Source organism: Taishania pollutisoli, assembly GCF_014518315.1.
GTDB classification, from domain to species: domain Bacteria; phylum Bacteroidota; class Bacteroidia; order Flavobacteriales_D; family Crocinitomicaceae; genus Taishania; species Taishania pollutisoli.
The window spans coordinates 1-57,671 of the sequence record NZ_JACVEL010000014.1 but is presented as its reverse complement, the minus strand read 5'-3'; the positions used below and the strand labels follow the sequence as shown (position 1 = coordinate 57,671).

The 57,671-nt window shown below is 41.8% G+C and carries 42 protein-coding genes and 2 tRNA genes; 22 read left to right on the top strand and 22 right to left on the bottom strand.

Annotated elements, in window-relative coordinates; translation table 11 throughout:
* Nucleotides 1–69: 69 nt before the first annotated feature.
* The 6 genes from H9Y05_RS14845 to H9Y05_RS14820 all read left to right on the top strand — a co-directional run bounded on the left by H9Y05_RS14845 (nt 70) and on the right by H9Y05_RS14820 (nt 7,998).
* Entirely contained in the window at nt 70–1,023 is a 954-nt protein-coding gene (locus H9Y05_RS14845) for an arginase (protein WP_163492881.1), read from the top strand.
* Nucleotides 1,024–1,037: 14 nt separating this feature from the next.
* Complete coding sequence (gene argS / locus H9Y05_RS14840) at nt 1,038–2,936, top strand: arginine--tRNA ligase (protein WP_216714737.1); 1,899 nt, start codon at nt 1,038–1,040, stop codon at nt 2,934–2,936.
* 381 nt (nt 2,937–3,317) lie between these two features.
* On the top strand, nt 3,318–4,259 hold the full coding sequence (locus tag H9Y05_RS14835; RefSeq protein WP_216714736.1) for a GSCFA domain-containing protein: 942 nt from the start codon (nt 3,318–3,320) through the stop codon (nt 4,257–4,259).
* Nucleotides 4,260–4,369: 110 nt separating this feature from the next.
* Nucleotides 4,370–6,178, top strand: coding sequence for an ABC transporter ATP-binding protein (locus H9Y05_RS14830; RefSeq protein ID WP_216714735.1), 1,809 nt, complete (start codon nt 4,370–4,372; stop codon nt 6,176–6,178).
* A 91-nt stretch (nt 6,179–6,269) separates the two neighbouring features.
* A complete protein-coding gene (locus H9Y05_RS14825; RefSeq protein WP_163492877.1) occupies nt 6,270–7,508 on the top strand; it encodes a nucleoside recognition domain-containing protein in 1,239 nt (412 codons plus the stop codon).
* 4 nt (nt 7,509–7,512) lie between these two features.
* Complete coding sequence (locus H9Y05_RS14820; RefSeq protein ID WP_163492876.1) at nt 7,513–7,998, top strand: hypothetical protein; 486 nt, start codon at nt 7,513–7,515, stop codon at nt 7,996–7,998.
* A 45-nt stretch (nt 7,999–8,043) separates the two neighbouring features.
* Here H9Y05_RS14820 and H9Y05_RS14815 read toward each other — a convergent pair whose 3' ends face one another.
* From H9Y05_RS14815 to H9Y05_RS14755, 13 genes are all read right to left on the bottom strand, one after another.
* On the bottom strand, nt 8,044–8,997 hold the full coding sequence (locus H9Y05_RS14815) for a DUF2279 domain-containing protein (RefSeq protein ID WP_216714734.1): 954 nt from the start codon (nt 8,995–8,997) through the stop codon (nt 8,044–8,046).
* Nucleotides 8,998–9,071: 74 nt separating this feature from the next.
* Nucleotides 9,072–9,851 carry an enoyl-CoA hydratase/isomerase family protein gene (locus tag H9Y05_RS14810; RefSeq protein WP_163492874.1) on the bottom strand — a complete coding sequence of 260 codons (780 nt, stop codon included), beginning with the start codon at nt 9,849–9,851 and terminating at the stop codon, nt 9,072–9,074.
* A gap of 10 nt (nt 9,852–9,861) precedes the next feature.
* Nucleotides 9,862–10,404, bottom strand: a complete 543-nt coding sequence (locus tag H9Y05_RS14805; RefSeq protein ID WP_216714733.1) for an RNA recognition motif domain-containing protein — start codon at nt 10,402–10,404, stop codon at nt 9,862–9,864.
* A 40-nt stretch (nt 10,405–10,444) separates the two neighbouring features.
* Complete coding sequence (locus tag H9Y05_RS14800; RefSeq protein ID WP_163492872.1) at nt 10,445–11,404, bottom strand: hypothetical protein; 960 nt, start codon at nt 11,402–11,404, stop codon at nt 10,445–10,447.
* A 158-nt stretch (nt 11,405–11,562) separates the two neighbouring features.
* The gene (gene accC, locus H9Y05_RS14795) at nt 11,563–12,897 is read right to left on the bottom strand and encodes an acetyl-CoA carboxylase biotin carboxylase subunit (protein ID WP_163492871.1); all 1,335 of its coding nucleotides are present in this window, start codon (nt 12,895–12,897) and stop codon (nt 11,563–11,565) included.
* A 74-nt stretch (nt 12,898–12,971) separates the two neighbouring features.
* Nucleotides 12,972–13,463: an acetyl-CoA carboxylase biotin carboxyl carrier protein gene (gene accB / locus H9Y05_RS14790; protein WP_163492870.1), complete on the bottom strand. Its 492-nt coding sequence runs from the start codon at nt 13,461–13,463 to the stop codon at nt 12,972–12,974.
* A gap of 39 nt (nt 13,464–13,502) precedes the next feature.
* Nucleotides 13,503–14,492: a beta-ketoacyl-ACP synthase III gene (locus tag H9Y05_RS14785; RefSeq protein ID WP_163492895.1), complete on the bottom strand. Its 990-nt coding sequence runs from the start codon at nt 14,490–14,492 to the stop codon at nt 13,503–13,505.
* Between the two features lies 1 nt (nt 14,493).
* Nucleotides 14,494–15,435, bottom strand: coding sequence for a phosphate acyltransferase PlsX (gene plsX, locus H9Y05_RS14780; RefSeq protein WP_163492869.1), 942 nt, complete (start codon nt 15,433–15,435; stop codon nt 14,494–14,496).
* Between the two features lie 24 nt (nt 15,436–15,459).
* Nucleotides 15,460–15,651 (bottom strand): 50S ribosomal protein L32, encoded by a 192-nt coding sequence (rpmF, locus tag H9Y05_RS14775; protein WP_163492868.1) that lies wholly within the window; start codon nt 15,649–15,651, stop codon nt 15,460–15,462.
* 22 nt (nt 15,652–15,673) lie between these two features.
* Complete coding sequence (locus tag H9Y05_RS14770; protein WP_216714732.1) at nt 15,674–16,246, bottom strand: YceD family protein; 573 nt, start codon at nt 16,244–16,246, stop codon at nt 15,674–15,676.
* Between the two features lie 168 nt (nt 16,247–16,414).
* Nucleotides 16,415–18,313, bottom strand: a complete 1,899-nt coding sequence (locus H9Y05_RS14765) for a T9SS type A sorting domain-containing protein (RefSeq protein ID WP_216714731.1) — start codon at nt 18,311–18,313, stop codon at nt 16,415–16,417.
* 149 nt (nt 18,314–18,462) lie between these two features.
* Nucleotides 18,463–18,882 (bottom strand): hypothetical protein, encoded by a 420-nt coding sequence (locus tag H9Y05_RS14760; RefSeq protein ID WP_216714730.1) that lies wholly within the window; start codon nt 18,880–18,882, stop codon nt 18,463–18,465.
* A 12-nt stretch (nt 18,883–18,894) separates the two neighbouring features.
* Nucleotides 18,895–19,719, bottom strand: a complete 825-nt coding sequence (locus H9Y05_RS14755) for an ABC transporter permease (RefSeq protein ID WP_163492864.1) — start codon at nt 19,717–19,719, stop codon at nt 18,895–18,897.
* 174 nt (nt 19,720–19,893) lie between these two features.
* Here H9Y05_RS14755 and H9Y05_RS14750 point away from each other — a divergent pair, with 174 nt between their 5' ends.
* Together H9Y05_RS14750 and H9Y05_RS14745 are read left to right on the top strand one after the other, a co-directional pair.
* Nucleotides 19,894–20,091 carry a hypothetical protein gene (locus H9Y05_RS14750; RefSeq protein ID WP_216714729.1) on the top strand — a complete coding sequence of 66 codons (198 nt, stop codon included), beginning with the start codon at nt 19,894–19,896 and terminating at the stop codon, nt 20,089–20,091.
* Nucleotides 20,092–20,124: 33 nt separating this feature from the next.
* Nucleotides 20,125–23,919, top strand: coding sequence for a T9SS type B sorting domain-containing protein (locus tag H9Y05_RS14745; RefSeq protein ID WP_216714728.1), 3,795 nt, complete (start codon nt 20,125–20,127; stop codon nt 23,917–23,919).
* A gap of 64 nt (nt 23,920–23,983) precedes the next feature.
* Here the strand turns inward: H9Y05_RS14745 and H9Y05_RS14740 are convergent, their stop codons facing one another.
* The gene (locus H9Y05_RS14740) at nt 23,984–25,615 is read right to left on the bottom strand and encodes an amidohydrolase (protein WP_216714727.1); all 1,632 of its coding nucleotides are present in this window, start codon (nt 25,613–25,615) and stop codon (nt 23,984–23,986) included.
* A gap of 267 nt (nt 25,616–25,882) precedes the next feature.
* Between H9Y05_RS14740 and H9Y05_RS14735 the strand changes: the two genes are divergently transcribed.
* The 7 genes from H9Y05_RS14735 to H9Y05_RS14705 all read left to right on the top strand — a co-directional run bounded on the left by H9Y05_RS14735 (nt 25,883) and on the right by H9Y05_RS14705 (nt 32,190).
* On the top strand, nt 25,883–27,493 hold the full coding sequence (locus H9Y05_RS14735; protein WP_163492861.1) for a CTP synthase: 1,611 nt from the start codon (nt 25,883–25,885) through the stop codon (nt 27,491–27,493).
* Nucleotides 27,494–27,514: 21 nt separating this feature from the next.
* Nucleotides 27,515–29,422, top strand: a complete 1,908-nt coding sequence (gene yidC, locus H9Y05_RS14730; protein ID WP_163492860.1) for a membrane protein insertase YidC — start codon at nt 27,515–27,517, stop codon at nt 29,420–29,422.
* Nucleotides 29,423–29,497: 75 nt separating this feature from the next.
* A complete protein-coding gene (locus H9Y05_RS14725; RefSeq protein ID WP_216714726.1) occupies nt 29,498–29,698 on the top strand; it encodes a hypothetical protein in 201 nt (66 codons plus the stop codon).
* 230 nt (nt 29,699–29,928) lie between these two features.
* A tRNA-Glu gene (locus H9Y05_RS14720) sits at nt 29,929–30,000 on the top strand.
* A gap of 13 nt (nt 30,001–30,013) precedes the next feature.
* A tRNA-Glu gene (locus H9Y05_RS14715) sits at nt 30,014–30,085 on the top strand.
* Between the two features lie 36 nt (nt 30,086–30,121).
* Nucleotides 30,122–30,373: a 30S ribosomal protein S20 gene (gene rpsT / locus H9Y05_RS14710; protein ID WP_163492858.1), complete on the top strand. Its 252-nt coding sequence runs from the start codon at nt 30,122–30,124 to the stop codon at nt 30,371–30,373.
* 86 nt (nt 30,374–30,459) lie between these two features.
* Complete coding sequence (locus H9Y05_RS14705) at nt 30,460–32,190, top strand: putative porin (RefSeq protein ID WP_216714725.1); 1,731 nt, start codon at nt 30,460–30,462, stop codon at nt 32,188–32,190.
* A gap of 2 nt (nt 32,191–32,192) precedes the next feature.
* Here H9Y05_RS14705 and H9Y05_RS14700 read toward each other — a convergent pair whose 3' ends face one another.
* Entirely contained in the window at nt 32,193–32,846 is a 654-nt protein-coding gene (locus tag H9Y05_RS14700) for a class I SAM-dependent methyltransferase (RefSeq protein ID WP_216714724.1), read from the bottom strand.
* 862 nt (nt 32,847–33,708) lie between these two features.
* Between H9Y05_RS14700 and H9Y05_RS14695 the strand changes: the two genes are divergently transcribed.
* Genes H9Y05_RS14695 through H9Y05_RS14675 form a run of 5 tightly spaced genes read left to right on the top strand, consistent with a single transcriptional unit; the run spans nt 33,709 to nt 40,965 of the window.
* Nucleotides 33,709–33,900: a helix-turn-helix transcriptional regulator gene (locus H9Y05_RS14695; protein ID WP_216714723.1), complete on the top strand. Its 192-nt coding sequence runs from the start codon at nt 33,709–33,711 to the stop codon at nt 33,898–33,900.
* Complete coding sequence (locus H9Y05_RS14690; protein WP_216714722.1) at nt 33,897–35,444, top strand: type I restriction-modification system subunit M; 1,548 nt, start codon at nt 33,897–33,899, stop codon at nt 35,442–35,444. The genes H9Y05_RS14695 and H9Y05_RS14690 overlap by 4 nt, the downstream gene beginning before the upstream one ends.
* Complete coding sequence (locus H9Y05_RS14685) at nt 35,441–36,706, top strand: restriction endonuclease subunit S (protein ID WP_216714721.1); 1,266 nt, start codon at nt 35,441–35,443, stop codon at nt 36,704–36,706. Before H9Y05_RS14690 ends, H9Y05_RS14685 begins: the two co-directional genes overlap by 4 nt.
* A gap of 1 nt (nt 36,707) precedes the next feature.
* Nucleotides 36,708–37,871 carry an ATP-binding protein gene (locus tag H9Y05_RS14680; RefSeq protein WP_216714720.1) on the top strand — a complete coding sequence of 388 codons (1,164 nt, stop codon included), beginning with the start codon at nt 36,708–36,710 and terminating at the stop codon, nt 37,869–37,871.
* Nucleotides 37,858–40,965 carry an HsdR family type I site-specific deoxyribonuclease gene (locus H9Y05_RS14675; protein ID WP_216714719.1) on the top strand — a complete coding sequence of 1,036 codons (3,108 nt, stop codon included), beginning with the start codon at nt 37,858–37,860 and terminating at the stop codon, nt 40,963–40,965. The genes H9Y05_RS14680 and H9Y05_RS14675 overlap by 14 nt, the downstream gene beginning before the upstream one ends.
* 486 nt (nt 40,966–41,451) lie before the next feature.
* Here the strand turns inward: H9Y05_RS14675 and H9Y05_RS14670 are convergent, their stop codons facing one another.
* On the bottom strand, nt 41,452–43,053 hold the full coding sequence (locus H9Y05_RS14670) for a S8 family peptidase (RefSeq protein ID WP_216714718.1): 1,602 nt from the start codon (nt 43,051–43,053) through the stop codon (nt 41,452–41,454).
* 119 nt (nt 43,054–43,172) lie between these two features.
* On the opposite strand from H9Y05_RS14670, the gene H9Y05_RS14665 reads away from it, so the two are divergent.
* Both H9Y05_RS14665 and H9Y05_RS14660 read left to right on the top strand, forming a co-directional pair.
* On the top strand, nt 43,173–45,722 hold the full coding sequence (locus H9Y05_RS14665) for a S8/S53 family peptidase (RefSeq protein ID WP_216714717.1): 2,550 nt from the start codon (nt 43,173–43,175) through the stop codon (nt 45,720–45,722).
* Nucleotides 45,723–45,851: 129 nt separating this feature from the next.
* On the top strand, nt 45,852–47,957 hold the full coding sequence (locus H9Y05_RS14660; RefSeq protein WP_163492848.1) for a VWA domain-containing protein: 2,106 nt from the start codon (nt 45,852–45,854) through the stop codon (nt 47,955–47,957).
* Nucleotides 47,958–48,066: 109 nt separating this feature from the next.
* Here the strand turns inward: H9Y05_RS14660 and H9Y05_RS14655 are convergent, their stop codons facing one another.
* The 6 genes from H9Y05_RS14655 to H9Y05_RS14630 all read right to left on the bottom strand — a co-directional run bounded on the left by H9Y05_RS14655 (nt 48,067) and on the right by H9Y05_RS14630 (nt 57,217).
* Nucleotides 48,067–49,503 (bottom strand): TolC family protein, encoded by a 1,437-nt coding sequence (locus H9Y05_RS14655; RefSeq protein ID WP_216714716.1) that lies wholly within the window; start codon nt 49,501–49,503, stop codon nt 48,067–48,069.
* The gene (locus tag H9Y05_RS14650) at nt 49,493–52,630 is read right to left on the bottom strand and encodes an efflux RND transporter permease subunit (RefSeq protein ID WP_216714715.1); all 3,138 of its coding nucleotides are present in this window, start codon (nt 52,628–52,630) and stop codon (nt 49,493–49,495) included. Before H9Y05_RS14650 ends, H9Y05_RS14655 begins: the two co-directional genes overlap by 11 nt.
* A gap of 31 nt (nt 52,631–52,661) precedes the next feature.
* Nucleotides 52,662–53,765: an efflux RND transporter periplasmic adaptor subunit gene (locus H9Y05_RS14645; RefSeq protein ID WP_163492845.1), complete on the bottom strand. Its 1,104-nt coding sequence runs from the start codon at nt 53,763–53,765 to the stop codon at nt 52,662–52,664.
* 80 nt (nt 53,766–53,845) lie between these two features.
* Nucleotides 53,846–54,199, bottom strand: a complete 354-nt coding sequence (locus H9Y05_RS14640; protein WP_163492844.1) for a hypothetical protein — start codon at nt 54,197–54,199, stop codon at nt 53,846–53,848.
* 100 nt (nt 54,200–54,299) lie between these two features.
* A complete protein-coding gene (locus H9Y05_RS14635) occupies nt 54,300–56,396 on the bottom strand; it encodes a hypothetical protein (protein WP_216714714.1) in 2,097 nt (698 codons plus the stop codon).
* Nucleotides 56,393–57,217, bottom strand: coding sequence for a PorV/PorQ family protein (locus H9Y05_RS14630; protein WP_216714713.1), 825 nt, complete (start codon nt 57,215–57,217; stop codon nt 56,393–56,395). The genes H9Y05_RS14635 and H9Y05_RS14630 overlap by 4 nt, the downstream gene beginning before the upstream one ends.
* Nucleotides 57,218–57,671: the final 454 nt, after the last annotated feature.

Sequence of the window (57,671 nt, the reverse complement as noted above, 5' to 3'; positions counted from 1 at the left end):
GTTCCCGGCAGATATACCCCCAATTGCATTAACGCAATTACTCCGGGAATGAAGTGAAAGCTAAATTGTATGGAAAATATTAAATTCATCATCAACCGATCAGAAATAACGGCAGGAACACGTGGTGCATCACTGGGACCTGACGCATTGAAAGTTGTCGCCTGGAAACAAGGCAGCACCATATTCGGAAAATACCCGATCGAAGAAATAAAAGATGCGAACCATTACCTGAACAGACCAATCATTCACCAGTATGCCAAGCGCATTGAAGGATTGACCTTTATTTATGATCAGGTAGCACAGGCGATAAAATATTCGCTTTCACACAGCCAATTCCCTATTGTCTTGTCCGGGGACCACGGATCAGCCGGAGGAACGATTGCCGGAATCAAAGCCATGTACCCGGAAAAACGATTGGGAGTTATCTGGGTCGATGCGCACGGAGATCTACACACTCCTTACACCACTCCGTCTGGTAACATGCATGGAATGCCACTTTCCACCGCGTTGGGAGAAGATAATTTGGAGGTACAACGCAACTTTATTCCCGAAGAGACCAAATCATTGTGGGAAAAATTGAAAAACACAGGTTTCCCCGGTGCAAAAGTACGTCCGGAAGATTTAATTTTTGTTGGTGTACGGGATGTAGAACCGGAAGAAGTCGCATTGATGGAACGATTGAATATCCGGAATTTTCCGGTGGATGAAGTCAGGCGCAAGGGTGCGGGAATTGTCGCAACCGAAATCGGACAGTTGTTGGAGAATTGTGACCTGATCTACATTTCGTTCGATGTGGATTCAATGGATCCGGAAGAAACCAGTCACGGAACGGGAACACCGGTTCCGAACGGTTTGTCGGTTGCAGAAACAAAAGAACTATTGACAAAACTGGTTGACACACCAAAACTGGCTTGTTTCGAACTGGTAGAAATCAACCCGTGCCTGGATGAAAAAGTAAACAAAATGGCAGAAACTGCCTTTGAAATTTTAGAAGAAGTAATTGCAGTAATTGCAACAACATAACGTAATACAAATTAATGGAAAATCTCATTAAATCAAAGATTTTAGAAAACTCCGAAGCCTTATTCGGTACAGTAGTTGACGAACAGTTCATTCAATTCCAAAAAACAAGAAAAGATGTTCAGGGAGATTTGACGCTGGTCATTTTCCCGTTCGTTAAATTGTTGCGCTGTAATCCGGCTGATGCAGGAACAAAAATCGGAGAATTCCTGGTAAAAGAGATTCCTTCTATTGGTGGATATGAAGTTGTCAACGGATTCCTGAATTTAGTAATCGCCGACAACTTCTGGTTGGATCAATTAAAAGAGATGCACACTAACCCGGACTTCGGGCTCGCAGCTCCTGGGTCCAAACCAACAATCATGGTGGAATATTCTTCTCCAAACACCAACAAGCCATTACATTTAGGGCATTTAAGAAACAATTTCCTGGGGTATTCCGTTGCCGAAATTTTAAAGGCAAACGGTCATACTGTTGTAAAAACACAAATTATCAACGACCGGGGAATTCACATCTGCAAAAGTATGCTGGCATGGGAAAAATTCTCTCCGGTAAATGCAAAAGGGGAACGTGAAACTCCTCAAAATACAGGAATCAAAGGAGACAAATTAGTCGGAAAGTACTACGTTGAATTTGATAAACGTTTCAATGCAGAAGCAAAAACAATTATTGCAGAATGGGAAAACGGGGCATTTGACGGCTATTCTTCCGCTGTTAAGGAGGAATTTATCCGCCTGACCGAAGCAAAGGCAGGAAAAGATGAAAAAGCAGTCAAAGGAATCGATGATAAAATCAAAGACCTGGCAAAAAACCAAACGACATTGTTGCGTGAAGCAAAAGATATGCTCGTAAAATGGGAAGCACGTGATCCGCAGGTATACTTGTTATGGACGACCATGAACAGCTGGGTATACGAAGGATTTGGTGTTACCTACAAAGAAATGGGAGTTGATTTTGACAAGTTGTATTACGAATCCGATACCTTCCTGTTAGGGAAAGACATCGTTATTGAAGGTTTGAACAAAGGTGTTTTCTTCAAAAAAGAAGATGGTTCGGTATGGATCGATTTGACAGCAGACGGACTGGATGAAAAACTGGTGCTACGTTCAGACGGCACTGCTGTGTACATGACACAAGATATGGGAACAGCCGTAGACCGTTTCAACGACTACCCTGATTTGTCAGGAATTGTTTATACCGTTGGAAACGAACAGGATTATCACTTCAAAGTCTTGTTCCTGATCCTGGAAAAATTAGGTTATTCCTGGGCAAGCAACTGTTTTCACCTATCGTACGGAATGGTTGACCTTCCGGAAGGGAAAATGAAGTCGCGTGAAGGAACCGTCGTGGATGCAGATGACCTGATGGCGGAAGTTGTTGAAAGTGCAACGGAAATGACAAAGGAGCGCGGACACATTGAAGGACTTTCTTCTGAAGAACTGGAAAAGTTATGTAAAATGATCGGACTGGGCGGACTCAAGTACTTCCTGTTGAAAGTAGACCCGAGAAAACGCATGAAATTCAACCCGGCAGAATCAGTAGAGTTAAACGGGAACACCGCTCCGTTTATTCAATATACACATGCGCGGATTCAATCGTTGCTTGCAAAATCAGGAACCGAATTAACCGATGTCAATCCTTCCGGAATTAACGAGTCAGAAAAAGAAATCATCAAACAATTGACCGAATTTCCGTCTGTTATACAAGAAGCAGGAAGAGATTATTCTCCGTCAGTAATTGCGAACTACACCTATGAACTGGTAAAAACATACAACCAGTTTTATCAATCGGTGTACATTCTGAATGAACCGGATGAAAGCTTAAAAATGTTCCGACTGGCATTGAGCAGCAATGTGGCAAAAGTCATCAAAACAGCAATGCGTTTACTGGGAATTGATGTTCCAAACAGAATGTAAGAAAAGAATCATACAATTTGCAAAAAACTCCGTAGTACATCCTATGGAGTTTTTTTATTCCCGTACACCGAATCTGTATTCAACTATATTTCAACACATTTCTATCAATATGATCGACTGTTTTCCTGACCGGTTGATTTCAACATACAACATTAACAATACGCACAAAACGACGCCAATTAATTTTAACATTTTTTTGTTTAAAAAATTTCTCCAAACTGATTTAATGGCTTATCTTTGTACCATCTGAATAACACAATTCATAGTTGTAGTTTTTGGGTTTTATAGTTTTAGCATGGTTTAGCGAAAAGAGGAAGTAATTACATAGGTTTTACTTCCTCTTTTTGTTTATGCCGTTTCAACTACATTTCAATACAGACAATGGATCAATTTTTTCTCAATTTCTCTATCCCTTCATCCACCGTTTCTTTTCAACATGGTGATCAACTGGTGTTAACCGGCAGCTGTTTTTCGGACGAAATATCAACCAAACTCCGCAATGCGGGACATTCGGTGTATTCCAATCCGCACGGCACCATCTTTCATCCCTCGGTACTTGCCTTCAACCTGATGGACTGCCTCAATGAACAACCTGACACACGTATTTTTGAACGCGACGGACGGTTTTATACCTGGAATGCAAGTACATTGATTTCTGCGTCCTCAGAACAAGCACTCCAGGAAAAATTAATGGCTGTAAAAACGGAATTAAGAAACCGGCTCAGCAACGCAAAACTGCTGATTGTTACATTTGGAACAGCATGGGGGTACGAACTCAATGAAACAAATGAAATTGTAGCCAATTGCCACAAAATGCCGGCACAACACTTCACAAAATTTCTTTCAAGTCCATACGAACTGGTCCAAGACTGGATTTTGGCCATTGAACAATTGCGTTCGATCAATCCGGAGATTCATATTGTATTTACGGTAAGTCCTGTTCGCCACAGTAAAGACGGCCTGGTTGAAAACAATTTGTCCAAAGCGCGGTTGCTGGAGGCCGTTCATCAATTGGTACTGGAAGAAAACACCTCTTACTTCCCTTCGTATGAACTGGTCATTGATGTATTGCGTGACTATCGTTTTTTCAAAGAAGACCGGGTACATCCGACTGAAGAAGCAATCAATTTTGTGTGGAAGCAATTTGAAGCAACGTATTGCACACACGCAACAACCGACTTGAACAGATCGGTAGAAAAAGTAAATAAATTGGCGCAACACCAGCCCACCCGACAGGAAGAAACGCACCTGGAATTGATTTCCTCCAGGAAAGCAGCGTTGTCAGAAAAGAACCCTGAGATTTATTGGGAACAGGCCGAATGATGTAAAAATTCACTCCTGAACATTTCTCATCACAAACCTGCAACTTTTGACAATCTCATGACAATTGATGCTGTAGAAATAACTACTTTCGCACCAAAATTCACAGAGCAATGATGCGCCCTAAAAAAAAGAAGGAAGAAAGGGTAAAAATTACCAAAGAGAGCTTACAAACAGCAAAAGGAATCTTCGCATATCTGAGGCCTTATAGTGGTTCGTACATAATCGGGTGGATTTTTCTCGTCCTTTCAACAGGCGCAGGCTTTGCTTTCCCCTACCTGATGGGACAGTTACTGGGCGGCACCTCCACTGAACCAATGTCGATGACCTCCTCTATCTCCGCAATCAACCTGTCCAATATCAATTCGGTTGCATTCGTACTGTTGATCTTGTTCATCGGGCAGGCGGTTTTTTCGTATTTCCGGGTCGTATTGTTTACCAATGTAACGGAAAATGCTTTGAGAGATGTCCGAAACGATGCGTTCCAAAAGCTGATCTACATGCCGATGGATTTTTTCAATGCGAATAAAGTCGGTGAATTAACCAGCCGTATTTCCAACGATATTACTCAAATTCAGGAAACACTTCGTACAACAGTTGCTGAGTTTTTCAGGCAATTGGTTGTTGTCATCGGAGGAGTTGTACTGCTCTTTTATTTCTCCTGGAAACTCGCCCTGATCATGCTGGCAACTGTGCCGGTAATGGCAATCATTGCTGTTATCTTCGGAAAATACATTAAAAGACTATCCAAACAGGCACAGGATTATTCCGCTGAAAGTAATTCCATCCTGGAAGAAGCGTTGATGGGAATTGCCAATGTAAAATCATTTACCAATGAATTATTTGTATTCGGAAAGTTTAAAAAATCCACACAGGAGATTCGCAATCTGAATGTCAAAAGCGGATTGTGGCGGGGAGCCTTTATTTCCTTTATTATTTTTTGTCTGTTCGGAGCAATTGTCTTCATCATCTGGCAGGGGTTACTGATGACGCAAGGACCAAACCCAGAACTGGCCACAGGAGATTTTTTCTCGTTTGTAATGTACACCGTAATGATGGGAGCTTCGGTCGGTTCCTTACCGGAACTGTACGCCGGGATTCAAAAATCGGTTGGCGCAACGGAAAACCTGATGTTGATCATCAACAAGCAATCAGAACGAGAGATGAATACCGGGAAACAAAAGCCGGAAATCACGGGGAAAGTTACCTTTGACAATGTTGGATTTGCCTATCCGCAACGTCCGGATGTGACGGTATTGAAACATGTTTCATTCAAGGCGAACAGCAATGAGACAATCGCCTTTGTAGGGCAATCAGGAGCTGGGAAATCAACAATGGCATCGTTGATTTTAAATTATTATCCGTTGCTCAAAGGAAGCATTACGTTTGATGGTGTAAATGCCAACGATATTGACCTGGAATACCTCCGTTCACACATCGCTATTGTCCCACAGGAAGTCATTTTATTTGCGGGAACAATCCGGGAAAATATTTTATTCGGAAACCCTGATGCAACGGAAGAACAAGTCATTGAAGCGGCGAAACAAGCCAACGCGTTTGATTTCATCACTTCGTTTCCTGAACAATTTGAAACACAAGTCGGGGACCGGGGAATTCAGCTTTCCGGCGGGCAAAAACAACGCATTGCCATTGCAAGAGCTATTTTGAAAAATCCAACCATCCTGATTCTGGACGAAGCAACTTCTGCGTTGGACAATGAATCGGAAAAACTGGTACAAGACGCACTTGATAAATTAATGAAAGGACGTACCAGTTTCGTGATTGCACACCGCTTGACAACGATCCGAAAAGCAGACAAAATTTTTGTTCTCAACAATGGTGAAATTGTAGAGACCGGAACCCATAACGAGCTATTGGAACAAAAAGGCGTTTATTCAGGGTTGGTGGAAATTCAGAAATAAATTACCGAAAAATCACTTTTCCATACCCTTCTGTTTATAGTTTTCCTGCACGTATTTCTTTTTCTTTCATTAATTTACTGAAATTCGTTACATGTTATTGAATCGAATTTTTATCGCAATGTTCATTATACCATTCGTTGTGGCATTGTGTAAATTAATTTTCTGGGCAGATGTCGACGTATTTGACAACATGGTCAATGCGCTTTTCTCAGCGGCAAAAAGCGGATTTGAATTTTCATTATTCCTCACAGGTGCGTTGTGTTTGTGGATGGGAATCATGAAAATCGGGGAAGAAGGCGGAGCTGTTCAATTGCTTTCCAAAGCAGTCTCTCCCCTGTTTTCTAAATTGTTCCCTGAAATTCCGAAAAATCATCCTGCAGTAGGATCCATTATGATGAATTTCAGTGCCAACATGCTCGGACTTGACAATGCCGCAACACCGATCGGGTTGAAAGCAATGAAAGAGATGCAGGAGTTGAATCCGGACAAAGAACGTGCATCCAATGCGCAAATCATGTTTTTGGTGATCAACACAGCTGGTTTGACCGTTATTCCCGTTTCCATTCTCGCTTTTCGTTCCGCCGCAGGCTCCATGAATCCTTCGGAAGTTTTTATTCCCATCCTGTTCACTACATTTTTTACGGTGCTTTTTGGTATACTAATCGTTGCGATTAAACAACGCATCAATATCTTTAATAAAGTCATTTTGGCCTATCTGGGAGGGATGGCAGCCCTGGTCATCGGCTTGTTGTTATTCATTATCAACCAACCACAGTACACCGAATTGATTTCAAAGGTGGGGGGAAACCTGTTTCTTCTGGGAATCATCGTGTTATTCATTTCCCTGGCTATTCGTAAAAAAGTAAACGTATACGATTCCTTCATTGAAGGAGCCAAAGGCGGTTTCCAGGTAGCCATTAATATCATCCCATACCTCGTTGCCATCTTAGCTGCGATTGCACTGCTGCGTTCTTCCGGAACATTAGATGCCTTCCAGGACGGGATTAAATGGTGCCTGCATTCCATCGGTGTTTATGCCGACGCTGTTGTCGATGCATTACCGGTTGCCTATATGAAAACATTCAGCGGTTCCGGGGCAAGGGGATTGATGCTTGAACTATTCGATACCTACGGCGTCGATTCGTTTACCGGGAAACTGGCCGCAACGTTCCAGGGAAGTACCGAAACCACTTTTTATGTACTGGCCGTTTATTTCGGTTCCGTAAAAATTACCAACACCCGATATGCCGCCGGAGCGGGGATATTAACAGATATTGTCGGTGCAATAATCGGGATTATTATTGCGTTTATTTTTTATCAATATACTTAGTTAAATGGCGGGATTTTTCAAAAAAAACAGGGCACGAACAGTTGATCCTTCTCAGGTGAAATCAACACCGTTGAAATCAATTGACTACGATCCGAAGATTATTCTTGCCTGGTCCAAAGCCGTTGAAGGGAATGATGATATCATGCTGTGGTTAAAGGAAAACGGGTATATGGAATTGTTCATGGCAACGTATGCCATTTACCTGAAAGACGAAGCCCGCGACTGGTTACAGCAAAACGGGTATGCTCACTTATTGGCATTTATCAATGCCGCTGAGGGGAATGAATCTGCTCAAAAGTGGCTGCAGGTACACCAGTTTGATCTGCTCTACCACATGGCACTCGCTATTGAAAATGAAGAAGAAAGCTGGATCTGGTTGCGCCGGCATTCAAGTCAGGATATTTTTCTGCTGACGACGATTATCAAACAGGTCAAGGATAAAATAGAAGAGAATCATAACGATATTCACAGTTTCAGAAAGGATTTATAGGTGCACATTGTCATATCGGCATATCGTAATATTGCGATATCAGCATCAAAAATAAATCCACTCTCCTCTCCATTGATTTCCTGTCAGGATAAGTGTCGGGAATGGTAATTTGAGATAATTAAATTGTTTAACAATTGCTTTTAGCCACGGTTTCTTTATCGGTAATTTACTAAAATCAATATCCAAGGAAAATAAGACCTGTCGCTTTGCGTGAAATGTCATTGATTCTCCGTTCTGAACAACCGTATACGAATTATCAAGACCATGTAATTTCCCGTCAATTCCATAACCGACAGACACACACAACCATTTCGGGAATTTTGTGTTCTTCATGAACGACCCCGGACTGATACTCATCCAGTAGGTCTGTCCGTTATAGTCTTTCAATAAACGTTCCGGAAATGTTTCTCCCAAAGTGCCCGGTCGGTACTGCGCGTAAAGACTGTTACGGTACGAGAACTTCAAAACAAACCGTTGTTCCTTCCATGCCAGTTGCTGTGCCAGGTACAACCCGGAACCGAGTGTATTGGCTCCCATGTCGCTCCAGGAGAACCCCCAGTCTTTTCCGGTGGCATCCAGGCTTTCCAGGGTAAATAAGTACCCCACGCCTACCCCGAAGCCCATCCAGGCGGCCGTATTGTTTTTCCATCCCGCCCATTGATACAGGTAACCTGTTAACTGTGAAATTTTATTGGCTGTATACAAATGTCCCGCCTTGTCCATTTGCAACCATTCTTTTGAATCATCAAATGTGTGCCAGGGAGATCGTTCCATTCCTTTGTACCAGATTTGTGACAAACCGGCCATACTTCCACCCCAGACCACTCCGATTCCGACAGAGACACCGATGGTTCTTCCTTTATTTATCGGCGGAAGGGGAATGTGTGAAGCGGTATCTGAATGCACTTCGGTGGTATCTTCCTGACCGGACACATGTGTTTGAGCATGCCCTTCCAGACAGCTTATGAATAAAACGGTTATCAGGATTCTCCAAAACACAGAACGAAAGTACAAAAAAAATCCCCCGGCAGTTAATTACCGGGGGAGATTCACCTATAAGGTTATAACTATTATTATTTTTTCTTAAATTGGTTAATTGCGTTAACTGTGAAATCGCTCAGCACTAAATGTCCGCTCATTCCCGCACGTTCAGCCAATAGTTGATCCCAGTTTTCTGTTCCTTGCCAGAAAATTTGTTTCAACATCGCCATTGCCTCGGGATTTGATTTTGCCAGGCGGTTAGCCAATGCATCAATCTCTGCATCCATTTCTTCTGCCGATTCAAACACGTCTGTGTACAACCCTTTCTTTTGTGCCCATTCAGCAGAACGCCACTCGGTAGCGTTGATTGCCAATTCACTCATCGCAGAAAGACCGACTTTACGTTCAACTGCAGGGCCTACAACAAACGGACCGATACCAACTGCCAGTTCAGACAATTTAACTTCGGCATATTTCGTCGCCAGACAATAGTCAACAGCAGAAGCGATTCCAACACCTCCCCCGACAGCTTTTCCATGAACGCGTCCGATGATGAATTTCGGTGCTTTTCTGCACGCGTTGATCACTTTTGCAAACCCGGAAAAGAACTGTTTTCCTGTTTCCAGATCTTTTATAGAGATCAATTCATCAAAACTTGCTCCGGCGCAAAACGCTTTTTCTCCCGACGAACGCAATACAATGACTATTACCTCTTTGTTTTGTCCCAATTCGGTAATTGTATCTGCCAGTTTTTGTAAAATTTTCCCCGGCAGGGAATTACTCAGCGGGTGTCCGAATTCAATGGTTGCGATTCCGCTTTCTGCAATTGTATATTCAACATGCCCCTGGTCAATAGCTGTTTCTGCTGACATCTTCTTATTTTTATTCGTTATCTTCCGGTTTACGGGTTACTCTTTCAACTTTCTCATAGCGTTTTTCCCCTTCCGACCCCGTATTGGATCTTCTCGGACGCATTACACGTGTCGGTTCTGAAGAAGAGGAAGAAGTGTTGCGGTCACCACTGTTTCGATTGTCACGGTTATCGCGGTTATAACCTCCGCCACCACGGTTATCTCTGTTGTAGTTTCCACCTCCTTTGTTAAAACCGCCTTGCTTAAAGCCTGCTTTTTTCTGGAACGGTTTTTTCTCCGGTTTCTTATCTTCTTTCTTCGGGCGGTTTGCTTTTGGCGAAGCAATTTTCACGTCGATGGCACGACCGTTGATTTCCATTCCGTTCAAGGCAGTAATTGCTGCAATTGCTGCTTCAGCACTTTCCATCTCCACATAGCCATATCCGCGTGATCGTTTTGTATCCTTTTCAAATACCACATGCGCATAATGTACATCACCAAAAGTTGAAAAAGTAGTCTTCAAATCTTCAGAGGTTATTGTCCAATCAAGATTTGCAATAAAAATATTAATCATCTAGCACTAATTTGTTATACCTAAAATTTATTTTACTTGCTTATTTTAATGTAAAGCTGTCTTTACCGATCAAGGTACCATCACAGTAAATTTTCACTGTATAGTTTCCTTTTTGAGCTTCCTCCCCTCTTAAATCGTAGTAGATCGCCATGCTCACGGCTTCACCTGTGTAGTCTACATCTTTTTTATCAGAGTATGCAACGCTTCCCTGATCTGTAGAAACGACATTGGATGTTCTGCTTTGGAAAATTGTTCCGTCCGGTTTAGTAATTTGCATATAAACAGCCTTGTTTCCTTTGTCTGCAATCGGATTGGCGCCAATTGAGAATGAGGATTTGATTTGTACTGTATTTTTTGCTTTATCCGTTGCAGTTGTTGTACTGTTTAGTTTTGAGCGCAATGCACCTGATGAGAATCCGTACGCTTGCAACTTACTTCCTTCTTTCACACGCGCAGCAGACTCTTCAGCCGTTTGTTTGTACGTGTCTCTTTCCGAAGTTGTTGTTGTCAATTCGGTACGTGTCTGATCTAAATCGGATGTCAACTTCAGGTTCAACGTGTTCAACGAGTCAATCTGATGAACATATCCTTTCATGATGTTTCTCAGTGTTTCGTTTTCACGACGCATTTTTGCCAACTCGGCAGCGGTCCATTTACCACGCTCAACTTTATCCAGCAATTCTTTGATCTGCGTTCGTTGCGCATCGATCTCGGCAGCCTGCTCAGCATTCAAATCACCTTGTTCTTTTGCTTTTTTCTCTAACGCATTGTAGGTTTCCAACATGTTCTTCAAATCGGAAGACAAGTCTTTGGTTACCTCCCCGGTATATTCAGACAACATTGATTCCATCATTGCCATCTGTTCATTACTTTCACTTAACTCTGACCGGGTGGATGACCATAGAAAGGTCATTACACCGATACCTGCTAAAAGAAGTATTACAACCAATGTGTTTAATCCACTTTTCTTGGTCGAGGTTTGTTGCTCTAATTCTGACATAATCTAAAAATTTAAAAATTTACCTAATTAATTTACTTACCAAAACAAATGTATGTTTACTGAATTTAACTAACAAAGAAAGTTTACAATTATTTCAATGCTTTAACATAAATTATAAAATTAAAACAAAAAACAAACGCTAACCTACTGTTTATCAATTAAAATTCAAAGGTCTCCATAAATTTGGTAGTGAAATTCCCCTTTCTGAAATCTTCGTTATCCATTAATTTCTGATGGAAAGGGATGGTTGTTTTAATTCCTTCGATGATGTATTCATCCAAAGCACGTTTCATTTTCAGAATTGCCTCTTCACGTGTCTGAGCGACAACGATCAGCTTGGAAATCATGGAGTCGTAGTTCGGTGGAATAACGTATCCTGAGTACACGTGTGTGTCGATGCGGACACCATGTCCTCCCGGTGCATGATAGGTTGTAATTTTCCCCGGAGACGGTCTGAAATCAGCATACGGGTCTTCCGCGTTGATACGGCATTGGATTGCGTGCATCTGCGGATAATAATTGTTTCCGGAAATTTTTTCTCCTGCTGCGATTTTGATTTGCTCCTTGATCAAATCGTAATTCACAACTTCCTCGGTAATCGTATGTTCTACCTGAATACGGGTATTCATTTCCATGAAATAGAAGTCACGGTTTTTATCTACGAGGAACTCAATTGTCCCAACACCTTCATAATTCACGGCTTTGGTTGCTTTCACTGCGGCCTCTCCCATTCGTGCTCTCAGTTCTTCGGTCATAAACGGAGACGGTGTTTCTTCTACCAGCTTCTGGTGACGACGTTGGATGGAACAGTCACGCTCTGACAGGTGACATGCATTTCCATATTGGTCACCGGCAATCTGAATTTCAATGTGACGTGGTTCTTCGATGAATTTCTCCATGTAAATTCCATCGTTTCCAAAAGCAGCTGCAGCCTCCTGGCGAGCAGAATCCCATGCCGATTCAATGTCTTCTTCTTTCCAGACAATCCGCATTCCTTTTCCACCACCTCCGGCTGTTGCCTTCAGGATAACCGGGTATTTGATTTTCTTTGCTGTTTTCTTTGCGTCTTCGACATCTTTCAACAATCCTTCCGATCCCGGGATACATGGTACACCTGCAGCGATCATTGTCGCTTTGGCACTTGCCTTATCTCCCATGGATGCAATCTGTTCAGGAGTTGCCCCGATGAATTTAATCCCGCTTTCCTGGCATACTTTTGAGAATTTCTCATTCTCAGAAAGAAATCCATATCCCGGATGGATCGCATCTGCATTTGTAATTTCCGCAGCTGCAATGATATTCGGAATACTCAAATATGATTTACTACTCAATGCAGGTCCGATACATACCGCTTCATCCGCAAAGCGTACCGGTAAACTATCTTTATCGGCAGTTGAATATACTGCAACTGTTTTAATTCCCATTTCCTTACATGTTCTGATGACACGCAAAGCAATTTCACCTCTGTTGGCAATCAATATCTTTTTAAACATAACCTTTGTGATTGATGTATAAATACAAAAAGGAGACTATCACAGCTCCTTTTTTATAATTTCTTTCTCTTTAATTAAGCAGGATCAACAAGAAACAATGGCTGATCGTATTCTACAGGTGACGCATCGTCAACCAATACCTTCACAATCTTACCACTTACCTCTGATTCAATCTCATTAAACAATTTCATTGCTTCAATGATACAAACCGTATCTCCTTTATTGATTGTCTGTCCTACAGAAACAAACGCATCTTTATCCGGTCCCGGTGAACGGTAGAAAGTACCAATCATAGGTGATTTAACCGTAATCAAATTTGAGTTTTCCGTGTCTGCAGGGGCAGCAGCAGGAGTTGCAGGAGCTGTCGGTGCAGCAGTTGCCGGCAATGCGACTGGAGCGGCAGCCAATTGCTGAACAGCAGGAGCTGCAGCCTGAACTAAAATCTGACGCTCTGTTTCCTGAGCAGCTTTGATTGTAATTTTGAAATCTTTTTGCTCGATTTCAACCTCAGTTACACCAGCTTTCGCTACAAACTTAATTAAATCTTGTATCTCTTTAATGTTCATTTTTCGATTAATTTAACGTGTTAAATATAACTATTATTTTTAAGAATTGTACGCCCAGGTTAAATAAACGGCCCCCCATGTAAAACCACCTCCGAAAGCAGACAAAATCAATGTATCTCCTTTTTTCAACTGGCTTTCATAGTCCCAAAGACACAACGGTAATGTTCCCGCTGTTGTGTTTCCGTATTTCTGGATATTGATCATTACTTTTTCTTTCGGCAAGCCCATTCGTTCTGCCGTCGCATCAATGATACGCAGGTTTGCCTGGTGAGGAACCAACCAATCGATGTCTTCACTTTTCAGGTTGTTCTTTTCCATGATTCGGGCAGATACTTCCGCCATGTTCGTCACCGCAAATTTGAAAACGGTCTTTCCTTCCTGTTTTACGTAGTGCATGCGTTTTTCAACTGTTTCAACAGAAGCGGGATTCAAAGAACCTCCTCCCGGTTGCAGCAAATAATGTCTTCCGGCACCATCTGAATGCAACAGGAAATCTTTCACTCCGTATCCTTCTTCATTCGGTTCCAACAGTGCAGCACCACCTCCGTCACCAAAAATCACACACGTTGTGCGGTCCTGGTAATCGAGAATAGCTGACATTTTATCAACACCGATGACAATTACTTTTTTGTAACGTCCTGTTTCAATGAATTGTGCACCTGTTGCCAATCCGTAAATAAATCCCGAACAAGCGGCAATCAGGTCATATCCCCAGGCATTTTTCATCCCCAGTTTATCACACACAACATTCGCAGTACTTGGAAACGGATAATCCGGAGTAACTGTTGCTAAGATTACCAGGTCAATCTCTAACGGATCAATGTTTTTCTTTTTCAGCAACCCGTCTACCGCAGCGGCAGCGATATCAGAAGCTGCACCGTCTCTCAAGATGCGTCTTTCCTTGATTCCCGTACGCGTAGTAATCCATTCATCGGACGTATCCACGAATTTAGCCAGGTCTTCATTGGTCAATACTTCTTCAGGCACATACCCCTGGATTCCGGTTATTGCTGCTGTAATTTTACCCATATCAATTGAATGCTTCATTTATCTTGGCAGATAAGCCGGAGCTGGCAACTTCATAGGCATGTTTGATCATGTTTTTCACAGCAATATCATTCGAAATACCGTGTCCGATGATTACATTTCCTTTCACGCCAAGCACCGGGGTACCTCCGTAATTTTCATAATTGAACCGATTAAAGTACTCATCGTCTTTCACTCCCCGTTTTCTCAGGAGTCCGTAAAGACCTTCCGCTTGCTTTAATACAATGTTCCCCGTGAATCCGTCACATACGACAACATCTGCTTTTCCGAGAAACAAATCCCGTCCTTCAATGTTACCAACAAAATTCAGGTCATCCGATTCTGCCAGCAACTTATGTGTTGCAACGGTCAACAAATTTCCTTTTGATTCTTCTTCGCCAATGCTCAGCAGTGCCACCCGCGGATTCTCGATTCCGTATACGTGCTTCGAATACAGTGATCCGACAACTGCAAACTGATACAATACATCCGGTTTACAGTCCGCATTTGCACCAACATCCAGCAGGATTGCCTGTGTTCCGTCGATGGACGGCAGAACAGAAGTAATGCACGGACGAATAATTCCGGGAATGGTATTGACTTTATAGATTGCACCAACAAGCATTGCTCCGGTATTACCGGTACTTGCAAATACATCAATTTGTTTGTTTGCCAACAGATCGAATCCTACAGCGATGCTACTGTTCGGTTTCTGCGGAATGGCTCTTGTCGGATGATCGTGCATGGTGATCACATCCGGAGCATGGACGATTTCAAAATCGTCCGGGTTTGCACCCAATGCAGAAAGGCCACTAAAGATCTGATCTTTGTCGCCTATTAAAACCAGCGTAGTATCCGACGGAAGTTCATTCTTAGCAAGGACTGCTCCGGAAAGATTTGCATCCGGAGCAAAGTCACCGCCTAAAATATCTATTCCTACCTTCATAAAGAAGTATGTTTAAACAGTTAATTAAACTGCTACTTCTTTTTCAGCAACTACTTTTCCTTTGTAATACAATTTACCCTCATGCCAGTATGCATGGTGGAACAAATGTGGCTGACCTGTGGTCGGGCATGTTGCAATATTATCAGCTACTGCCTTGAAGTGTGTTCTTCTCTTGTCTCTTCTTGTTGTAGAAACTCTACGTTTAGGATGTGCCATTTTACTTTATTTATATAAACTTTTAATTCAAATTCTTCAAAACTGACCAACGCGGGTCGATACCTCCATCCGGATCATCGTCGTCGTCGCTCTCATCTTCCCAATCTTCATCGTCGAAGTCTTCGTCGTCCCAACCCTCGTCATCCCATTCTTCTTCATCCTGGGGGTTTAACAAGTATTGATTCAACGCTTCCACCATTTCTTCATTGCATGCGCCTTCTTCATGAATCATTCTCACCGGTAGTGAAACCGTGATTAATTCATACATATGCGGTGCAACGTCCAACTCGTATGCCTCAGGAGGCAACACGATCAGTGTTTCGTCATCCGACTCTTCCGTACTCAGTTTAAAAACCAACTGAAAAGAACCTTTGACAGGAACATTCAACGGATCGTTGCATCTGTCACAATTAGCAGAAACAACTCCTTCGCAGGAGAATGTCCCTATCATCATTGTTTCTTTTTTCTCAAGCACCAAATCCACATGTACGTCACCGCTGTGAATGATTGAATACTCGAATTCTTCAAAGAACGCATCAGAAATGTCAAACTCAAATGTGTGACTTCCTAATTTCAAACCTATGAAAGGTATCACAAATTCACGTTTACTTTTCGCCACTTTAACAAAAAATTGGACGGCAAAGGTAATCATTTTAACTTAGGAACAAATCAATTTGTCAGTTTTTTTCTTTTAAATGTAATTTTGAATACTAAGCCTATCATTACACCCTATAGTTCTATCAAAATTTGCTGATTATTTCATTCATTCAGAATGCGTTCGTGTAATTTTTAAATACCTGTAATCATTTGAACTAAAATTCACTTGCAAAAAGTACATCCCTACAGGTATTTCACCTAAATAAAGAAGAATTTCTTCTTTTGCGTATTCAAGATAAGTTACTGGAAGTTCTTTTCCATTTACATCCATCAACTTTATCGCTTCTATAGGAGTCACACTGCGAATTGTTAGCTTATCTGTTGTAGGATTCGGAAATACCAACAGATCATTATCCATGTATTGTTGATCAATGCCCAAATTGAGAATATTCAAATTTAATGTTACAACAGAATCACATCCCATAGCATTTATTAATGTATGGGTAGCCGTATGGTTATCCTCATAATAAGTTTCCCCGTCAATCCACTGATAAGGCCCTCCTACTGATTGAACATCAATACCTGTTGTAATACAGGATCCGAGTTTTAAAATAAAAATGTTCCCCCCTAAGGTAGATTGAGCCCAACCTTCGTCTGGACTATCACCAAAATGAATTGGATGATTATCTTCATTCTGTAAGCCTATTGAATAATCTCCAACCAATATTACATTTTGATTGTTATCTACAATAATTGCTCTGGGGGTATCATACTTCAATGTTTCATACGTCTTTACCCATCTGAATTGTCCTGTTTCGCTTATACAATATACGATAATATCAGTCCACCCTGTTGAATATATCCTTTCTTTATCATCCTGGGGTCCTACTTCAATAAAACCATTAAATGGTGAAGCCAGATATATATTATTATAATCGTCTGTTACAGGCAACTGAAATAAATACCCCAATGTCCCTTTGTAATCAATTACCCATTCAAAACTACCCTCTGATGATAATTTTAGCAAAAAAATAGCTGCATATTGTTCTGAAGAAAGCTCATAGACCTCTTCACCTAAATCAAAATAAATTGTTGAGCCGTAAGTACCTGTCAGCACAACTGCACCTTTAGAATCTGTTGCCACTTTCACAGCATTCAACTGTTTTTCGATAAATTTTACCCAAATAAAATCTCCGTTGTTCGTTAGCTTCAGTAAATAGGTGCTAAATTCATCCAATGGAGCCTTCAATACCTCACCTGATCCCGGATCAAAATCAGTTACATCGTAGAAAAATTGTCCCGTCAATATAAGATCTTGGTGAACATCCATTGTTATGTCGTTAACATCTCCAAGTCCAGTAGACTCAAGTGTCCGAACCCATTCCAACGCACCATCTACTGTCCATTGCATAATATACACATTCTCGTACCCGCCCATTGCAGAACGCTCTTCAACTCCTGAATCGGGATCAAAGTCTACAGTACCTCTAAAATTTCCTGCAATGTATATTTTCTGATTTGAACCTACAATCATTCGATTTAATTCAAGCCCGTTTTGTAAATCAACATTATCTAATGTTTTAACCCATACAAAATTTCCGTCGGCATCAAGTTTAAGTACAAAATTATCATGTAAATCCGCAGGAAAAGATGTCAGTAGATACTCTCCATCACCAGGGTCAGCATCGATTGTCCCTATAAAAGTGGAGGTAATATAAACATTCCCATTAGCATCTGATGTAATTTGTGGTCGAAAAAAACTTAATGTATGATCATATTTTATTGCTTTCACCCATTGAAACTCACCTTCGGGGGAGAGTTTCTGAATGAAAAGATGTGACTCTTCTACTGTCAATTCAGTTATTCCCACACCCGGGTCAAAATCAACAGTCCCTGAAAAATCACCAACTGTAAAAATATTATTGTCTTTGTCTGTACAAACATTATAAATCCCGTCACTCTCAGTAACATCACTCCCCAAGGAACGCACCCAATCGAACGTATGTGTTTGGCTATAGATAATAAACGGGAATAAAAAAAGCGTTGTTTGGTATATTTTTTTCATAAGTAAATGTTTTGAATTTAAACGAAAGGTATGACATTCAAATTTTCTTTTCCTTCCTCATTTATTCAAAACATATTCTTGTTGATTAAACGCAACTTTTTAACATACGAATACAAAATGGTGAGAGTTGCATAACCTCATTCATGAAGTTATTGACTTGTCACCCTTCTCATTCTCCAGGAACCTCTGTCAAAATATTGTTCAGATTCTTCATCATTGATCTTCACCTCTTCCACCAGTATCTCCCACTCTCCTTCCCATGTGCCTGTTTCCTGATTAAAGGTTCCGTCATAAACTACTTCGTGTCCTTCCGCTTCAAAATCGAAAAACAGAGAACCATCTTCCAGTTCATCGTATTGAAAGGGGTATTTTTTCACAAAAGAAATGTGGTATTCATCAATAAAACCTTTCACCGTTCCCTTCTCCCCCGTGATCCCTGTAAATTCATCTTCCGAGAATTCACCGCGAAAACTTCCGTCTACAAATTCAGCATCGATGGTAAAACCATATTGCTCTGTCTTGTCAAATTCAATATTATAACAATAAAATCCCTGCCAACTGACTTTCATCGAATCCTTTTATTACACGTAATCAGCCATTTCGTCTTCTACTTTACGGAAGTAAAACAAGCTGGAAATAAATAGAAAAAGTACCATGATCAGAGACACCCAAAACAGTCCTCCCGGGGCTTCGCCACCAAACAGAGACCATCGGAATCCCTGGATCACACCGGCCATCGGATTGAGAAAATACAAGGTAGAAGCCCATTTCGGCAAATGTTGCACCGCAAACTCAGCCGGGTAAGCAACCGGAGTCACATACAACCCGATCTGAACAATAAAGGGAACAACATGTTGAAAATCGCGGTAACGAACGGTTAATGCACTCAACCATATTCCGGCCCCAAGCGCTGCCAGCATTCCGATCAAAATAAACACAGGAGCCAGCCACGCATTCGATGACGGCATCACCTGATAATACACCATGAGTACAATCAGAATCAGGAATGTAATTGCGAAATCAATCAATCCGACCATTGCCTTGGACAACGGAATAATCAACCGGGGAAAATAAATCTTCTTAACCATCCCCTGATTTGCAATAATTGAATTACCTGAATTGGTTAACACATAGGCAAAATACGCCCAAATACTCATTCCTGAAACAGTATATAACAAATGCGGAACAGGTGTTTCTACCCCAACAAACTGACCAAAAACCATGGATAAAATGATAATGGTGACAACCGGCTGTAAAAATGCCCACACCAATCCGATGGTTGTTTGCGCATAACGTACCTTAAAGTCTCTCCAGGAAAGGGTCAGGAATAAATCCTTGTACCGGATCAGCTCTTTCAGATCGGGGAAAATACTTTTCTTACCTGCTTTAATAATGGTTTTATGCATTTGTTTCAACTATTTTGAACAACAAAACTAACGAAAATAGCATCAATGGAGCAGTCCTGCTGTAATTATGTTTTTTTCTTAACAAACGGATCGTCATTTCGTTAAACACTGCTTTTTCATGCAGCCTTTTAGAAATACCTGCGTTATTATTGTGAATTTGAATTACATCTATTAATGAAAACAGCTGTATTGACTACGCATACTTCTACTTCATTCTTTCACGTTTCTCAAAAGGAGAAACAGCAAAAACGGGTCGGTATCCAATTGTTTTTTCCGGAACATTCTCCATTCATTGCATTTTATTCCTCTTTCTTTTACAGGAATCCGATCAATTTTCCTCCCGAAAAAATAAAAAACTCAACCGTACAATAAAATAACAACACTAATTATTTGAATCTATTAAAAATGAAAGTAAACACCCCTCTTATTTCTGCTTTTTTTTGTTTTAGTTCTTTATTTTCCGTTCATTCACAATGCGAAATAACAGCAACAGCAAATCCGACTCAAATTTATTGCGGACAGAGCACTACGTTAACTGCTTACGGAATCGGTTCCGGAACAGTGGTCATGAATGAAAGTTTTAACTCCGGATTCGGTCCGGGATGGAGCGGCACACCAGGAGCAACCAGCTTTTCCAACCCTTGCTCTCCGGGAGGTGTAGACGGAACGCCGCATGCCTGGATGGATGCCAATACGAGTGTACCCCGGACACTGACATCCGCTCCCTTTAATATTTCTTCCGCAACTGCGGGAGTAACGATCTGTTTTGATTTATTGTTTGCTACACAAGGTGGAAATGCCCCCTGTGAAGGGCCGGACGAACCGAATGAAGGAGTTTATTTCCAATACTCTACAAATGGAGGCACAACCTGGACAACCATTCATTATTTTGATCCGGACGGTGGATACAATACACCTTATACCAGCTGGAATAACTGGTGTTTCCAGATTCCTGCCGCAGCCATTACCTCCAATACCATGTTCCGCTGGCACCAGACAGCCGATTCAGGAGCTCAATACGATCACTGGGGAATTGACAACGTGCAGATTGTACAGAATGATGTGAACGCGGAAGTTGTGTGGGGACACGACGGATATTCATACGGAACGGGAAATTCCGGAGGAGCAAACCCCACTCCGGTTTCGCCGACTACGACTACGACTTACCCCGTAACAATTACTACCGGCACAGGACAAACATGCACGACAAATGTAACAGTTATTGTTTTGGATCCGGTCTATGGGGTAGATGTTACCGCAAACCCCACGACTATTTGCGTTGGAGATTGTGCGGATATCACAGGAACAGCTTTCCAGGTATTGGATCCGGGAGGGATTGAGACTTATGAGAATAACGAATTTGAGTTAGTTGTTTCAACATCAACTTCCGTCAATATCAATGTTCAGGGAATTAATTCCAGCAGCATTTACGATGGATTGATTCAGAACGTAACCATCAACGGGTTTAATTTTTCAGGAACATTCATTTGTACCTCATTTACAGGATGTAACTGTAATGGTTCACAAATCGGTATTGGTCAGACATGTAACATCAATACGTCCGGATTTACCGTTACACTGACTTCTCCGGGAGGTTGCCAGATTGTCCTTGCTCCTGCGAATTCCGCTACGGGTAATTACAACAGTACTGTTTTTGTGCCGGTGGGAGGAACAGGAATCGGAGGAGGGTTTCCTGCAGGAGGTCCCTGGGCTCCGAATCAACCGTTTTCAAATTTAAACGGATGTGATCCGAACGGGGTCTGGACGCTGACATTCAGTTCCCCGGGATTCGGAATCGGAGGCGGAATGTTAACCGGTTGGAGCATTACCTTTGATGACCCTCCGATCCATGCCCCTGTTACAACAACGTGGGCTCCGACAACGGGACTTTCCAATCCGAATGATATCAACACACAGGCATGTCCGACCAACAGCACCAATTATGTTTTGACGGTTGCAAACTCCAACCCTGGCTGCCCGACACATACTGAAACAATTGCCATTACGGTTGATCCGTGCGGGGGATGCATTCCACCGGCGGTTACCATCAATCCATTGACAGCATGTGCACCTGCAACATTGAACCTTGCAAACGCGATCGATCCGGCGAGTCAACCGGCAACACTGTCTTATCACGCGTCCCAAGCAGATGCACAGAATGACGGACCAACGATTTCAACAACGGTAACCACTTCCGGTACATATTGGGTGCGCATTGAAGACCCGAATGATCCGACCTGTTTCACGACGCAACAGATTACTGTCAACATAGCAACTTCTCAGGATGCTTCATTTTCATTCAATGATTTCTGTTTTGGAACAACGAACGGACCGACAGGAATTGCAACATCAGGAGGAACATTTGCATTTAGTCCTGCGTCAACAGACGGAGCTACGATTAATGCTTCCACAGGAGTGATTTCCAACGGAGTAGCAGGAACAACGTATTCAGTGCAATATACTGTCGGAACAGGTTCATGTGCTGCTTCACATACAGAATCCGTTACTGTTTTGGTCAATCCGACACCAATTATCAACGGAAATGTCAGCTATTGCAATTCAACGGGAGTAATACTGGATGCAGGCACCGGTTATACGAATTATTCCTGGTCCACCGGAGAAACAACACAAACAATTACAGCTACGGCTCAAACAGGTCTTACCGTAACCGTTACCAATGCAAACGGATGTACAGCGACCAGTCCGGCAGTGACCATTACCGCAGGAAATGTGACGTTACAAACCGTCAATACCACGGCTCCGGATTGCAATCAAAATAACGGGTCCATTGAAGTCAGTGCATCTGGTGGAGACGGCAATTATCAGTACATCATCAACGGAGGCACACCTGTGACCACTTCTGTTTTCAACGGGCTCCCGGCAGGCTCCTACACCATTGAGGTGCAAGACGGAAGTGGCGTTTGCAACGACCAACTGACGGTTAATCTTGTTAATAACTCAGGTCCCGCTATCACTGCGGTCAGCTCAACCAACATCAGTTGCTTTGGTGAAGGCGACGGAACGATTACTGTAACGGCAAATGGTACTGCTCCGCTCACTTATGCATATTCTGCCGGCACATCGGTTATAGCAACCAACGCAACAGGTACTTTTTCCAATGTATCTCCGGGAAGCTATACCGTAATTGTTTCTGATGCTGCGAATTGCTTATCAACGCAAACAGTCCTGATTACAGAACCAGCAGCACTTACACTTACATATGCGACCACTCCTGAAACGTGTGAAAATGCGTGTGACGGAACTGCAAATTGGCAGGTACAAGGTGGGATAGCACCATTGATTCAGACATTCAATGGAGCTCCTTCCAACGGAACCGGAGAAAATTCGTTGTGTGCAGGAAATTATCCACTGATGATTACGGATGCAAATGGCTGTATCGCTTCACAAGCTATTGCAATCAATTCAGGCAGTCAAATCGACATCGGAACGATCTCTGTTACACAGGACGGCTGTTCTGAAGTATGCAGCGGTTCCATTGTTGCAACCACACCAGATGCTACATCCTACTCACTAAACGGAATGACCAATACGACGGGAGTATTCCCTGATTTGTGTGCGGGGATTTATCAGTTGACAGTATTAAACAATTCCGGTTGTACTTCTTCAACAACCGTAACCATTTATTCGGAAGCCTCTCCGACAGCTGACTTTGGTTTCAACCCAATTAATCCGACTGTTTTTGACACGGACATCGATTTTATCAACTATTCCGGGGGTGCATCTACATACTACTGGGAGATTTCAGATTTATCCACCGGTTATTTTTATTCGACAAGTGATCCGCATTTCGATTTAACGCTTCCTTCCGATACCGCTCATTACACTGTATGCCTGATCGCATATTCGGATGCAGGCTGTTCCGACACGTTGTGCAAAGAATTAGTTGTACTGGACGATATTATGATTTACGTTCCGAACACCTTTACTCCTGACGGAGATGAATTCAATCAATCGTTATTTATCTATACAAACGGAATCGATCGGTTCAATTTTGAATTTCAGTTATTCAACAGATGGGGAGAACTGATCTTTGAAACAAAGGATCCTTCTGTCGGATGGGATGGTACTTATAATGGTTCCCTGGTCCAAAGCGGAACATACACCTGGAAAATGGCTGTAAAAGCAACACACATCGATTACCGAAAAACATTGACAGGACATGTGAACGTATTGAGATAATAAATAACAACTACTACATCCTCAAAAACTCCTTCATTGCATCAGTGAAGGAGTTTTTTGTTGCTTACTCTGCCGAGTAAACCTCTTTCCCGTTAATGTAGGTATGCAATGAAAAATTTTGCTGAAAGCTTGATGACAGGTTCATCTTCCGCTCAAAAATAGCAAAGGTAGCATCCATCCCCGCTTCCAGTCTCCCGATTCTGTCTTCCTGAAAACCTGCAAGTGCCGCCCAGACCGTCATTCCTCTCAGGCAATCATCCAACGAAATTGCTTCTTCAGGTAAAAACCCACCGGCGGGAGTTTCCTTGTCATTTTTACGTGTGCAAGCAGCGTAAATTGTTTTGAACGGGTTCATGTCTTCGATCGGATAATCTGTTCCAATCGCAATCATGCCTGTTGTATTCAATAATGAATTGTATGCATACGCTCCTTTCAGACGCTCCGCTCCCAATCGTTTTTCGGCAAACAAATAATCACTCACAGCGTGTGAAGGTTGGACAGAAGGTAAGATTCCATATTGCATAAACAGCGGCATATCTTCCGGAGAAACAATCTGGGCATGTTCAATCCTCCATCGGTGATCCGGGTTCGTTTTTGAAACATTCTTGTATGCGTCCAGCACCATTTTCACAGCCGCATCACCAATTGCGTGTGCGTTTAACTGGTACCTCAGTTCCTGGCACAACCGGACGAGTTCATCCAATTCTTCTTTGGAAACAGTTGTATGCCCATGGGAATGCGCATCATCCGAATACGTACTTTTCAGATAAGCCCCCCTACCTCCCAACGATCCGTCAGCAAATACTTTGAAACTGCGAATCGTGAGGTTTTTGTGCTCATAAACCCCATGTTTTCTAGCAAACTGAATATTCTCCTTTGTGGGTAATAACATTCCGTACAGATTAATTTGCAGTCGCCCCGCGTCGATGAGTTCTTTCATCACTTCTACATCTGCCGCTTCCAATCCGGCATCATGCACATTGGTGATTCCGTACATGAGCAATTCATTTTGAATCTCAATCACTTTTTCTTTGAGTTCCTGCGGAGAATATACGGGGAGCTTCTTTTTAACCAATTCCATCGCTTCGTCAGTAAGAATACCTGTTAATTTACCATCTTTTTTCATGATTTCACCACTGCTGATCTGCGTCTGATCATTGATTCCGGCTAATTGAAGCATCGCTTCATTCACTAACGCTGTGTGTCCGTCATTTCTGAACAGGCACACAGGAGTTTCGGGAAATACTTCATTCAACCGTTCATTGGTCGGCAGTGAGTTATCTCTCCATGCACCTTCGTTCCACCCCTGTCCGACAATAATTTTTTGGTTATTTCTCTGTTGATAAATTTCAACATCCGTTACCAGTTGCGCCAGTGATTTACATTGCGACAAATCTGCTCCCATCCGCTGTTTAGCTGCCAATAACAAATGAACATGCGCATCGGTAAACCCCGGATAAATGTCTTTCCCTCCGGCATCTACAAATTCATCTGCCGAATATTTGTTTAAAATTTGTCGCTCGGGTCCCAGTTCTATGATTTTCCCGTCACGAATTGCCATCGCTTCATAAACAGTCAATTTTTCATCCATGGAATGAATTACAGCATTGTGAATAATTAAATCGGCGTGTTCTGCTTTCATGCAGGAAGAAAATAGTGATGTGCAGATAAGAAAGGAAATGAGCAATCGGATCATGTGTTTATTTTTTTGCAAAAGTAACTTTTTTGAGAGAGTTGGGAAGTGAAAAAGTTGTGAGTTGAAAGTGGAGAGTGGAGAATTATGAATGTTCAATTATCAAGGCTTCGTAATAAATATTGAAAGTGGAGTATCTTTCTTCCTCCCAGTTACTGATTCGGGTCAATCGGACAAAATTCACAGTCAGGTGATCAAATTAAATAATTAAAATCCTTCCTTTCTAAAAAGAATCTATTAACTTTGCGCCCCGTAGTTACATTTTTTCCCATGTCGAATTCAACAAAATATGTATTTGTAACAGGCGGTGTTACATCTTCCCTTGGTAAAGGAATCATTTCCGCATCTTTAGCTAAATTATTACAGGCAAGAGGTTATTCAGCAACCATTCAAAAACTGGATCCGTATATCAATATTGATCCGGGAACATTGAACCCGTATGAGCACGGAGAATGTTTTGTTACCGATGACGGTGCTGAAACGGACTTGGACCTGGGACACTACGAACGTTTTCTGAATGTTCCGACTTCTCAGGCAAACAATGTAACAACAGGAAGAATTTACCAATCTGTGATCGACAAAGAGCGCAGAGGTGACTATTTAGGGAAAACGGTTCAGATCATTCCGCACATCACAGATGAAATAAAGGAACGCATTCAGCTTCTCGGAAAAAAGGGAGAATTTGACATTGTGATCACAGAAATCGGTGGTACTGTGGGTGACATTGAATCATTGCCATATGTAGAAGCCGTACGTCAGCTGATGTGGGAATTGGAAAATGATTGTATTGTTATTCACCTGACACTGGTCCCTTACCTGGCTGCTGCAGGAGAATTGAAAACAAAACCGACGCAACACTCGGTTAAACAATTACTGGAATTGGGGGTTCAGCCTGATATTTTGGTCTGCAGAACGGAACATGAACTGGATTTGAACCTGCGTCGTAAAATTGCCAAGTTCTGTAATGTCAGCATGAATGCGGTAATTGAATCACGGGATGCATCAACAATCTACGATGTTCCACTGTTAATGCAGGAAGAAGAGTTGGATAAAGTGGTACTGGAAAAGTTAAAACTTCCGACGAAAAGTTCTCCGAACCTGGAGAGCTGGAAAAATTTCCTCACACACTTGAAAAACCCAACCAATCATGTTACAATCGGATTAGTTGGTAAATATGTCGAATTAAAAGACTCTTATAAATCCATTTCTGAAGCCTTCATTCATGCCGGAGTTTCCAATGAATGCAAAGTAGATGTGAAGTGGATTCATTCAGAGAAATTGACAGAAGATAACATTGCAGATGAATTGAGCAATCTGGATGGAATCCTGGTAGCACCGGGGTTTGGTTCACGTGGAATTTCCGGTAAAATTCAGGCTGTACGTTACGCCCGTGAAAACAATGTGCCATTCTTCGGAATCTGCCTTGGAATGCAGTGCGCGGTCATTGAATTTGCCCGCAATGTGATCGGGTGGCCGGATGCCCATTCAACAGAAATAGCAGAAGACTGCAACTACCCGGTGATCAACATGATGGAGGAACAAAAATCCATTTCCAACATGGGAGGAACCATGCGGTTAGGAGCATACAAATGTCACCTGAAACCAAATACATTGGCACACCAGGCATACAACACAGATATCATTAGTGAACGTCACCGACACCGGTATGAGTTCAACAATGAATACCTGGAACAATTTGAACAGGCAGGAATGATTGCAACAGGTAAAAACCCGGAAACAGGATTGGTAGAGGTTGTTGAGATCCCGAATCATCCCTGGTTTGTCGGAGCACAATACCACCCGGAATACAAAAGTACAGTCGCATGCCCGCACCCGTTGTTTGTTGCGTTCGTGAAAGCGGCCATCGAGAATAAAAAATAAATCAATAAGAAAACCAGATACATGGATAGAAATACCATCATCGGACTCGTATTAATCGGAACCATTTTTTCCATTTTTACGATTTTTAACCAACCATCAGCTGAAGAGCGCGCAAAGCACGCTGAAGAGGTAAAAAAAGAACAAGCCTTATTAAAGGAGAAAGAGAAAATTGCGGAAGAACAAAAAAAGGATGCGGCTGAAAAGGCTGTGACAGCTACAGCCGGGAAGGACTCCACTTCTGCAAATGCACTCGATTCGGTTCAAAACACTGCTCCGAAAAAAACAGGAGTAACAGATTCTCTTGTATACATGGAGAACGACAAATACAAAGTGGCATTCAACACGAAAGGTGGTATTGTTGCTTCAATTTGGCTGAAAGAATATGAAACATACGCCGATTATGCGAAGAATGACGGGAAAGTTACTCCGTTGGCTTTGTTTAAGAGTGGTGATGCTGTCAATCAGCTGGTATTTGAAATGAACGGAAAGAAAATCAAAACCGGGAATCTTCCGTTTCACATCAAAACACAAACAAAAAAATCAATTGTTTTTGAAACGGAACTTGCTCCCGGAAAGACCATCCAAAATCAGTATACCTTATCGGATGATACATATGACCTGAATTACACGGTCAATATCAAAGGATTAGGTGGAGACGTCAACCCGAAAAATGTAGGCTTGAACTGGGATGTCGCTTACCGAAAAACAGAGCGGCTGTTCATGGAGCAACGCCGTGTTTCTACGATCTGTCTGAATTACAAAGAAGAAGGTTTTGATTACCTGAGCGAAATGGCAGCTGATAACCAGGAAGCGGAAGATGCAGTTGAATGGGTGGCTTACAAACAAAGCTACTTCTCATCGTTTCTTCACCCGGAGAAACCATTCGTGAAAAAAGGAACTGAATTTGAAGTAAAAACATACGGAGAAGGTCATGAAAAACAGTGGACCAACCTGAAAGATTTCTCTTCAACATTGATGTTGGATCTTTCTAATACAGACAATGCATCCATGTCGATGGACTGGTTCTTCGGACCGAATGATTACAACTTGCTGGCGTCATACGACAAAGAGTACGATCACATTCTGAACTACGGATGGGGATTGTTCCGATGGATCAACGTATATGCCGTTCAACCGTTGTTTTCAATGCTGACACAATCATTTGCACTTTCTGCAGGTATTGCCATTTTGTTGCTGACATTGATCATTAAATTCATCCTGATGCCAATTCAGTGGAAAATGTATGTCTCTTCTGCAAAAATGCGCATCCTGAAGCCGGAAATTGACGAATTAAACAAAAAGTATCCGAAGCAGGAAGACGCAATGAAAAAGCAAATGGAAATGATGACACTCTACCGGGAATCCGGAGCGAGTCCGTTGTCCGGCTGTATACCGATGCTGATCCAGATGCCGATTTTGCTGGCGGTATTCCGCTACTTCCCGTCAACATTCGAACTGCGTCAAAAGTCCTTCCTGTGGGCAGAGGATTTGTCTTCCTATGACTCTATCTGGGATTTCGGAACCAACATCTGGTTCTACGGTGATCACGTGAGTTTGTTTACGTTATTGATGGCAGGTACCACATTGATCTATACGATCATCAACAGTGGAAACATGCAAACACCGCAACAACCGGGAATGCCGAATATGAAAATCATCATGTACATCTTCCCGTTCCTGATGATCTTCTTCTTCAACAGCTATGCTTCCGGTTTAAGTTATTACTACTTCGTTTCCACATTGATTTCGATCCTGATGATGGTTGCGATTAAAAAGTTCTTTGTTGACGAAGACAAGCTGAAAGCAAAAATGGCTGAGAAAAAGGCCGCTGCAGGCAACGGAGGAGGAAAGAAAAAATCCAAGTTCCAGGAGCGTTTGGAGCAAATGCAAAAAATGCAACAGGAGCAAATGAAGAACCGCAAAAAATAAGGTTTCATTTACCACATTCAAAAAGCCGTTTATAATTGAATAAACGGCTTTTTTATTGCTTTGAATTGGGAGGCAATGAATAAAATACAGCTCGTTATTTTCTGTCACTCACAGAAGTGGTTATTCGTTCAAACACGTACCACGATGAAAGAACGCAACAGAATCCGTTCAGAAAATAAAAACCGAATAAAAGAAGCAATTGCCGCTATTGAAAAAACAGCAACGGATACCGGAATTATTCCACTTTGGCATACAATAAAAGCGGAAAAATCATAATTTCACCCAAATTTTCGTCTTCTCAAAGCGTGGATGAAAAGCATCTTTTTCTCGAAAACGGACAAAAAAAGGGATGTTTTTTCGCGTTTTCAACTGCAAAGAAATCAGGCGATAAGAAAAAAAGAATCGTTATTTTTGAAAAAAATCAATAAAAAGTATTGCAGTTCGTCAAAACTCCTTATATTTGCACTCCGATTTTTGACATATTTAGTATTGTTAAAAGTAACAATGGCCCATTCGTCTAGTGGTTAGGACGCCAGGTTTTCATCCTGGAAACAGGAGTTCGATTCTCCTATGGGCTGCTTAGGAACTTTTGGCCCGTTCGTCTATCGGTTAGGACTCAAGATTTTCATTCTTGCAAGAGGGGTTCGATTCCCCTACGGGCTACAATTTTTGATATAAACGTTTTTAATAAATAACAACATGGCGAATCACAAGTCAGCAATTAAAAGAATCAGAAGTAATGATGCGAAAAGACTTCGCAACAAGTATCAGCATAAAACGACGCGTAACGCGATCAGAAAACTGCGTTCATTGACTGATAAAAAAGAAGCAGAGGCATTGCTTCCATCTGTAACTTCTATGATTCAACGATTGGCGAAAAGAAACATCATTCACACAAACAAAGCTGCGAATTTGGTTTCTGGTCTTCAGTTGAAAATCAACAAGCTGTAATTTAATTTTTCCGTTTTTTTCGGAGAGTAATGATATCAGGGGCTTTTATGCCCCTTTTTTTATATTTTTACTTTCGTTTTTAAACTATGAGGTACTCGCTGTCTATCTTGTTTGTTTTGCTTTTTGTGCAATCAATGGCACAAGGCAACGCAGTTATGGGTAAAAAAGACACGCTGACCAACAGTTTCACAACCGGAGGTCCGATTGATTCCGTCGACATCTCCTTCTCTTATCACAGTTCAACAATGCCTGGCGGCGGATTTGCTGCAACGGAGAACGTACAGCCGTACGATCTGTTCTTAACGAATGCCGGAGGAAGTATGTTCCGAACTTTCAGCAACTGGAAAAAAATGCGGTTCTCCGCACTCCCCCATTTAGGATTCGGTTACATTTTCGGAGGGCAGGCAACACAAATTGTTCGTGCCAATTACACACACGCTTTCAATCATAGTAATTTACTCAACGTCGATTATGACTTGCAACGGGGAGCTAACTTTCTTCGCAACGGAGAATTTACCCATCACGATGTGCAGTTACAGTACCAGCTTACTTCACCTTTTTATTCACTTTCACTTAAAGGACAATACCTCAACCGGAACATTGGAAACAATAATGGTGTAATCACTGATACATTAATTGATTTTTACGGATTGTCGTATGCGCCGGTCAGAAAAGACAATGCACTGAGTCAATACAGGGGAACGCGCATTGAACTGGAACATTATTTTGATTTTCTTTCCAGGGATTCAATAAATGCAACAGGTTTGTATGTTGACAACAAGCTGCAAATCTTTAACCGAAAGTACCGGGAATATTCCGATACCTTGTTGTTGATCTATCCGATTGTCTTTATGGACTTAGATTCTACAAACGATCAATACCAACTGTCTGAAGTGGTCAACGGAGCAGGTCTATACTACAGCAGAAGCAATTTCTTTCTCAAGGCAGGATTGCAAAATAACTGGTGGAATTATTTCAATCTCGGCAACACGATTTCCCGTTCCGAAATCAACCTCGACGGAAAGCTGGGAATTACGATCCGAAAAGTTGAGCTACACAATCATACGAACGTGAACTTTATCGGTGCGCAGGGAGAATGGTTCAGCTATTCCAAACTGGGATTTGACTGGAGCAATTTTCATTTCAGAGGAAACGCAGATATTTCCTACCTGCTACCGGAACCTCATCAGCGATTTTATTACGGAAACAACGTCTATTATGACCTCCCGTTTGATCAGCTAAAGAAACAGTTCCGAATGAACCTCAATGCCCAACTGGATTATTCGTTCCAGCAACATCAAATCGGTGTGTTTGTCAAAAATGCTACGCTCACCAATAATTACTGGTTTTACGACAATACATGGACAGCTGACACCATTGGCACATTGAATTCCCTTTCCATCGGAGTGACCGGAAAAACCGGGTACAAAATTTTGAAATTCTCTCTTTCCGGAAGTTACAACAGCAGCAACTGGATGCCCAATTTACTTGTTCAAAGCAGATTGTACCTCCAGGGAAGACTCTTTAAAGGCAAAAAACTCCTCGGACAATTCGGTGTGGAAGCATCCTATCACAACGGATACCGATTACTGGAACACCTCCCGTACATGGACATTTACAGTATTACTTCTTTTTCGAACGACCCGATGGTCAATTTGCACGCATTCGGAGCATTTGAAATTCAGCGTTTCCGTTTTTTCTTCCGCGTGGAAAACATCGGTTATTTCTGGAATGAAAGTACCAACCGGGTCGGGTTAAATCAACCGATTCCTGCGATGCAAATCCGTGTGGGGATTACCTGGGATTTCTTTAATTGATCTTATTTTTTAATCACCACCGTCACAAATTCGCGTTCCACCATCTCCCCTGTTTTTGAGCGGATGTGTTCTTTTTGCAGATCTGTTTTTTCGATAGTCAACCCCGCCTGATCTACCAGCTGTTGTACGGCTTCTAAATTGTACAGGGTGAAGTTGAATTTTGTAAACGGCAATTGCTCCATGAAAGAGGCTTCGGCAAACGTCAGTGCAAAACGCCCTCCCTTTTTCAATACCCGGGCAATTTCGTTCATAAAAGCAGCCGGATCACTCCAGAAGTAGATTGTATTCACCGTAAAAACAGCATCAAATGATTCTTGCTCAAACGGAATGGTCGTTCCGTCGTACAATGTAAATACAGCTTGTTTATTGGCAATCGGCGCTTTATTGATGCGCACTGCCTCCTGAATCATTAATTCGGAGATATCAATTCCTTCGTACTGTAGCTTTTCAGCTTTCTTCAATAAATAATCCAGGTGACCGGCATTTCCGTGACCGATCTCCAAAATGCGTTCATTTCCCTTTAGTTCCAGGTTTTCAATGGAGTTAACCGTCATGCCGATGTTGTTTTCATTCATCATATTGGCAACTTCAATTCCTCTCTCTCCGCTTGGCTTCATCAATTGTTCTGACAATGCCTTCAAATCTTGTTCTTCCATTCTTTTATGACTTTATGGCTAATGATCACAAGATACTCATTTTGCTAAAAACGGAAACTAAAAAAGCGCACCGAAGTACGCTTTTATCGATTACTGCACGATTGCAACGGATTCCGGAGAAACGTTTACCATAGCGAAGGATATGAGAGATTTTGAAGATTACTTCGGAAAAAACTCGACATTCATCCGAATAGGTAGGAGTCAGATGATTACTACAAAAAAATGATGAGTTACACTAAAACGGATCCTTGTATCATCGAAATGGTAAACGGAGAAATTTTTGAAGTATCCAGAAGAAAAAAGAGTGGAGTGTTGGCGTTATTAAATCGGGTCTATGGGTGGAATCCTTTTGGGGCTTTGCCTTCATAATTTTAAATTAAATCGTCTACGGCAATCGCGTATAAATACGTATTTTAATTTCGATTGGGATTAGTAGTTTTGTGAGCGCGTAAACAGGAATTATGTAATCACCCTGTAAATCAATAAGAAAACTGATAATAATTGATTACAAGTAATTATTTGTTACGCATATTTATAAGTTATAGCCAATGGTATGACGACCGTTCCAACGGCAAACGACCGACCAAAATTTAAACAGTAACACAAGGACAAACCATTTTGACAGGTGAACAACATACAGAACATATTACAAACAGACAGCGAGTAAGCCGACCCTTATGTATTTTTTATTTTCCCCACCGCATATTTTTTTAATTCAATTTTATTGCCAACGCACAAATGGCACATTTGGTTTTGCCAACGCACCGACAAACAGACTGACAATAATTCAAACAGTTTTTATATTGAAAAACGAGATAGTTAAAATAATAAATCTATCTTTGCGGACACATTTCAAAATGACATGAACAGAATAAAGGAAGTGTTGGCAGAAAAAGGAGTTAAACAGACTTGGTTGGCTGAACAACTAGGGAAAAGCTACAACATGGTGAACGGCTATGTGCAAAACCGACAACAGCCAAGACTTGAAGTGCTTTTTGAAATTGCCAAAATACTCGGTGTTAAACCACAAGACTTAATAAAAGAGAAAAAATGACAAGCATAGCACAACGACAAGAATTGCAAGCCAAAATATGGAAAATAGCCAACGATGTTCGTGGCTCAGTGGATGGATGGGACTTTAAACAGTTTGTCTTAGGTACGCTGTTCTATCGCTTCATTAGCGAAAACTTCACAAATTACATTGAAGGTGGTGATGAAAATGTAAACTATGCAAACTATCCAGACAAAGACATTACACCCGAAATAAAAGACGATGCGATAAAAACAAAAGGTTACTTCATTTACCCGAGCCAACTTTTTGTGAATGTTGCTAAAATAGCAAACACCAACCCTAATCTGAACACTGACTTAAAAGCGATTTTTGACGCTATTGAAAGTTCTGCAAATGGTTATCCATCTGAACCAGATATAAAAGGATTGTTTGCCGATTTTGACACTACAAGCACACGACTTGGGAATACAGTTGAAAGCAAAAACTTACGCTTAGCTTCCGTTATTAAAGGCGTAGAAGAACTGAATTTCGGCAAATTTGAAGAAAATGAAATAGAACTCTTTGGAGATGCGTATGAGTTTCTAATTGGAAATTATGCAGCCAACGCAGGAAAATCAGGTGGCGAGTTTTTCACACCTGTTCATGTATCAAAACTCATTGCACAATTGGCAATGCACAAGCAAGACAAAGTAAACAAGATTTACGACCCTGCAGCAGGTTCAGGCTCTTTGCTTTTGCAAGCGAAAAAACATTTCGACGATCATATTATTGAAGAAGGTTTTTATGGGCAAGAAGTAAACCACACCACTTACAACCTTGCCCGTATGAACATGTTTTTACACAACATCAACTACGATAAGTTTAATATTGCCCTTGGCAATACACTCATTGACCCACATTATGGCGATGAAAAACCTTTTGATGCCATTGTTTCTAATCCTCCTTACTCTATAAAATGGATTGGTGACGATGACCCAACGCTGATTAATGATGACCGTTTTGCTCCTGCCGGTGTTTTGGCTCCAAAATCGAAAGCAGACTTTGCTTTTGTACTTCATGCCCTTAGTTATCTATCTAGTAAAGGCAGAGCAGCAATTGTTTGTTTCCCAGGCATCTTTTACCGTGGCGGTGCAGAACAGAAAATCAGAAAATATTTAGTAGATAATAATTTCGTTGAGACAATTATTTCACTTGCTCCTAACTTATTCTATGGAACTCCAATAGCTGTTACAATCCTTGTCCTCTCGAAACATAAATCCGAAAACAAAACGCAGTTTATAGATGCCAGTGGTGAAGACTTCTTTAAGAAAGTCACCAACAACAATGTGCTTACTGATAAACACATTGAAAGGATTATGGAAATTTTTGATAGCAAAGAGGATATTGAATATGTAGCTAAGACTATAGATAATTCGAAAATTGCAGTAAATGATTATAACCTCTCGGTAAGCTCTTATGTTGAAACAAAAGACCACAGAGAAAAATTTGATATAGTTGAATTGAACAGTGAGGTTTCAAAAACTGTGGCGAGGATAAATATACTTCGTGCTGACATTGATAAAATAATAAAAGAAATTGAGGCATGAGTTACTTTGATAAGTTAATAGAAGGAATCGAAGTTGAATGGAAAGCTTTGGGTGAAGTATGCGATTTTCAAAACGGCTTTGCATTTAAGAGTAGTTTGTTTAAAGAAACAGGTTTACCAATTATTAGAATTACAAATATTAATGGTACTAATGTTGACTTGTCGAATGTAAAGTATTTTGACCCCGTTGACTATAGTTCAGGTAACCCGCTTAATTACGAAGTTGAAAAAGGAGATATACTTATAGCCATGTCAGGTGCTACCACTGGTAAAATTGGGTATTACAACTTTAACGAAAAAGCCTACTTAAATCAACGTGTAGGCAAATTTATACCTAACAAAGAAATACTTAATAATCGCTTTTTATATCATTATCTTCTAACTAAATCTGATTTTTTATATGTTCTTGCTGGAGGCGGAGCACAGCCTAATTTAAGTTCAAATAATTTAAAGGAAAAATTAGAAATACCTATTCCGTGTCCAGATAATCCAAAGAAATCACTGGATATCCAAAATAAAATTGTTCATATACTTGACAGATTTGCGGAGCTTACAGCGGAGCTTACAGCGGAGCTTACAGCGGAGCTTACAGCTCGTAAAAAGCAATATACCTTCTACCGGGAGCAGTTGTATAGTTTTAATGAAGTGGGTACTAACAGAGAACCACTTGGCGTAATTGGTGAGTTTCAAAGAGGAAAAAGGTTTGTAAGAGAAGATATGCTTGCAGATGGTGTACCCTGCATTCATTATGGTGAGATGTACACTTATTATGGTACTTGGGCAAACAAAAGCAAGTCATTTCTAAGTGAGGAATTGGTAGAAAGAAAAAATCTACGAGTTGCTGAAAATGGTGATGTTGTTATTGTAGCTGCTGGTGAAACCATTGAGGACATTGGATTAGGAACGGCTTGGTTAGGTGATAAGGGCGTTGTAATTCACGATGCATGCTTTTCTTTCAGAAGTCCATTAAACCCTAAATACGTAGCATATTTTACACGTACTAAACAATTCCACGACCAAATAAAAAAACATATTTCATCGGGAAAAATATCCGCCATCAATGCCAAAGGTTTAGAAAAGGTTTTAATCCCAGTTCCTTCACCTGAGGAACAAGAACGTATTGTTACCATCCTTGATAAATTCGACATACTCACTACTTCAATTAGCGAAGGTCTGCCGAAAGAAATTGAGTTAAGGAAAAAGCAATACGAATACTACCGTGATTTATTACTAACCTTTCCTAAGAATAATATAGAATCATAACATGGGACAGTCGTTAATACAAATATCTGAAACACTTAGAGATGCTGTTAATAAAGCTCAGTTAATCTATGCATTTAACGGCACAGGCAAAACAAGGCTGTCTCGTGAGTTCAGACTTTTAGTTGCTCCTAAAGATGAAGAAGTTGAAGAAGAAACAGGCATAAAAGTTCTCTATTACAACGCATTTACGGAAGACCTTTTTTATTGGGACAATGATTTGGATGCTGATGTAAACAGAAAATTACTTATTCGCCCCAACGGATTTACAAATATGGTTCTTGAGTTCTTGAAAGACCAAGGACTTGACGGCAACATCATTTCAAATTTTCAGCACTTTACTAGTGATAAAGTAACGCCTCGTTTTAATGAGGAATATACAATCAAGGATGAGAATGACAGAGACATTACTGTAAAGGCTTATTCTGAAATTACGTTCTCAATAGAAGGTGGCAATCAGGAAAGCATCCCTAATATTAAAATTTCAAAGGCAGAGGAAAGCAACTTGATTTGGTGTGTATTTTATAGTTTGCTTGAACAAGTGGTTGAGCAATTAAATATTCCCGAACCTGAAAACCGTTCAACAGATAAGTTCAATGATTTAAAGTATGTTTTTATTGACGACCCTGTAAGTTCATTGGACGATAATCATTTGATTGAACTGGCTGTTAACTTGGCTCTAATCATAAAGAAATCTACTGGATTGAAATTTATCATTTCAACACATAGCCCGCTTTTCTACAATGTTCTCTATAATGAATTAGGGCTAAAGTCAGGGTATATTCTTAATAAACTTAATGACGGAACTTTTGAACTGATTGAAAAGAAAGGTGACTCAAATAAAAGTTTTTCATATCACCTATTTCTAAAACAGATCATTCAGGACGCCATAGACAATAATGCAATACAGAAGTACCACTTTACACTTCTAAGAAATCTTTATGAGAAAACGGCAAATTTCTTAGGTTATCCAAGATGGTCAGAATTATTACCCGATGACAAGCAAACATATTACAATCGTGTTATTCAGTTTACAAGTCATTCCACCTTATCAAATGAGGTAGTTGCAGAACCAACAGAACCAGAAAAGCAAACCGTAGCTTTTTTATTGAAGCATCTTACGGACAATTATAATTATTGGAAAGAAGCACAAAATGTCACAGTATAAAACCATAGCAGAATCAAACAACTTCATTGTGTTGGATAAATTCACCAAACATTTTGAGGTGAATGAAGCACCTGCTGTTTATCAAACAGAGGCAGCATTGGAAAAGGAATTTATTCAAGACCTGATTAATCAAGGCTATGAAAATCCTAAAGACTTAAACACGATAGAAGCGATGTTGGCGAATGTGAGAGCACAACTGCAATCGCTTAACAATATGGAATTTTCGGATGGAGAATGGTCTCGTTTTGTGGAAGAATATTTAGACAAGCCAAGCGATAACCTTGTTGAGAAAACCAGAAAAATACACGACAACTATATCTATGATTTTGTTTTTGATGATGGTCATATCCAAAACATCTACTTAGTAGATAAAAAGAATATCACACGAAATAAGGTACAGGTAATTTCACAATTTGAGCAGAAAGGCACTCATGCAAATCGCTATGATGTAACCATTTTAGTAAATGGTTTGCCATTGGTTCAGGTTGAATTAAAAAAACGTGGTGTTGCTATTCGAGAAGCGTTTAATCAAGTTCACAGATATTCAAAGGAAAGTTTTAACAGTAATAACTCCCTCTTTAAATACGTTCAGGTTTTTGTTATATCCAATGGTACTGATACCCGTTACTTTGCTAACACCATAAAGCGTGATAAGAACAGCTTTGACTTTACGATGAATTGGACGAAAGCTGACAATACGCTTATTAAAGACCTGAAAGATTTTACGACAACGTTTTTTGAAAAAAGAGTATTCTTAAATGTGTTACTCACCTATTCGGTTTTTGATACAAGTGATACACTTTTAATTATGCGACCGTATCAAATTGCAGCCACAGAAAGAATGTTGTGGAAAATAGAGAGTTCCTTTCAAGGTAAAAATTGGTCGAATCCAGAAAGTGGCGGATATGTTTGGCATACAACAGGTTCGGGCAAAACCCTTACAAGTTTCAAAGCAGCGCGGTTAGCCACGCAATTGGAGTTTATTGATAAAGTGTTTTTTGTAGTTGACCGTAAAGATTTAGACTATCAAACTATGAAGGAATATCAGCGATTCTCTCCCGATAGTGTGAATGGTTCGGAAAGTACAGCGGGTTTAAAACGAAATATTGAAAAAGACGACAATAAGATTATTGTTACCACCATACAAAAGCTAAATAACCTCATGAAGAGTGAAAGTGATTTAGCGATTTATCTAAAGCAAGTTGTTTTTATTTTTGACGAGTGCCACCGTTCTCAGTTTGGTGAAGCCCAAAAGAATCTGAAAAAGAAGTTTAAAAAGTTCTATCAGTTCGGTTTTACAGGAACACCAATCTTCGTACAAAATGCTTTAGGTTCTGAAACCACGGCAAGTGTTTTCGGTCGTGAACTGCATTCATATGTAATTACAGATGCTATTAGAGATGAAAAGGTATTGAAGTTTAAAGTAGATTATAATGATGTCCGTCCACAATTTAAGAATATAGAGCAAGAACAAGATGAGAAAAAATTAAGTGCGGCAGAAAATAAAAAAGCTTTGCTTCATCCTAAACGCATCACAGAAGTATCTCAATACATTTTACAGAATTTCAGAATAAAAACACATAGAAACCAAGGAAGCAACAAAGGCTTTAATGCCATGTTTGCCGTAAGCAGTGTTGATGCTGCCAAATGTTATTATGAGGAATTAAACAACTTGCAAAAAGATAGCGACAAGCCATTAAAAATTGCAACAATCTTTTCCTTTGCTGCAAATGAAGAACAGAGTGCAATAGGCGAAATAGTTGACGAGACTTTTGAGCCTTCTGCAATGGATATTACTGCTAAAGAATTTTTAACCAAAGCTATCAATGACTATAACGCCATGTTCAGAACCAGTTATGGTGTTGACAGCAATGAGTTTCAGAATTATTATCGTGACCTTGCCAAACGTGTTAAGAACAAAGAAATTGACTTAATTATTGTTGTCGGAATGTTCTTAACTGGTTTTGACGCTCCAACGCTTAATACATTGTTTGTTGACAAGAATTTGCGTTATCACGGATTAATTCAAGCCTTTTCACGAACAAACAGGATTTATGATGCGACAAAAACTTTTGGAAACATTGTAACATTCCGTGACTTAGAAAAAGCAACTGTTGACGCTATTACGCTTTTCGGAGACAGTAACACAAAGAATGTGGTTCTTGAAAAGAGTTACAAAGAATATTTGGAAGGCTTTACGGACATTGTTACAAGTGAAGCACGGAGAGGTTATCTTGAAGTAGTAAAAGAGTTAAATGAGAAATTCCCTAACCCAGATGAAATTGCAAAAGAGAAGGACAAAAAGGAATTTGCAAAACTATTCGGAGAATATTTGAGAGTAGAAAACATACTACAGAACTACGATGAGTTTAACCACCTTAAAGCACTTCAAGCAATTGACATCAATGATCCAGAAGCAGTTGAAGAATTTAAAAAAACTCATTTTGTAACAGATAAGGACATAACAGCAATGCAAAAAATTGAGTTGCTCAAAGAAAGGACTGTTCAGGATTACCGTTCAACCTACAATGATATTCGTGACTGGTTAAGACGAGAAAAAAGTGGTGCAGCGTCAGAAGAATCTACGATAGACTGGGACGATGTTGTATTTGAAGTTGACTTGCTCAAATCGCAAGAGATAAACCTTGACTACATTCTTGAATTGATTTTTGAGCACAACAAGAAAACAAAAGACAAACACACTTTGATTACTGAAATACGCAGAGTTATTCGTGCAAGTGTTGGTAATAGAGCAAAAGAGAGTTTGGTTGTTGACTTCATCAATGAGACTGACCTTGACACGCTTCAAGACAAAGCGAATGTGATAGATTCATTTTTTGTATTTGCTCAAAACAAACAGAAAGTGGAAGCACTGGAATTAATCACAGAAGAAAATCTAAATGAAGAAGCAGCGAAGCGTTACATAACAAATTCCTTGAAGCGAGAATATGCAAGCGAAAACGGAACAGAATTGAATGCACTATTGCCGAAAATGAGTCCTTTAAATCCTCAGTATTTGACCAAGAAGCAAAACGTTTTTCAAAAGTTAGTTTCGTTTGTAGAGAAGTTTAAAGGAGTTGGAGGTCAACTATAAATAATGACAAAGGAAGAACAATGAATAGCCAGCCCAACAGCCACACACATTGCCAAGCCGCACAAGCCAACGCACAGACCAAAGCTTGACAAAGAGTGTGTCTGTCCCACGCTGACAAAATTGAATTAAAAAAATCTTCTCTCCCTTCTGAAAATAAAAAATACGCAACCGCACAACCCGACACGACAAAGACAGCAAAACGTAGTATTGACAATGGTTTGCAAGGACGGAGGACAATAACCACTGGCTATAACAGCACCTACAAGAAATTGGCGGTTCAGTGGTTAAATAAAGTTTTGGGCTTCCTATCAAGTTCAGTGGTGGCAGACAGTTTTGTGCTTCGTAATCGCCAACTTCTTGTAGCTGCAAAACGTTAGCTGTAAATTTCTCGAAACGCTGTATGAAATTAAATAGTCCTACAGCATCCAAGCAAAAAAGGGATGCCTCATTGGAGCATCCCTTTCACATTTATGTTTTTTTATCTAATTATTTCGTTGCTTCCAGTGCAATCGCTGCTTTTACAGCCGCAGGAAGGTTAATCACACCACCTGTTACTGACAAGGTTCCGAAATCAACCGGAGTTTCTTCTCCCGGTTTTGTTTGCTGCGATCCTTTGTAGCTTGTTGCTGTTGTCAACAAAATATCTTTGATCTCTTTCATCGACAATTTAGGGAAATACGAACGTAATAATGCTGCTGCTCCCGTTACCATCGGCGCTGCCATTGACGTTCCCTGCAATTCCATGTATTCACTTTGAGGAACAGCATTGTAAATCTCAAGTCCCGGAGCAAATACATCTACTCCTTTTTGTCCGTAGTTCGAAAACGATGCGGCCAAATCTCCGTATGCTTGTCCTTTTACAGTTGCATAACGTGTGGAAGCTCCGATTGTCAGGTAATGATCCAGTTTTTTGTTTTGGAATTCATACATAGAAGTCGGGAAGTTCGGTTCAACATCTACATCCTTCGCATCATTTCCTGCTGCATGTACCAACAATACACCTTTTGAATCAGCATACGCCAATGCATCGTATACGTCTTTTGCCAATGGAGAATAGGATTTTCCGAACGACATGTTGATCACTTTCGCTCCGTTATCCACTGCATAACGAATTGCCAATGCGATGTCTTTGTCAAATTCATCTCCGTTAGGAACAGCACGCAGCGACATCAGTTTTACATTTTCAGCAACTCCGTCACCTCCCAGTTTATTTCCGCGAATGGATCCTACGATACCACCAACGTGAGTTCCGTGCAATGCATCCGGTCCTTCCACATCATTGTTTCCGTATTTCACATCCTTCATGTTATTCGGATTGTCACCGATCAATGAGCGATCATCGTAGTCAACATTCAGGTTGTAGTTCAACATCTGGTTGATCTGGTCCTTTTGTTTTTCCAACACTTCTTTTGTCAGACGTCCTGAAGAAATAGCCAGCGCCAATTGCTTCAATTGCATCCCCTGCGGGTCTGTCGGTTTCCACTTATTCAGATCTTTCTCCGTATAATTTGTTTTACCGATCATTCCTCCAACCATTGTAGGTACTTGTTCAATCAATCCTGCCAACTGATCCATTTGCGCCATGTATGGTTCGTATTCTGCCCGTTCAGCAGCAACCTCGTCACGTACTTGTTTGTACAGTTCGTATTCTTTTTTGTCCGCGTCACTTACTGATCCTTCATCAACAGTTGCATATTTCGGGGACAATTGAGCCAGGATACGCGTTCTTTCCAAACGTGCATAATTCTGGTTTTCTCCTTTTGCATTCCCCAGGAAGTTCCATCCGTGGATATCGTCGATGTATCCGTTTCCATCGTCGTCAATTCCGTTACCCGGAATTTCTTTTTCATTCACCCAGATTTTTCCTTTCAAATCTTCGTGTTCGATGTCTATCCCGGAGTCAATAATTGCAACTACAACCGTTTCGGACTGGCGTTTTTTCAGCAATTTATAAGCTTGCTCCGTCTGCATACCGTTTTTTCCGTTGTACCAGTCAACAACTTCTTTTTTAACCGCTTGCGCATTCAACACATTGGTAATTCCCAACGCAAAAACAGCAAGACTTAATTGAATGATTCTTTTCTTCATACTATCGGTTATATAAAATCTTTTTAAACTGCTCAAAGTTGCAAAAAATTGTCGACGATTGCTATTATTTTTTGTCATAATGCATTAATTTTAGCATATTTGGTTCAAAATACTGATAAATGGTAAACCGGCTTTTTTTCACGCTGTTACTTCTGGTCGTTGCAACAGCTTCTCATGCTCAATCAGGGGCATTTGGTTACAATCAATTAAGTGATGAGCAGCTACGGTTGACCACTACCTTTTGCCTTCCGAACCAGGAGGTTTATAAAACTGCCATTCGAAAAAACAAATGGAACACCGTGCGCGAGAACCCTTTTTGGATTTACTTCTCCGCAACAGCCATTGAAGTCAGCGAAGCTTATAAAAACGGAGAACTTCCCGATTACTACATTGAATATGCGCCTCCTCATTTATTGAATGATTCGATGCGGGCGCATCACAACATTGATGCGGTACACAATGGCACAGGTCTTTCCATGCCATATAAAGGTAAAGATGTCATTGTCGGGTACGTTGACACCGGGATTGAAATACAACATCCCGATTTTAAAGATGCGAACGGGAAAACGCGCATACTCCGGATCTGGGATCATTCGGTTTCTTCCGGGGGAACCTTATCTCCTTACGGTTACGGAATTATCTGGGACAGCACGCAAATCAACGCAGGACTCTGTACCAGTACGGACGACAGTGCACATGGAAGCACTGTTGCCGGAGCCGGTTCAGGAAACGGAAGGGCTGTCGGTTACAACCAGGGGGCGGCTCCCGAATCGGATATTATCATGGTGAAAACAAACTTTTCATTACCCAACTGGTCACTGACGGTAGCCGATGCCTGTGACTATATTTTTAAAGTGGCGGATACACTGGGAAAACGGGCGATTGTTAACCTGAGTGTCGGTTCGTACCTGGGAAGTCACGACGGCAGAGATCCTGCGGCAGTCAGAATCAATAACCTGTTGGATGAAAAAGCAGGAAGAATTGTTGTGGCGGCATGTGGTAACTCCGGCGGAATCGGGAATTACCACTGCCAGGGGATTGTTACGAACGACACGACCTTTACCTGGTTTGAGAACAATCCGAACTCTTCTTTTGGTCCCAACAAAATCTTTTTTGACTTGTATTCCGATATGGACCAGGCAACTTATTCTTACTCTTTTAAGGCTGTAAATCCTGCCGCGAACTACCAAACACGCGCACAGTTAGTGTTCAGACCGGCAACAGCGTCACTGGGAGTACCTGTTTTTGACACTTTACGCAACGCAAACGGCGATCGCATTGCGACGCTTGAAATCTATACATCTCAGGAAGGAGCCAATTTCCACATGCAGGTACTGTTCAGAAATGTAGATACAACTAATTACCTGTATGGATTTTATACGCGCGGATCGGGAAAATACGATCTGTGGTCGGGGACCGGATTGGGGTATAATAAAATTGTCGAGGTACTTCCTTCTTCTGCTGCGTTTCCAAGTATTGTGAACTATCATTTACCGGATGCTCAGCAAACCATCGTTTCGAACTGGAATTGTTCTCCCAAAGTTGTTTCTGTCGGCAATACACGTAACAGAAGTCGCTTTGCCAACTACGCCGGCGGTTATTATTACCCCAACGAGACAACACCTGTCGGGAAGTTAAGCCCGGGCTCCAGTAAAGGTCCCAACAGACACAATGTCATCAAACCGGATGTTGCCGCTTCAGGCGATGTTATGCTGTCCGCAGGCCCACTCTGGTATTTTGCGGAACCTGCCAATTATCCGAAAATGGATTCCGGCGGGTGGCACCTGGGAAATGGGGGAACATCCATGTCCAGCCCGGTAGTAGCCGGAATTGCCGCGTTGTTTCTCGAACGATGTGAAAAAGGAAACTATCAAACATTCCTGGATGCGCTTCAGCAGTATTCTTTCTCCAATACTTATACCGGCCCCTTACCCAACAATGCCTATGGGTACGGTTTGATTGACGCTGCTGCGATTCTTCAAAATCAAGAGTTCTCAGCCACCATCGATGGAGATACGGTACTGTGTGTCGGTCCCAATCTTATTGAGGTACAAGCGACAGATTCCATCGCCTCCGTACTCTGGTCAAACGGAAGCACAACACTGGTCAACCAGCAATACACGCCCGGAGAAGTCTTTGCAATCGTCTACAATGAATTTGGCTGCGGTGTTCATTCCGACACCTTGATTTTAACACAGGAAACGGTTGAAAGCATCGATCCGATTACGGTTTCCGGTGATTACCTGACGCTGTCCACTACCTCCTCTAATGCGGTGTATCAATGGACCTTAAACGGGGTAGATCTTCCGGGAGAAACGAATGATTCACTGATTTTGTCTTCTTTCCAGAGTGGATTTTATGACTGTTATACAACCGGAGAAAACGGATGTACTGTTTATGCCGGAGGAGTCGGAATTTATCTATCCGTTGAGAATCTCAGTAATTTATCTCTGATCATCTATCCGAATCCGGCAACGAATCAAGTGACCATTTCAACAGAAAGCAACCTGATTTCAGTCAAGATGTTTGACCTGACGGGAAAAGAAATTCCTGTTGATATGAATACGAATGTGCTGAATATTCAACACCTGGCAGACGGTTATTATCACCTGCTGATCCAAACAGATAAAGGATCGGCACAAAGCAAACTGATCAAGCGGTCGGAATAACCGGAAAAAAGTACTGATTACACATGAGCGGAGACACGGCTATGGTGCTCCGCTATTTTTTTATTCCCACGAACTATTTTGCTGTCTTTGACTTCTTGTTTGCCATTACTTTTGTATTTTCGTGGTCAAATGAGATTCAGTTCCGATATATCACTGTGGTGGTTGATTCCGATAGCAGGGTTAGCAGTTGTACTTGCTTCCTGGATGTATTCACGCAAATCAAACAGTTGGGTAAAAGAACTGTCTTCCCGTTGGAGAATTGCCTTCGTCACGCTGAGAAGCCTTTCCCTGTTTCTGCTGGCACTGCTGCTGTTCGGGATCATTTTCCAGGCGTTCAACTACAAAAAAGAAAAGCCAATTCTGGTTGTCGGAGTAGATGACAGCGCTTCCATGTTGAATTATTCGGATTCATCCGCTGTTCCGAAGCAGGTGAAAACACTACTGGAATCCATCCATACGGAACTCGGGGAAACATTTGATGTCATTCCTTATTCCTTTTCAGGAATTCCGGAATTGCTGCAAGGTGATGTTTCATTCAAAGCAGGAAATACCAATTTGACAACTGCATTTGAAACAACCAAAAGTGAATTTTACAACCGGAACCTGGCCGGTGTTTTATTGATTTCCGACGGAAATTACAATACAGGGTCAAATCCCGTATACGCAGCGGAAAAATACAATACGTCTTCGATTTATACCCTGGGTGTGGGAGATACCATTACCAAGCGGGATCAGTTGATCAAACACGTTTCCCACAATGACGTGGCTTTTCTGAAGAACGATTTCCCTGTTGCCATTGACATTGAAGGCATCAAAATGGGAAAAATCAGTACGGAAGTCTCCATTGAATCCAACGGGAAAAAAATTGCTTCACAAACCATCCAGTTCAAGGACGGAGCCAGTGACTATGAACAAGTCTCGTTTCTCCTCAACGCGAGTACACCGGGAATTCAGCAGTATGTTGTCAAATTGAGTCACAAAGACAATGAATACAATTATGAAAACAATGCGCGTACGATTTATGTGGAAGTTATCGATTCAAGAAGCAAGGTACTACTGTTGTCTGCTGCTCCTCACCCGGACATCGCGTCACTCAAATCGGTGTGGGAAAAAGACCAGAACCTGGAAGTTGAATTCAAACTGTTGGCCGACTGGAACAGGGACCTCAAAAACGTGGACCTCATCGTCTGGCATGAACCGGGGTTGAATGCAACCCGGGATATCCAGCAAGCCATCATGAACAACGGTATTTCAAAACTGTTTATCGTCGGATCTCAATCCAATGCTTCCTCCATCTATCAGCTTGAAATCGGCGTGGAAATTCCCGCGGGAAATAACCTGGATGATTATGAAGGAAGTTTGAATACAGGATTTAATGCATTTGAATATAGCACGGAACTCCAAAAGGCCTTTACGTATTACCCTCCACTCAAAGCGAAATTCGGAAATTTCCGGATTCCCAAAGATGCATCAGTGCTTTCCTATCAACGCGTCGGGCCTGTTGTAAAAAAAGAAGCCAATATCTTTTTTGCCGGGAGTAAATCAACATCGGGGCATGCATTCAAATACGGGTTTATTTACGGAGAAGGAATCTGGAAATGGAAACTGACGGAATATGCACGTACGGGCGCTGTTGCTGCTTTTGATGAATTGATTTCTAAAACAGGGCAATACCTGATGGTAAAACAAAATACGGATCCGTTCCGTGTTGTTCTCCCGAAACAATTCACACCGAACGAAAGCATTACGATCAACGCTACGGTACTGAACGCGTCTTTAGACCCGATTACAACAGCTGAAGTACACTTTGTACTGACTTCCGAAAACGGGAAGGAATCCAAATTACAATTCGGTGTTTCGGGAACGGGATACAAACTGGATGTAGGAAAATTAGATGCCGGTAAATATTCCTGGAAGGCCTATACTTCCATCAACGGGAAATACCACGAGAAAAAAGGAGAATTTGTCGTGAAACCATTGTTTCTGGAACAAGCAGACAACAGCGCGAACCACAATCTTCTGAAACAACTGGCGGAAAAAACAGGCGGGCAATTCGATGTGCTGAAAAACAGTCAAAAAATCATTCAGGCGATAAAAGCACGGGATGATTTTAATTCGGTAAGCTACCAGGAATCTTCGTTCAACGAACTGATCGAATACTTCTTACTCTTCCTGTTCCTTGTGCTGACCTTGTTTGCAGAATGGTTCTTCAGAAGGTACCTGGGAAGTTATTAGTTTTCTTCTTACTCTCTATTTGTTTTCTAAATCTATCAATAACCGAACGCAAACAAAAAGGCCAGACAGCATTGCCATCTGACCTTTTCAATCGGGGTATTCCGCTACACTACTCCATCTCTCCCCCCAATGCTTTGTACAATGTGATCAATGTGCGTGCATTGCGCTGCTGATAATCCACATAATCCAATTCTGCCTGCAGTTTGTGTTTTTGCGAATTAATGATTTCCAGGTAATTTGCATATCCTGTCAGGTATAAATCATTGGAAACACTCACCGCTCTGTCCAGGTAAGCAACTTCCTCCGCTTTTATTTTCAAAATGTCCTGATACACTCCTACCTGCGTCAGCAACAAACTTAATTCATTGAACGCAGAGGTTACATTTTTCTGGTAAGAATAAAAAGCGATTTCCTGGTTGCGTTTGGAAATGAAATAATCGCGTTTCAATTGTCCCTGGTTGAAAACAGGTGCCGTCAATCCTCCCAGAATCTGCCAGGCCAGTGACCCGGGATTAAAAAACGTTTGCATGGAAAATGCATTCATTCCAATTCCTCCACCGATTTGCAGTTTCGGGAAAAAAGCGGCTCTCGCGGAACGTGCATCGGCATTGGTTGCCAACAATTCGTAATAACTTTCAGCCACATCCGGACGCTGATGGATAACCGAATCAACATCCATTGTTTGATTTAAAATCTGCAGGTGATTGGTAATAAAATTACCTCCTCTGGAAATCGTTCCTCCATACTCTCCTGTCAACGTCAGCAAGGCTTTTTCGGTAGCAATGATATCCAGTTTCAACTGTTCGATTTCCGCCAGCAGTTTTTTTGTCTGCGCTCCGAATTGCTGTACCGCCAGCTCCGTTGATTTTCCTGCGGAACGTTCAGCCAGAATGATTTCAAATGCTTTTTGCTGTACTGCGTAATTCTCCTCGTAAATGATCATTTTCTTGTCGAGGGCAATCAATTCATAATACAGATCGGCGACGTCTGTGAACAATTGATTCCGGACCAGTCTGAATCCTTCAAATGATGCCAGGTAACGTTCTTTTGCCGCTTTCTTTTTATTGCGGAGTCGCCCCCAGATGTCCACTTCCCAGGATGTTTGTACACCGATGAAATAATTGGGCGTGATGTCTGTCCGGATTTTTTGATTCTCCTCGATATTGGCAGACAGGTTGGTATCAAAGTTCCCGACCCCTTCCATGGTGTATTTCCCGAATTTTGTTCCGGAAGCATTGACCAACGCATCGACTGTCGGCAACATGGCCCGTTTGGATTGTTTCAAATGCGCATTTGCAATCTGTACACGCTGTTGCAGGATCTGGTAATCCGGGTTGGCCTGCACCACTTTTTCAAATAAAGCGATCAGCTCCGGGTCATTGAAATACGTTGTCAGCGTAATCGGAACAAATGCCCCGGTTTGTGCTGCTGTTGTATTTCCGAATGATTCAGGCAACGGTTTTACATTGCTTTTATCAATATCTTTTGGTGCGGCACATGCTGAGATCAGCACAATCACAAGCAGGCCGGTAATTTTATTCTTCATGGTGTATGTTCTCCTGTTTCTGTTCTTTTTCAGATCCCATTTTTGCAAAAAGGATGTACAATCCCGGGATCACTATAATTCCGAAAACGGTTCCGATCAGCATTCCTCCTGCTGCTGCCATTCCGATGGATCGGTTTCCTGTCGCTCCTGCTCCCGCTGCCAGACACAGTGGTATCAACCCGGCAACAAATGCAAACGAAGTCATTAAGATTGGCCGGAATCGTTGCCGTGCCCCTTCAATTGCAGCTTCCACAATTCCATATCCTTCTTTGTTTCTGGCGATCGCAAATTCCACAATCAGGATAGCATTCTTGGCCAACAACCCGATCAGCATCACAAGGGCCACCTGTGCATAGATGTTGTTGTCCAGTCCGGCAAGTACCAGCGCAAAATACGACCCGAAGATCCCGATCGGCAAGCTGAGGAGTACCGGGAACGGCAATAAGAAACTCTCGTATTGCGCCGCCAGCAACAGGTACACAAACAGCAAACACAACCCGAAAATATAACTGGTTTGGTTTCCTGATAAGATTTCTTCCCGTGTCATCCCCGACCATTCCACACTAAATCCTCTCGGGAGTGTTTTCGCCGCGATCCGTTCCACTGCCTTGATGGCATCTCCCGAACTGTATCCTGCTTCCGGTTCCCCGTTGATCATCGCTGACATGTACATGTTGTACCGCGTCAACACCTCCGGGCCATATACCCGCTCAATGCGCATAAATGTAGAAAACGGCACCATTTCTCCGGCATCATTTTTCAGGTACAGATCCAGGATACTTTCCGGATTCCGCCGGAATTCAGGGCCTGCCTGTACCATTACCCGGTACATCTGGGTAAAACGAATGAAATTGGTTGCATAATACGATCCGAGCATGGTCTGCAGGGTCGACATCGCATTGTCAACAGATACACCTTTCTTTGCCGCCATGTCGTAATCGATGTGAATCATGTACTGCGGGAAGGTCGCATCAAAGGTTGTGAAGGAGTTTTTCAATTCCGGAGCGGCGTTCAGATCGGCAATGAATTTCTTTGTGACCTCATCCGTGTTCTCAATGGTTCCTCCCGATTTGTCGAGCAAACGCAATTCAAAACCGCTGGTGTTTCCAAATCCAGGAACTGTCGGCGGCGCAAATACTTCTATTTCCGCATCGGCGATGTCTTCTGTTTTTTCGGACAACTTCGCGATGAATTCATCCACAGAAATATCCCGTTCACTCCAGTTTTTCAGGTTAATCATTCCCATTCCGTAAGAAGCGCCTGCAATTTCTGTCACAATACTATATCCTGCCAGCGTCGTCACGTTTTCAAACCCTTCAATTTTTGCGGCATGACTTGCCACCTCGTCCAGCACTTTTTCCGTACGTTCAACAGTTGCCCCTTGCGGTGTTGTTACATTTACATACAAAATTCCCTGGTCTTCCATCGGAATAAACCCGGATGGCAGAATCGAGCTTGTACCCCACGTCAGGAAAATGAAGAGAAACAGAATCCCCAATGTAACGGATGTACGACTGGCAAACTTCGAGAGCATGTTCGTATACTTTCCGGTTACACGTTCAAACCAGTTGTTAAACTTATCAAAGAACCTGCCCATTACTCCTTTTTTAGCGGTATGGTCATGTGGTTTAAGAATAATGGCACACAATGCAGGTGTCAGGGTTAACGCGTTGATCCCCGAAATGACAATACTGATCGCCAATGTCAGGGAGAACTGACGATAGAATACCCCTACCGGACCGCTCAGGAAAGCCACAGGAATAAATACTGCTGACATGACAATGGTAATCGCGATAACGGCTCCGGCAATTTCTTTTGTCGCGCTGATGGTCGCTTCCAGCGGTGCCATGTGTTCTTCCACCATCTTCACGTGGACGGCCTCCACGACGACAATCGCATTATCGACCACAATTCCGATCGCCAATACCATGGCAAACAAGGTCAGTAAGTTGATGGAGAAGCCCAGCATGGACATGAAGGTAAATGTACCGATCAACGCCACCGGAACTGCCAGTACAGGAATGAGTGTCGAACGCCAGTCCTGCAAAAAGATAAAGACGACCAATCCCACCAGGAGAAATGCTTCGATGAGGGTTTTGAGTACTTCGTGAATGGATGCATCCAGAAAACGGGAAACGTCATACGCCAGGTTGTAATCCATTCCAGGAGGGAAAGAAGTTGCTTTCAGTTCCTCCATTTTGTCTTTTACATTCTGAATTACTTCCGAGGCATTTGATCCCGGACGTTGTTTCATCATGATCGAAGCGGAAGGTCGTCCGTCTGTTTTGGAAACCATTCCGTAGCTCATTGCTCCGAATTCAATTTCTGCAATGTCTTTTAATTTCAGAATTGTTCCGTCCGCATTGGAACGGAGTGCCACTTCGGCATATTGCTCGGGCTCGTAAAACTTCCCGGTATACTTGATTACATATTGCAGTTCACTGTTAATTTTTCCCGAACCTTCTCCTACTTTCCCGGGAGCTGCTGCGATGTTTTGTTTTTGCAATGCTTCTATAACTTCATTGGCCGAGATGGAATAAGCAACCATTTTTTCAGGATCGAGCCAGACGCGCATGGAGTATTCTTTTTGCCCCATGATTTCGGCACGTCCTACTCCTTCAATCCGCTTGAGTTCCTGCAGAATATTGATGTCCGTAAAATTAAAAATGAACTGTTCATCCTGTTCATCATCCGTGCTGACAATGTTCAGGTACATCAACATACTGTTTACTTCTTTTTCAGTTGTTACACCGGCACGGATTACTTCTTCCGGTAATTCATCCAACACGGTTGTGACACGGTTTTGGACATTCACCGCCGCCAGGTCCGGATCGGTACCCACCTCGAAGAAAATCTGGATCATCGTGAGCCCGTCATTGGAGGTAACGGTGGACATATATGTCATTCCCGGCACACCATTAATGGCTCGTTCCAATGGCAGTGCGACCGCATTGGCTGATACTTCGGCATTGGCTCCCGTGTATTTTGCCTGTACGATAACCGACGGGGGAACGATGTCCGGGAATTGAGTAATCGGTAACTGGAACATGGCCAGGATTCCCAACAATAATAAAAAGAGGGAAATCACCAGCGACAAGACTTTGCGTCTGATAAATAATTCTACCATAAGATCGTGATTTAATCGTTAAACAACCATTTTACTGGTTTGTACTTTTTGATTTTTTAGGTTGAATTTTTTCTCCGTCCCGAAGCGATTGTGTCCCTTCTTTCACAATGACATCGTGTTCGTTCAATCCTGAATCGATGATATACGCATCTTCCAATGTTCCGCCGATGACCACTTTTTTCATTTTAACGGTATTGTCTTTATTGACCAGGAAAACAAAGCGTTTATCCTGTATAGAGAATACCGATTTTTGCGGGATGATCAACGCTTTCGGCTTATTTTCTGAAATGATCAGTTTTCCGGATGTTCCGTGTTTGATCAATCCTTCCGGGTTGCTGAATTTTGCTTTGAATTGGATCGAACCGGTGTATTTGTCAATTTCTCCTTCTGCCGTTTCCAGTACACCTTTGTGGTTGTATTTCGCCCCGTTCGGAAGTACGAGTTCAATATCCCGGTGAGCTCCCAGTTTATTGTCTGAGATCAACTGAAAGTAAATGTTTTCAGGGATGGAAAAGTAAGCAAAGATTTCATCCAACTCGGAGACAGTTGTAAGAAGAGAACCGTTTTGCACCAGGCTTCCTTCTTTCAGCGGAATCCGGTCGATTACCCCGTCAAACGGGGCTACAATCGTTGTAAAGCTGATCTGCTGTTCAATGGCATTCTTCTCAGCCGTTGCGTATGCCACTTTTGCTTCTGCCGCTTCGTATTTGGCTTTTGCAAGTTCCAGTTCATTGTCAGCAATCACTTTCTTGTCAAACAATGTCTGCATTTGTTTCAATTCCACAGCAGCCATTCTCAGGTCTGCCTGTGTTGTTTTCAGTGTCGCTTTTGCTTTCAGCAACTCAATCTGTAATTCGATGTCACTCAATTTGAAGAGTGTCTGTCCTTTCTTCACGTGTTGCCCTTCATTGACAAACACACGATCCATTAATCCGGCAATCCGCGCATGGATTTCAATGTTCTTTTTCGCCTGAATATCGGCGACAAACTTATTGGACACGATTGTATCCTTTTTTTCAACCTTAAAAACAGGTAATTTTTTGATTGTTCCGGTGTTACCGGAATTATTGTTATCACCGCATGAAGCAATTAAAAATAACAATGCGGCAACCAAAACGAGATGTATTGATTTCATTAAAAAATAAATTGATTAAAAAACTGAATTCCCTAATAAATGACCACGGGGGTCGATGCATTAAAAACGTATTGAATCAATCAATACAGCTGAAAGCGATGGAGAAAGGAAATCTCACCGCTTTGACACACATCAATACAGGGGTTAAAAATGGAATATTTTTTTATTTTCTGCTTACAGGTAACACCTGAAAACAAAAAATAAAACGGTTCATTCTGGAGGGTTTCCTGATTGGTAGAACTATTTCCTCTGCGTGAATTTTTAATAAATGCAAAACTGTCTCCGAGATCTTCATGCAACGGGTGAACACGTGTTTCCGTTTCATCCAGTAAATTTTCGAGGGAATAGATAGTGCCCGTTTCTTCATTTCCATGTGTTGTAAACACTGAAGCGACAATAATAAAGATCAGGAATATGAATTTAACCAACTTCATTTCTTACTGTACCGGTGCTTGCACTTGCAAATGATAAACTTAACTACTCGTGTGCAAAAGTAACATCTTTTTTAAAACGGGAACGCATTTTAACAGGTTATTAAAACTTCAACCGCAACTGAACAGTCAGGTCCGACTTTTGGTTTTTATTAATCAACTCAGGTCCTGAGCCTAAGGTCTTTTGATTGTTGTACAAGAAAATTCCGTAACGCACCCATACATCCATTTTTCGGAACAGGGTAAGCCGGATCAATGCATACGCCCTGCTTCCCTGGTAATAATACGCAGGAATAGAGAACACATACAAGGCATTCGCTTCAAAGGAATACAACCGGGAATCATAGCTGTCCGTATCAAAAAGTGCATACCTCAGTGTGACATCAAACGGAAGTTTTTTCGGTTTGTATAACAAGTCCTGAGTGAATAGAATACCATCTTCCGGTTTACTGCTCGGACGATTGATTGTTACGTATTCAATCCTGCTCTTAATTGTAAAGTCATCTGAAATCTTATACGCGACATTGATCCGGTAATTTCGCTGGTACACGTCTTCAATCTGTGTAACGGTTCCATCCGTATACCTGCTGTTTTTTTGCCGTAACTGTTGTCGGAAACGGGCATAAATTTCCAGGTTCCGGGAAGGCCTGTACGTTGGTTGGATCAATAATTCGTGTCCGTGGCTCGGTTGGTCGACGAGGTATTTTAACCACGGGAATTCAAACAAATCAAAATACGTATTGAGCGACCATGACTTGGTGATGTTTACGTTCAACCCGGCATAGATTCCCCGTTCGTTGTTGGCCATTCTCCCTGATTCTGCGAATGCAGCATTGTAAAAGGTTTCATATCCCCGTTGGTAATTCCGGTACACGAGTGTCATCGTAGCCCGTGAGTCGAGTGAGAACAATACCCCATGGATATTCGCCCAGCTGTTGGAATGCGTCACGTAACTGGCTTCTCCGAAAAAGTGAAAATTGCGGATCACATAGCTGTAATCTGCCGAAACGGACGTTGTATTCTTTCCTCTGAAATCAAACTGGTTATATGGCAATACCGGTTTGTTGAAATCCCTGTTGTATCCCCAATTCACTCCGGCAATTCCAATGTGCAGGTTGCGTTTTTCATAGCGCAGGTTTCCTCCGTAGATGGTTTCCGTCAATGTTCCCTTCCGCGCAATCTCTGAATTGGTTCGGTGAAAACCGGTAAGATTTATACTGGAGACATATTCTGTTCCCACATCATAATCCAGATCGTCCACCGCCAATGTATCCGTAGATTGCATGGCACCATCGACTTTTTTAACGGAGCCGAATAGTGTCAATTGAAAATTTTTGTACCCCAGATCTACCGCAGCACCACGCAGAAACCGCACCTCATCGACGGATGTATACGGTTTGAGTGAATTGGCGCTTTTTTTCACATTTACGGCATCTGCTGTTTTTCCAAAGGCATAGCCCGACCACAGGTTCAGCCCCTGCCCGATTTGGATCTGGTAATCTCCCAATGCCACAGCACGCACGTATTTTCCACCACGGTAAAAGGCGTGAACCGAATAAAAGTCAAACCCGTTTTTTTGTGCCCCTTTGAAAAATTGTTCTCCCGGGTCTTTTTCTGCTGTAAAACCCAGACTCAGATTTGTCCGGTACGCATAGCGAAACCGGGTGTAATATTTATCTGCATTTCCGTGGTAATACGAATTATTGCTGTTCAACACCGAATCATTTGGAGCCGTATATCCTTTTTTCTGCTCCAAGGTACGCTGATAGCGCGCGTACCACTCAAAATCACCTCGCTTAATGGCTTCTTTGAACGAAACGTGCAACTGCTCCAACCGGTCGTCAACTTTCACAAAGGGAAGTACCAAAAAAATAGTTTCCAGGTCCCAGTATTTTAGACTTTGCAGTTCATAAATAGAAATCAACTTTCCGAATCGTTCCCGGTGCAATAGCAAGTCATTGATCTGGATATCCGTCAGCAGATTGAGTTCCCGAAGGTTTTCTTTGTCCGCGGTATTGAGATTCAGCGGTGTTTCCAGGCGGTAATACAACGTCTGGATAACATCCGTCAGGTCAATGTCTTCCGATTCCAGTTGCTCTGAAATAAATTCAATTCGTTGCTGCACAATGGACTCTTTCTCTTGTCCGAATACAGGAGCAATGATCGTGAACCAGACCAGTATGAGCAACAGACGATTCATTGTTCTTTTTTCTTGTTGGCACTATATGTCAGTGAGAAATTGGGTGACCACCCCAGGATTTGCTGGTAGGACGATCCCGCATCGATGGCAATGACTTTCCATTTGTATCCCAGTCCGAATGAAAACTCGATCGGTGCTCCGGCTACTCCCGCCCGTACATAGAAATTTTTAACCGCCTGGTACTCTACGGCTGCTTTAAAACGGGCGCGGTTGATAATTGTTTTTGACGCTTCGATTAAGAACAGCACCTTGTCTGAAAGGTTGTAACTCATTCCCAGCCGGAAATTGGTTGAAAAGCGTTCATCCTGGTACTCATTCAGTTTAGCTCTTCCGATGTTCATCACACTGAAACCCAAACGCCAGTGGTCTGTAAGCAATGCCTGAAGTCCGGCTTCGGCTGTAATCCCATGCCGGTTTCCATAATTCTCATTCAGCTGCAACCCCTGGTAATTCAGCTGTATTCCTGCAAAAAAGCGATTGGCCAACCGCAGGCTGTATCCTGCTCCTATCCGCTGGGTGCGAAATTGTTTATATCCATAAAACTGCGCTCCGACGGAAATCACTCCATATTTCAACGGCTGTGCATAGGCAACACCCTGGCTTTGAAATTCTTTCAGTAAAAACCGGTTTTCATAACTCACCCCGACTGTTGCTTCCGTCAATTCTCCCAATGCGCCGGGATTGTGATGATACGCCCAGGCATCTGCAATCGTTACCGACGCGTTTGCCAGTGCATTCGAACGTGAACCTACCGGAATCCAACCTTGAGAATAAGCAGTATACGTAAAAATCAGTCCAATAAGTAAGCATGTATATTTCATTCCATCCTGTAAAAAGGCTATTGTTAACAAAACTAAAAAAAATGTGAAAGGATCACACTACGTTTGAAAAGAAATATCCCCTCAAGGGCTATATTCCTTACACGTTCACCAACAAAAGATACACAATCGTAAATCAAAAACAATAAAAATTCACATTTTTACACATTTATTTCACACATTAGTTATTTTTTCATTATATTTGTACCGGAGAGTATTCTTTGCTTTATGACAAACTATTCCGGTGACCGGCAGCCATTCAGTTGGTTTCCACTTCTCAACGACCAGCCGGATTACTTCACTGCCTCTCTTAGGTTTATTCTCCGTCAAAGCGGTAATCACTTAAATACATACACTTATGAAAAAGAAAAAATGTTGTCACTTCCAGCTGTTTACTGTCCGGAGAAGCAGTTTGTTTATACTGTACCTGTTTATGCTGTCTGTCACCACACATATC

Excerpts from the sequence above, each read along its gene's own strand:
- H9Y05_RS14845 (WP_163492881.1), top strand. The coding sequence starts at position 70 with ATGGAAAATATTAAATTCATCATCAACCGATCAGAAATAACGGCAGGA.
- argS (WP_216714737.1), top strand. The coding sequence starts at position 1,038 with ATGGAAAATCTCATTAAATCAAAGATTTTAGAAAACTCCGAAGCCTTA.
- H9Y05_RS14835 (WP_216714736.1), top strand. The coding sequence starts at position 3,318 with ATGGATCAATTTTTTCTCAATTTCTCTATCCCTTCATCCACCGTTTCT.
- H9Y05_RS14830 (WP_216714735.1), top strand. The coding sequence starts at position 4,370 with ATGATGCGCCCTAAAAAAAAGAAGGAAGAAAGGGTAAAAATTACCAAA.
- H9Y05_RS14825 (WP_163492877.1), top strand. The coding sequence starts at position 6,270 with ATGTTATTGAATCGAATTTTTATCGCAATGTTCATTATACCATTCGTT.
- H9Y05_RS14820 (WP_163492876.1), top strand. The coding sequence starts at position 7,513 with ATGGCGGGATTTTTCAAAAAAAACAGGGCACGAACAGTTGATCCTTCT.
- H9Y05_RS14810 (WP_163492874.1), bottom strand. The coding sequence starts at position 9,851 with ATGTCAGCAGAAACAGCTATTGACCAGGGGCATGTTGAATATACAATT.
- H9Y05_RS14805 (WP_216714733.1), bottom strand. The coding sequence starts at position 10,404 with ATGATTAATATTTTTATTGCAAATCTTGATTGGACAATAACCTCTGAA.
- H9Y05_RS14800 (WP_163492872.1), bottom strand. The coding sequence starts at position 11,404 with ATGTCAGAATTAGAGCAACAAACCTCGACCAAGAAAAGTGGATTAAAC.
- accC (WP_163492871.1), bottom strand. The coding sequence starts at position 12,897 with ATGTTTAAAAAGATATTGATTGCCAACAGAGGTGAAATTGCTTTGCGT.
- accB (WP_163492870.1), bottom strand. The coding sequence starts at position 13,463 with ATGAACATTAAAGAGATACAAGATTTAATTAAGTTTGTAGCGAAAGCT.
- H9Y05_RS14785 (WP_163492895.1), bottom strand. The coding sequence starts at position 14,492 with ATGGGTAAAATTACAGCAGCAATAACCGGAATCCAGGGGTATGTGCCT.
- plsX (WP_163492869.1), bottom strand. The coding sequence starts at position 15,435 with ATGAAGGTAGGAATAGATATTTTAGGCGGTGACTTTGCTCCGGATGCA.
- rpmF (WP_163492868.1), bottom strand. The coding sequence starts at position 15,651 with ATGGCACATCCTAAACGTAGAGTTTCTACAACAAGAAGAGACAAGAGA.
- H9Y05_RS14765 (WP_216714731.1), bottom strand. The coding sequence starts at position 18,313 with ATGAAAAAAATATACCAAACAACGCTTTTTTTATTCCCGTTTATTATC.
- H9Y05_RS14760 (WP_216714730.1), bottom strand. The coding sequence starts at position 18,882 with ATGAAAGTCAGTTGGCAGGGATTTTATTGTTATAATATTGAATTTGAC.
- H9Y05_RS14755 (WP_163492864.1), bottom strand. The coding sequence starts at position 19,719 with ATGCATAAAACCATTATTAAAGCAGGTAAGAAAAGTATTTTCCCCGAT.
- H9Y05_RS14750 (WP_216714729.1), top strand. The coding sequence starts at position 19,894 with ATGAAAACAGCTGTATTGACTACGCATACTTCTACTTCATTCTTTCAC.
- H9Y05_RS14745 (WP_216714728.1), top strand. The coding sequence starts at position 20,125 with ATGAAAGTAAACACCCCTCTTATTTCTGCTTTTTTTTGTTTTAGTTCT.
- H9Y05_RS14740 (WP_216714727.1), bottom strand. The coding sequence starts at position 25,615 with ATGATCCGATTGCTCATTTCCTTTCTTATCTGCACATCACTATTTTCT.
- H9Y05_RS14735 (WP_163492861.1), top strand. The coding sequence starts at position 25,883 with ATGTCGAATTCAACAAAATATGTATTTGTAACAGGCGGTGTTACATCT.
- yidC (WP_163492860.1), top strand. The coding sequence starts at position 27,515 with ATGGATAGAAATACCATCATCGGACTCGTATTAATCGGAACCATTTTT.
- H9Y05_RS14725 (WP_216714726.1), top strand. The coding sequence starts at position 29,498 with ATGAATAAAATACAGCTCGTTATTTTCTGTCACTCACAGAAGTGGTTA.
- rpsT (WP_163492858.1), top strand. The coding sequence starts at position 30,122 with ATGGCGAATCACAAGTCAGCAATTAAAAGAATCAGAAGTAATGATGCG.
- H9Y05_RS14705 (WP_216714725.1), top strand. The coding sequence starts at position 30,460 with ATGAGGTACTCGCTGTCTATCTTGTTTGTTTTGCTTTTTGTGCAATCA.
- H9Y05_RS14700 (WP_216714724.1), bottom strand. The coding sequence starts at position 32,846 with ATGGAAGAACAAGATTTGAAGGCATTGTCAGAACAATTGATGAAGCCA.
- H9Y05_RS14695 (WP_216714723.1), top strand. The coding sequence starts at position 33,709 with ATGAACAGAATAAAGGAAGTGTTGGCAGAAAAAGGAGTTAAACAGACT.
- H9Y05_RS14690 (WP_216714722.1), top strand. The coding sequence starts at position 33,897 with ATGACAAGCATAGCACAACGACAAGAATTGCAAGCCAAAATATGGAAA.
- H9Y05_RS14685 (WP_216714721.1), top strand. The coding sequence starts at position 35,441 with ATGAGTTACTTTGATAAGTTAATAGAAGGAATCGAAGTTGAATGGAAA.
- H9Y05_RS14680 (WP_216714720.1), top strand. The coding sequence starts at position 36,708 with ATGGGACAGTCGTTAATACAAATATCTGAAACACTTAGAGATGCTGTT.
- H9Y05_RS14675 (WP_216714719.1), top strand. The coding sequence starts at position 37,858 with ATGTCACAGTATAAAACCATAGCAGAATCAAACAACTTCATTGTGTTG.
- H9Y05_RS14670 (WP_216714718.1), bottom strand. The coding sequence starts at position 43,053 with ATGAAGAAAAGAATCATTCAATTAAGTCTTGCTGTTTTTGCGTTGGGA.
- H9Y05_RS14665 (WP_216714717.1), top strand. The coding sequence starts at position 43,173 with ATGGTAAACCGGCTTTTTTTCACGCTGTTACTTCTGGTCGTTGCAACA.
- H9Y05_RS14660 (WP_163492848.1), top strand. The coding sequence starts at position 45,852 with ATGAGATTCAGTTCCGATATATCACTGTGGTGGTTGATTCCGATAGCA.
- H9Y05_RS14655 (WP_216714716.1), bottom strand. The coding sequence starts at position 49,503 with ATGAAGAATAAAATTACCGGCCTGCTTGTGATTGTGCTGATCTCAGCA.
- H9Y05_RS14650 (WP_216714715.1), bottom strand. The coding sequence starts at position 52,630 with ATGGTAGAATTATTTATCAGACGCAAAGTCTTGTCGCTGGTGATTTCC.
- H9Y05_RS14645 (WP_163492845.1), bottom strand. The coding sequence starts at position 53,765 with ATGAAATCAATACATCTCGTTTTGGTTGCCGCATTGTTATTTTTAATT.
- H9Y05_RS14640 (WP_163492844.1), bottom strand. The coding sequence starts at position 54,199 with ATGAAGTTGGTTAAATTCATATTCCTGATCTTTATTATTGTCGCTTCA.
- H9Y05_RS14635 (WP_216714714.1), bottom strand. The coding sequence starts at position 56,396 with ATGAATCGTCTGTTGCTCATACTGGTCTGGTTCACGATCATTGCTCCT.
- H9Y05_RS14630 (WP_216714713.1), bottom strand. The coding sequence starts at position 57,217 with ATGAAATATACATGCTTACTTATTGGACTGATTTTTACGTATACTGCT.